At 52.3% G+C, this 57,671-nt stretch carries 53 protein-coding genes and 1 riboswitch (2 of these 54 cut by a window edge); of the genes, 14 read left to right on the top strand and 39 right to left on the bottom strand.

Annotated features, from left to right (window positions below; all coding sequences use genetic code 11):
• Window positions 1–251: the 3' portion of a YkuS family protein gene (locus AC0LWM_RS17925; protein WP_474676345.1), read on the top strand. The gene continues 4 nt to the left of window position 1, outside the view; 251 of the gene's 255 nt are visible here — the last part of the coding sequence; its start codon lies off the left edge, out of view; its stop codon occupies window positions 249–251.
• Window positions 252–325: 74 nt separating this feature from the next.
• Here AC0LWM_RS17925 and AC0LWM_RS17920 read toward each other — a convergent pair whose 3' ends face one another.
• A complete protein-coding gene (locus AC0LWM_RS17920) occupies window positions 326–1,099 on the bottom strand; it encodes an SDR family NAD(P)-dependent oxidoreductase (RefSeq protein ID WP_474676344.1) in 774 nt (257 codons plus the stop codon).
• Between the two features lie 79 nt (window positions 1,100–1,178).
• Complete coding sequence (locus AC0LWM_RS17915; RefSeq protein WP_474676343.1) at window positions 1,179–1,637, bottom strand: chemotaxis protein CheX; 459 nt, start codon at window positions 1,635–1,637, stop codon at window positions 1,179–1,181.
• Between the two features lie 229 nt (window positions 1,638–1,866).
• Between AC0LWM_RS17915 and AC0LWM_RS17910 the strand changes: the two genes are divergently transcribed.
• Window positions 1,867–2,823: a zinc dependent phospholipase C family protein gene (locus AC0LWM_RS17910; protein ID WP_474676342.1), complete on the top strand. Its 957-nt coding sequence runs from the start codon at window positions 1,867–1,869 to the stop codon at window positions 2,821–2,823.
• Window positions 2,824–2,904: 81 nt separating this feature from the next.
• Here AC0LWM_RS17910 and AC0LWM_RS17905 read toward each other — a convergent pair whose 3' ends face one another.
• Window positions 2,905–5,514 (bottom strand): TPM domain-containing protein, encoded by a 2,610-nt coding sequence (locus AC0LWM_RS17905; RefSeq protein ID WP_474676341.1) that lies wholly within the window; start codon window positions 5,512–5,514, stop codon window positions 2,905–2,907.
• 291 nt (window positions 5,515–5,805) lie between these two features.
• The gene (locus tag AC0LWM_RS17900) at window positions 5,806–7,074 is read right to left on the bottom strand and encodes an MFS transporter (RefSeq protein ID WP_474676340.1); all 1,269 of its coding nucleotides are present in this window, start codon (window positions 7,072–7,074) and stop codon (window positions 5,806–5,808) included.
• 158 nt (window positions 7,075–7,232) lie between these two features.
• Here AC0LWM_RS17900 and AC0LWM_RS17895 point away from each other — a divergent pair, with 158 nt between their 5' ends.
• Complete coding sequence (locus AC0LWM_RS17895; protein WP_474676339.1) at window positions 7,233–7,988, top strand: (S)-benzoin forming benzil reductase; 756 nt, start codon at window positions 7,233–7,235, stop codon at window positions 7,986–7,988.
• A 390-nt stretch (window positions 7,989–8,378) separates the two neighbouring features.
• On the opposite strand, the gene AC0LWM_RS17890 is transcribed toward AC0LWM_RS17895, so the two are convergent.
• Genes AC0LWM_RS17890 through AC0LWM_RS17880 form a run of 3 tightly spaced genes read right to left on the bottom strand, consistent with a single transcriptional unit; the run spans window position 8,379 to window position 11,556 of the window.
• Window positions 8,379–9,470 (bottom strand): efflux RND transporter periplasmic adaptor subunit, encoded by a 1,092-nt coding sequence (locus tag AC0LWM_RS17890; protein WP_474676338.1) that lies wholly within the window; start codon window positions 9,468–9,470, stop codon window positions 8,379–8,381.
• Between the two features lie 14 nt (window positions 9,471–9,484).
• Window positions 9,485–10,801, bottom strand: coding sequence for an ABC transporter permease (locus tag AC0LWM_RS17885; protein ID WP_474676337.1), 1,317 nt, complete (start codon window positions 10,799–10,801; stop codon window positions 9,485–9,487).
• Window positions 10,798–11,556, bottom strand: a complete 759-nt coding sequence (locus AC0LWM_RS17880) for an ABC transporter ATP-binding protein (protein ID WP_474676336.1) — start codon at window positions 11,554–11,556, stop codon at window positions 10,798–10,800. Before AC0LWM_RS17880 ends, AC0LWM_RS17885 begins: the two co-directional genes overlap by 4 nt.
• 257 nt (window positions 11,557–11,813) lie before the next feature.
• Between AC0LWM_RS17880 and AC0LWM_RS17875 the strand changes: the two genes are divergently transcribed.
• Window positions 11,814–12,716: a LysR family transcriptional regulator gene (locus AC0LWM_RS17875; protein ID WP_474676335.1), complete on the top strand. Its 903-nt coding sequence runs from the start codon at window positions 11,814–11,816 to the stop codon at window positions 12,714–12,716.
• 12 nt (window positions 12,717–12,728) lie between these two features.
• Complete coding sequence (locus AC0LWM_RS17870; RefSeq protein ID WP_474676334.1) at window positions 12,729–13,538, top strand: histidinol-phosphatase; 810 nt, start codon at window positions 12,729–12,731, stop codon at window positions 13,536–13,538.
• Window positions 13,539–13,653: 115 nt separating this feature from the next.
• Here the strand turns inward: AC0LWM_RS17870 and AC0LWM_RS17865 are convergent, their stop codons facing one another.
• The 5 genes from AC0LWM_RS17865 to AC0LWM_RS17845 all read right to left on the bottom strand — a co-directional run bounded on the left by AC0LWM_RS17865 (window position 13,654) and on the right by AC0LWM_RS17845 (window position 21,159).
• On the bottom strand, window positions 13,654–15,204 hold the full coding sequence (locus AC0LWM_RS17865; protein ID WP_474676333.1) for an extracellular solute-binding protein: 1,551 nt from the start codon (window positions 15,202–15,204) through the stop codon (window positions 13,654–13,656).
• A gap of 53 nt (window positions 15,205–15,257) precedes the next feature.
• Window positions 15,258–16,133 (bottom strand): carbohydrate ABC transporter permease, encoded by an 876-nt coding sequence (locus tag AC0LWM_RS17860; RefSeq protein WP_474676332.1) that lies wholly within the window; start codon window positions 16,131–16,133, stop codon window positions 15,258–15,260.
• 3 nt (window positions 16,134–16,136) lie between these two features.
• Window positions 16,137–17,078, bottom strand: a complete 942-nt coding sequence (locus AC0LWM_RS17855) for an ABC transporter permease (protein ID WP_474676331.1) — start codon at window positions 17,076–17,078, stop codon at window positions 16,137–16,139.
• A 223-nt stretch (window positions 17,079–17,301) separates the two neighbouring features.
• The gene (locus AC0LWM_RS17850; RefSeq protein WP_474676330.1) at window positions 17,302–18,870 is read right to left on the bottom strand and encodes an extracellular solute-binding protein; all 1,569 of its coding nucleotides are present in this window, start codon (window positions 18,868–18,870) and stop codon (window positions 17,302–17,304) included.
• Between the two features lie 3 nt (window positions 18,871–18,873).
• On the bottom strand, window positions 18,874–21,159 hold the full coding sequence (locus AC0LWM_RS17845; protein ID WP_474676329.1) for an AraC family transcriptional regulator: 2,286 nt from the start codon (window positions 21,157–21,159) through the stop codon (window positions 18,874–18,876).
• A gap of 211 nt (window positions 21,160–21,370) precedes the next feature.
• Here AC0LWM_RS17845 and AC0LWM_RS17840 point away from each other — a divergent pair, with 211 nt between their 5' ends.
• Window positions 21,371–22,354: a cation diffusion facilitator family transporter gene (locus tag AC0LWM_RS17840; RefSeq protein WP_474676328.1), complete on the top strand. Its 984-nt coding sequence runs from the start codon at window positions 21,371–21,373 to the stop codon at window positions 22,352–22,354.
• A 41-nt stretch (window positions 22,355–22,395) separates the two neighbouring features.
• Window positions 22,396–23,295, top strand: a complete 900-nt coding sequence (locus tag AC0LWM_RS17835; protein ID WP_474676327.1) for an EamA family transporter — start codon at window positions 22,396–22,398, stop codon at window positions 23,293–23,295.
• A 20-nt stretch (window positions 23,296–23,315) separates the two neighbouring features.
• Here AC0LWM_RS17835 and AC0LWM_RS17830 read toward each other — a convergent pair whose 3' ends face one another.
• The 4 genes from AC0LWM_RS17830 to AC0LWM_RS17815 form a co-directional block, all read right to left on the bottom strand.
• On the bottom strand, window positions 23,316–24,284 hold the full coding sequence (locus tag AC0LWM_RS17830; RefSeq protein WP_474676326.1) for a DMT family transporter: 969 nt from the start codon (window positions 24,282–24,284) through the stop codon (window positions 23,316–23,318).
• Window positions 24,285–24,489: 205 nt separating this feature from the next.
• Entirely contained in the window at window positions 24,490–25,254 is a 765-nt protein-coding gene (gene sdhB / locus AC0LWM_RS17825) for a succinate dehydrogenase iron-sulfur subunit (protein ID WP_474676325.1), read from the bottom strand.
• Between the two features lie 2 nt (window positions 25,255–25,256).
• Entirely contained in the window at window positions 25,257–27,014 is a 1,758-nt protein-coding gene (sdhA, locus tag AC0LWM_RS17820; RefSeq protein ID WP_474676324.1) for a succinate dehydrogenase flavoprotein subunit, read from the bottom strand.
• Between the two features lie 12 nt (window positions 27,015–27,026).
• Window positions 27,027–27,698, bottom strand: coding sequence for a succinate dehydrogenase cytochrome b558 subunit (locus AC0LWM_RS17815; RefSeq protein ID WP_474676323.1), 672 nt, complete (start codon window positions 27,696–27,698; stop codon window positions 27,027–27,029).
• A 281-nt stretch (window positions 27,699–27,979) separates the two neighbouring features.
• Between AC0LWM_RS17815 and AC0LWM_RS17810 the strand changes: the two genes are divergently transcribed.
• On the top strand, window positions 27,980–28,882 hold the full coding sequence (locus tag AC0LWM_RS17810; protein ID WP_474676322.1) for a LysR family transcriptional regulator: 903 nt from the start codon (window positions 27,980–27,982) through the stop codon (window positions 28,880–28,882).
• 115 nt (window positions 28,883–28,997) lie between these two features.
• Here the strand turns inward: AC0LWM_RS17810 and AC0LWM_RS17805 are convergent, their stop codons facing one another.
• Genes AC0LWM_RS17805 through AC0LWM_RS17795 form a run of 3 tightly spaced genes read right to left on the bottom strand, consistent with a single transcriptional unit; the run spans window position 28,998 to window position 32,315 of the window.
• Window positions 28,998–30,242: a cation:proton antiporter gene (locus tag AC0LWM_RS17805; protein WP_474676321.1), complete on the bottom strand. Its 1,245-nt coding sequence runs from the start codon at window positions 30,240–30,242 to the stop codon at window positions 28,998–29,000.
• A 54-nt stretch (window positions 30,243–30,296) separates the two neighbouring features.
• Window positions 30,297–30,959 (bottom strand): potassium channel family protein, encoded by a 663-nt coding sequence (locus tag AC0LWM_RS17800; RefSeq protein ID WP_474676320.1) that lies wholly within the window; start codon window positions 30,957–30,959, stop codon window positions 30,297–30,299.
• A gap of 12 nt (window positions 30,960–30,971) precedes the next feature.
• Window positions 30,972–32,315: a TrkH family potassium uptake protein gene (locus tag AC0LWM_RS17795; RefSeq protein WP_474676319.1), complete on the bottom strand. Its 1,344-nt coding sequence runs from the start codon at window positions 32,313–32,315 to the stop codon at window positions 30,972–30,974.
• Between the two features lie 70 nt (window positions 32,316–32,385).
• A riboswitch (cyclic di-AMP (ydaO/yuaA leader) is annotated at window positions 32,386–32,520 on the bottom strand.
• Window positions 32,521–32,745: 225 nt separating this feature from the next.
• Here AC0LWM_RS17795 and AC0LWM_RS17790 point away from each other — a divergent pair.
• Entirely contained in the window at window positions 32,746–34,413 is a 1,668-nt protein-coding gene (locus AC0LWM_RS17790) for a CPBP family intramembrane glutamic endopeptidase (protein WP_474676318.1), read from the top strand.
• On the opposite strand, the gene uvrC is transcribed toward AC0LWM_RS17790, so the two are convergent.
• Together uvrC and trxA are read right to left on the bottom strand one after the other, a co-directional pair.
• Complete coding sequence (gene uvrC, locus AC0LWM_RS17785) at window positions 34,373–36,457, bottom strand: excinuclease ABC subunit UvrC (RefSeq protein WP_474676317.1); 2,085 nt, start codon at window positions 36,455–36,457, stop codon at window positions 34,373–34,375. The genes AC0LWM_RS17790 and uvrC overlap by 41 nt on opposite strands.
• A gap of 176 nt (window positions 36,458–36,633) precedes the next feature.
• Window positions 36,634–36,951, bottom strand: a complete 318-nt coding sequence (trxA, locus tag AC0LWM_RS17780; RefSeq protein ID WP_474676316.1) for a thioredoxin — start codon at window positions 36,949–36,951, stop codon at window positions 36,634–36,636.
• Window positions 36,952–37,174: 223 nt separating this feature from the next.
• On the opposite strand from trxA, the gene AC0LWM_RS17775 reads away from it, so the two are divergent.
• Window positions 37,175–37,324, top strand: a complete 150-nt coding sequence (locus AC0LWM_RS17775) for a YqzM family protein (protein WP_474676315.1) — start codon at window positions 37,175–37,177, stop codon at window positions 37,322–37,324.
• A 75-nt stretch (window positions 37,325–37,399) separates the two neighbouring features.
• Here AC0LWM_RS17775 and AC0LWM_RS17770 read toward each other — a convergent pair whose 3' ends face one another.
• The 4 genes from AC0LWM_RS17770 to AC0LWM_RS17755 all read right to left on the bottom strand — a co-directional run bounded on the left by AC0LWM_RS17770 (window position 37,400) and on the right by AC0LWM_RS17755 (window position 40,602).
• Window positions 37,400–37,609, bottom strand: a complete 210-nt coding sequence (locus tag AC0LWM_RS17770) for a YezD family protein (protein WP_474676314.1) — start codon at window positions 37,607–37,609, stop codon at window positions 37,400–37,402.
• A gap of 128 nt (window positions 37,610–37,737) precedes the next feature.
• Window positions 37,738–38,625 carry a sulfate ABC transporter permease subunit CysW gene (cysW, locus tag AC0LWM_RS17765; protein ID WP_474676313.1) on the bottom strand — a complete coding sequence of 296 codons (888 nt, stop codon included), beginning with the start codon at window positions 38,623–38,625 and terminating at the stop codon, window positions 37,738–37,740.
• A gap of 33 nt (window positions 38,626–38,658) precedes the next feature.
• On the bottom strand, window positions 38,659–39,492 hold the full coding sequence (gene cysT / locus AC0LWM_RS17760; RefSeq protein WP_474676312.1) for a sulfate ABC transporter permease subunit CysT: 834 nt from the start codon (window positions 39,490–39,492) through the stop codon (window positions 38,659–38,661).
• A gap of 21 nt (window positions 39,493–39,513) precedes the next feature.
• Complete coding sequence (locus tag AC0LWM_RS17755) at window positions 39,514–40,602, bottom strand: sulfate ABC transporter substrate-binding protein (protein ID WP_474676311.1); 1,089 nt, start codon at window positions 40,600–40,602, stop codon at window positions 39,514–39,516.
• A 496-nt stretch (window positions 40,603–41,098) separates the two neighbouring features.
• Between AC0LWM_RS17755 and AC0LWM_RS17750 the strand changes: the two genes are divergently transcribed.
• Entirely contained in the window at window positions 41,099–42,133 is a 1,035-nt protein-coding gene (locus AC0LWM_RS17750) for a sulfate ABC transporter substrate-binding protein (protein ID WP_474676310.1), read from the top strand.
• A 146-nt stretch (window positions 42,134–42,279) separates the two neighbouring features.
• Here the strand turns inward: AC0LWM_RS17750 and serS are convergent, their stop codons facing one another.
• The 7 genes from serS to AC0LWM_RS17715 form a co-directional block, all read right to left on the bottom strand.
• A complete protein-coding gene (gene serS / locus AC0LWM_RS17745) occupies window positions 42,280–43,626 on the bottom strand; it encodes a serine--tRNA ligase (protein ID WP_474676309.1) in 1,347 nt (448 codons plus the stop codon).
• A gap of 292 nt (window positions 43,627–43,918) precedes the next feature.
• Window positions 43,919–44,488 carry a hypothetical protein gene (locus tag AC0LWM_RS17740; RefSeq protein WP_474676308.1) on the bottom strand — a complete coding sequence of 190 codons (570 nt, stop codon included), beginning with the start codon at window positions 44,486–44,488 and terminating at the stop codon, window positions 43,919–43,921.
• 1 nt (window position 44,489) lies between these two features.
• Window positions 44,490–45,113 (bottom strand): TetR/AcrR family transcriptional regulator, encoded by a 624-nt coding sequence (locus AC0LWM_RS17735; RefSeq protein WP_474676307.1) that lies wholly within the window; start codon window positions 45,111–45,113, stop codon window positions 44,490–44,492.
• A gap of 128 nt (window positions 45,114–45,241) precedes the next feature.
• On the bottom strand, window positions 45,242–46,195 hold the full coding sequence (gene dnaI, locus AC0LWM_RS17730; protein WP_474676306.1) for a primosomal protein DnaI: 954 nt from the start codon (window positions 46,193–46,195) through the stop codon (window positions 45,242–45,244).
• A gap of 25 nt (window positions 46,196–46,220) precedes the next feature.
• Window positions 46,221–47,741, bottom strand: coding sequence for a DnaD domain protein (locus AC0LWM_RS17725; RefSeq protein WP_474676305.1), 1,521 nt, complete (start codon window positions 47,739–47,741; stop codon window positions 46,221–46,223).
• 111 nt (window positions 47,742–47,852) lie between these two features.
• Window positions 47,853–48,719: an alpha/beta fold hydrolase gene (locus tag AC0LWM_RS17720; RefSeq protein WP_474676304.1), complete on the bottom strand. Its 867-nt coding sequence runs from the start codon at window positions 48,717–48,719 to the stop codon at window positions 47,853–47,855.
• Window positions 48,720–48,853: 134 nt separating this feature from the next.
• A complete protein-coding gene (locus AC0LWM_RS17715; RefSeq protein WP_474676303.1) occupies window positions 48,854–49,141 on the bottom strand; it encodes a YuiB family protein in 288 nt (95 codons plus the stop codon).
• A 167-nt stretch (window positions 49,142–49,308) separates the two neighbouring features.
• Between AC0LWM_RS17715 and hemQ the strand changes: the two genes are divergently transcribed.
• Window positions 49,309–50,073: a hydrogen peroxide-dependent heme synthase gene (gene hemQ / locus AC0LWM_RS17710; RefSeq protein ID WP_474676302.1), complete on the top strand. Its 765-nt coding sequence runs from the start codon at window positions 49,309–49,311 to the stop codon at window positions 50,071–50,073.
• A 141-nt stretch (window positions 50,074–50,214) separates the two neighbouring features.
• Here the strand turns inward: hemQ and AC0LWM_RS17705 are convergent, their stop codons facing one another.
• Both AC0LWM_RS17705 and AC0LWM_RS17700 read right to left on the bottom strand, forming a co-directional pair.
• Window positions 50,215–50,478, bottom strand: a complete 264-nt coding sequence (locus AC0LWM_RS17705) for a hypothetical protein (protein ID WP_474676301.1) — start codon at window positions 50,476–50,478, stop codon at window positions 50,215–50,217.
• A 1-nt stretch (window position 50,479) separates the two neighbouring features.
• On the bottom strand, window positions 50,480–51,670 hold the full coding sequence (locus AC0LWM_RS17700; protein ID WP_474676300.1) for an NAD(P)/FAD-dependent oxidoreductase: 1,191 nt from the start codon (window positions 51,668–51,670) through the stop codon (window positions 50,480–50,482).
• 341 nt (window positions 51,671–52,011) lie between these two features.
• On the opposite strand from AC0LWM_RS17700, the gene AC0LWM_RS17695 reads away from it, so the two are divergent.
• Together AC0LWM_RS17695 and AC0LWM_RS17690 are read left to right on the top strand one after the other, a co-directional pair.
• The gene (locus AC0LWM_RS17695) at window positions 52,012–53,013 is read left to right on the top strand and encodes an NAD(P)/FAD-dependent oxidoreductase (protein ID WP_474676299.1); all 1,002 of its coding nucleotides are present in this window, start codon (window positions 52,012–52,014) and stop codon (window positions 53,011–53,013) included.
• 71 nt (window positions 53,014–53,084) lie between these two features.
• Window positions 53,085–53,336 carry a hypothetical protein gene (locus AC0LWM_RS17690; protein ID WP_474676298.1) on the top strand — a complete coding sequence of 84 codons (252 nt, stop codon included), beginning with the start codon at window positions 53,085–53,087 and terminating at the stop codon, window positions 53,334–53,336.
• A 33-nt stretch (window positions 53,337–53,369) separates the two neighbouring features.
• Here AC0LWM_RS17690 and sda read toward each other — a convergent pair whose 3' ends face one another.
• From sda to AC0LWM_RS17665, 5 genes are all read right to left on the bottom strand, one after another.
• On the bottom strand, window positions 53,370–53,507 hold the full coding sequence (sda, locus tag AC0LWM_RS17685; protein WP_474676449.1) for a sporulation histidine kinase inhibitor Sda: 138 nt from the start codon (window positions 53,505–53,507) through the stop codon (window positions 53,370–53,372).
• 235 nt (window positions 53,508–53,742) lie between these two features.
• Window positions 53,743–54,417 (bottom strand): YheC/YheD family protein, encoded by a 675-nt coding sequence (locus tag AC0LWM_RS17680; RefSeq protein ID WP_474676297.1) that lies wholly within the window; start codon window positions 54,415–54,417, stop codon window positions 53,743–53,745.
• 84 nt (window positions 54,418–54,501) lie between these two features.
• Window positions 54,502–55,887, bottom strand: coding sequence for an aldehyde dehydrogenase (locus tag AC0LWM_RS17675; protein WP_474676296.1), 1,386 nt, complete (start codon window positions 55,885–55,887; stop codon window positions 54,502–54,504).
• Window positions 55,874–57,265 (bottom strand): D-arabinono-1,4-lactone oxidase, encoded by a 1,392-nt coding sequence (locus AC0LWM_RS17670; RefSeq protein ID WP_474676295.1) that lies wholly within the window; start codon window positions 57,263–57,265, stop codon window positions 55,874–55,876. The genes AC0LWM_RS17675 and AC0LWM_RS17670 overlap by 14 nt, the downstream gene beginning before the upstream one ends.
• Window positions 57,262–57,671, bottom strand: the final stretch of a protein-coding gene (locus AC0LWM_RS17665) for an amino acid deaminase/aldolase (RefSeq protein ID WP_474676294.1). The gene runs 778 nt beyond the window's last position; only the last 410 of its 1,188 coding nucleotides appear in the window; its start codon lies off the right edge, out of view; the stop codon is at window positions 57,262–57,264. Before AC0LWM_RS17665 ends, AC0LWM_RS17670 begins: the two co-directional genes overlap by 4 nt.

Below are 57,671 nucleotides of genomic sequence, written 5' to 3'. Positions count from 1 at the left end.
CCAAAGTTGCAGTCGAGAACAGTCTGAGCAGCATCAAGCAAGTGCTGCAAAATAACGGCTACGAAGTCGTCAATCTGGAAGACGGCGGTGCGGCGCAAAGTAATGACGTACAATGCTGCGTCATCTCCGGGCTCGATAAAAATGTCATGGGGATGGCGGACGTGACGACCCAGGCGTCCATCATCAATGCCGACGGCATGACCGACGAGCAGGTACTTCAGCAGGTGCAGCAATCGGTGTCTGCCACGTAAACGCCAGCCACGATTAAGAAGAAGAGGCATCCGGCTGAACAGAGCCGAATGCCTTTTTGTCGTGCATAGCTTCGTTATTTTTTGTTCAAAAGCTTGGACGCCACCGCATCGAACAATCGCGGAAACAGCTGGTACAGCTTCGTGCCCGCGGCGGCAACGAAGGGCAGGTCCAGCTCCGCCTTCCTCCGCTCGATGAGACGTACCGCCTTGCGAGCAACTTGCTCCGGCTGCAGCAGCATCCAACGAATATTGTTGATATAGCCCCCGGTTGGGTCCGCTCTATCGAAAAAAGGCGTGTCGATCGGCCCAGGGTTGATCGCGGAAACCATAACGCCCGTATGCCGCAGTTCCTGGCGGAGCGAATTCGTGAAGCCAAGCACCGCATGCTTGGATGCCGAATACGCCGTCGATTTGGGCGATCCGACTTTGCCCGCCATCGAAGCGATATTGACGATATGGCCGCGGCCGAGCTCCGTCATATGCGGCAGCACCGCTTTCGTACAGCGAACCATCCCCATGTAATTGACGTCCATCATCTCTTGAAAATGCGACAGCGGTGCGTTGGCGAATCGTTCGAAAACCGCATACCCTGCATTGTTGATCAGAACGTCGATACGGCCGAAATCCGCCCTCGCTCGGTCCATGACGGAAACGACCATGTCCGTATCCGTTACGTCCAGCTCGTAGACGCGATGATTGCCGGCTATCGTGCCGCTAATCTTCGTCAGCTTATCCAGCGATCGCGCCATCAAGAGGGGAACAGCCCCTTTGTCCGCAAGCATCCGAGCCATGACAGCCCCGATTCCGCTTGACGCCCCGGTAATGGCAACGATTTTTCCTTGAAGCATTTCGTTCCTCCTGTCTGAACAAAAAATGCGGTATGCCGTAAGCGGCACCCGCAATTCCTTATGTACATTATATAATAGATTACGCCATTAATACTTGAATATCAAGCTCGCCGATGCCATCCATTATAAGCGGTATGGTCAGCGCCTTCTTCGCCGAGAAGCCTGCAGCTTGCGCCGATTGAATGATCTTCGGCGGCGTAATGTCGACCTTAACGCCTTGATTGAACAACATCGTGCTGGCGTTGCCGCTAATCATGTTGCCCAGCTCGGAAATGGCGCTTTGGCTCATTTCGTCCATTTGCGTGATGGTGAAACCGCCCATCATCGCGGAAACCATCTTCAAGGCGACTTCCTCATGCAGTCCAAACACGATATCCCCTGTCATTTGCCCGGTCATTCCAATTTGAATCCATACATATTTATCGACAAATTTCATATCCTTAATGCCGAGTTGACCGGTGGTTGGGCGTATATATGCGACTTGCTCGATCACAATTCTAGCAGATTCTAAGAACGGGTTGATCAACTCCGCCTTCATACAAGTGAGCGCCCCTTTTCGACAAAAAATCGTATAAAGTTCCGAGTAAGTGAATGATTACTTACATTATAGCCGAACTTTCCCGACAAGTATACCTTTTTTCCTCCTACTTTTGTACTAACTATTGGTCTATAGTTGTATGCTAAAATAGATTTAACGATAGATAAACGTCAATTCGGTCAATTCGACCTACCCGTTTACCGACGATGAAGAAGAGAGGATTTTGTCGATGCCGAATGTATGGGCACACCTGCTTTTCGGGCAGCAAGCTTTGCGGCAGCTGGGCCGGGAGACGTTGATCTCAAGCAAGGGAAGCCGCAACGCATTTAACCTGGGCTGTCAAGGACCCGACTTTTTGTTCTATCACAACTTTTTGCCATGGCAAACTTCGAAGCATATGAACGAGTTGGGCAGCGAAATGCACAGCAAGCATTGCGGGCTGGTACTGCTCGACATGCTTCGCCATGTGCGAGGCAGACCGCTTACCGATCCCGCGTCAGCTTACGTGATGGGATTTGTGCTGCATCACGTGCTGGACCGGAACGCGCATCCGTTTGTATTTTACATGTCCGGATTCAAGAAATGGAACCACCAGCGTTACGAGATTATTATGGATACGCTCATTGCCCGCAAGCTGGCCGGAATCGAAACGTGGAGAACGCCGGTATGGAAAGAGATCGAAACCGGAGGCGAATTTCCGGACGGAATCGTCGACATGTTCGAAGCTATCGTTCGGAAGCATTATCCCGAACATGCCTCTACGATCAGACGCGAGGATTGGAACAAGGCGGGCCGGGACATGATTCAAGCGCAGCGTCTGTTTCATGACCCGTCGGGCGTGAAGCGCATCCTCACCTTCAACCGAATCGAGCCGTTTCTGTTCAAGCGTGACAATGCGCCGCTCGATTATTTGAACGACGCCCGCAAGCCGTGGCATTGTCCGACCGACCCGAACGAATGGCATAACGAAAGCGTATGGGACTTATGGGATATTGCACTTGAGGACGCGTGGATATTGGCCGGCGCAGCCTTCGCTTATTTGGAGCAAGAGGATCGAGCGTCCGAACCCGGAACGGCCGGACAGCTTGAACTCACGTTAGCCGAGGCAATGGGCAACCGTTCTTATGAAACGGGCAAGCCCTGCGACAGCGGACTTATCATTCAATATGTGAACCCGATCATTTGAAAAAAGCCATCGTATCCTTATATAAAGGATCGCGATGGCTTTTGCCGTTTACAAGAATAGATAGGATTGCAATTGACCTGCTTACCAGCTCGCCCCGCCGGATGAATTATTGTTTTTGTTCGAATCGGAGCCCCACGAGGCGCCACCGGAAGAATTCGAGCTGGAAGAGCTGTTGGTAGAGCTTCCGGAAGAGGACGAAGTGTGTGAGGATCGTTCCCGTTCCCGAGCCTGTTCGCGTTCGCGCTGCAGATGACGCTCCGCTTCTCTCTCCAGCTCCTTCTGTCTGCGCTCCATCTCCTCAGCCATCCGATACTCCCGCTCCATCTCGCCTACGATGCTGTCCACCTCGATTAACTGCCGCACCGCTTCGGCATACATGCCGCGGGCGATCATGCTTTCCGCATGTTCCATGACGGAATCGAAACTCTTGTTGTAGCTCCGTTTATTAATCTTGGAGCTTGAACGCGAGTACACGCTCTGGAATCGGGACTTCGCTTCCCGATACTGCTCCTCTGCTTCCCTCTTCTCTTCCACGACCCGTTCGACGTGCTCGGTGAACCGTTTGACCTCCTGTTCGAGCTGGCCGATCGTTTGCTCGATAGGATCGAGATGATATGGAGAAACCGACAGCAGCTTCTCCGCTTGACTCCGGAGTCGGCGAACGCTTCCCGCAAGCTGTTCCTGCTCCGCGGAATTCGGCAGGGACTCCTTGTCGATCAAGCGCAGCATCTTTTGAAACGATTCTTCGAGCTTTTCATTCTGCTGCTGCGCATCGAACAATCTGTCGTCCAGCTGCTCGAACGTTTCCGTGCATTGCTCCTGAATCACGTCCGCTTCCGCCAGCCGGTTCAACGCTTCGTCCAGCGCTTCACGCGCCAGCTCAAATTGCTGGTGGTCGTCTTGGCACAGCTGCTTGATCTCGAGAAGTCGTGCCTGTGTTTCTTGGATCGACTTGAGTCGCTGCTCATACCGATCCAGCATCGCTTTCCAATGCGTCTCGGCATACGTTAGACGAATGCGAGCGGCCTCGCTTGCAAGCTGCGGACCTTCCTCCGCGTATTCGTTCAGTTTATTTTCGATCAGTCCGATGTCCTTGGCGTTGTTTTCCTTCAACTGCGCTTGCCTTTGCGTTAGTTCAACCGCCGTCGCCAGCATGTTGTCGATTTCTTCCGCCCGCTTGCGCACGGCATCCATGGCACCTGTCTTCAGCTCCGCGAGCATTTGCTCGATTGTGGTGCGCGCCTGCTCCAGATACGTCTGCGGTTTGACGCGAAGCATGACGGTCTGCAATCGATGCTGATCGACGATTTGAGCGATCCTCCCCCGGCAATGAGTAACCGTATTCGGGAAGTCGTTATACTTCGCCAGGAAGACCGGTACGTCGTCGAGTCCATGCGCGGCTTTCACCCATTTCTCCATCGCAACGTTTGCGTATTTCTCCGCTTCGATCGGATCGAACAGTTCCAGCTCCTGCGATTTCCTCACGTCTTCATCGATGCTCGCGATATCGTCGAACAGCTCGTTTAACGGGAACGAGGTGTCCCGGGCCTGCCGCTGCAGGTCGGTTTGCAAAGCGCCGAGCTTGAAAACGAGATCTTCATTCGATTTTTTTACTTTTTTGTCCGCCTCGATAATTTTCGCGATCACCTGCCGATCGTCCGCGAGCAGCGACGTAATTTGCACAAGCTCCTTGCGCAGCTCCCGGTGGGTGCCGTTCAGCTTCTTCAAGTTGAGCGTGAGCAGCTTGACGTTCATCTGGTCGCTCTCCACCTGATTCAAACGAACGAGCAGCGCGGATAACCGTTCATCAATTCCGTTCGCCATGGCAGCCGTAGTCCCCTGAGATAACCCGATAAACGGTTGAAGCTGTTCATTCGCGTGGGTAATGTCCACCATGAGCAGCGGAATTCGCTTGCGCAAATTATCGATTTGAAATTTTTTGTACGCCAGGTACCCGCCGATCCCGATTATCGCCGCGGCCAGCAGGACGTAAAAGCCGATGCCGCTTGACGTGTTCTCCGGTTCCTTCTTCCCTGGATCCGTCTTCTCCGGCGCAGCCCCCTCCGTCGTTCCGTCCTTCGGCTCAGCCGGCTTCGTTTCGGCCGTTCCTGCCGGTTTATCCGCGGGCTTGTCCACCGGTTCAGTCGAGCTATCCGGCTTGGCGGACGCCGTGCCGGAACCCGCCTTGTCTACAGAATTCAAGTGGAACGTGGCATTCATCAGCGCAACGGAACCTTGCGCAAACTCTCCTTTTTTGGCCAATGGGATAAAATGAACCTTTAAAAACTCGTCGATTTTGGATTCGTTAACGTCGCCGTTTTTGTCATAATCGTCCGGCAGCGCTTCAATTTGCTTCAGCAATTCCGGATTGTTGAAGTTCATCTCCACGTGCTTGTCGTTCTTGGAGATGAGCAGCAAAATATCGTTGCTCTGCAGCTGCCAGCTCACGTACACATCCGTTGCGAATTCCGTCGCGCTCGATCCATCCAAACTTTTAACGGTTAATACATAAAATGTGTAAACGTCGCCTTTGGCCGTCCCCTCAATCAGCTTTTTTTTCGATTTCGTGAAAATGCCGGCCTGATCGACGACCTTGCCGTTTTTTTGGGGAATATCCGCGGCTCCCGCTATGGCGGCAAAGCTGCCGAACAATAAACATATGAATAAGATCATGCCGATAACTCTCTTCATCCTTGCCCTCCTATCTTCTTTGAACATGCAGCTGTCCTGCTGTACTGCTTATGTATTACTCTATTGTACCTAGGAATTGTCGGTCGCTTCAAGTTTGTAAGAAAAGATTCTATTCGAAGCCCATTCCACGATGAATGCCCCTGCGTAAGAGGAAGCTTTTCTTGCCAAATAGAATTTAATCCAATGTGTTATCTCCGGAAAACTTATAAATTCTATTATGGTAAGAAAAAAGCCTTGGTTCGCTCCGAATAGAGCAGATCCAAGGCCTCTTATGCAACATTCGCTTCCTTCTCATGCACCGGGTTCGAGTGCTTCCCGGCGCCCTTTCTCCAGATCAACCCGCATCAGCAGCAGGATGCCGACGATAAAAAATGCGAGCACCGACAATATCGCCAGACGGCTTGATCCTGATAGCAAACCTGCAAGCCCGAACAAAAAAGGTCCGGCAACGGAGGAGAGCTTGCTCGACAAGCTCAGGAAGCCGAAAAACTCGGCCGAGCGGGACGACGGAACCATGTTGCTGTAAATGGATCGTGCCACCGCCTGACTGCCGCCTTGGACGAAACCGACCATCGTCGCCAGAATGTAGAAGTGCGTTGCGGTTTGCATGAAGTAGCCTAAAATGACGATGACGATATAAATGGAAAGCGAAATGTACAAGGCTTGTTTCGAGCCAAGCTTCTGGGCGATCCTGCCGAACAGGAACGAAAACGGGATGCCGACAAACTGGGTGATGAGCAGCGCGATGATAAGGTGAGTCGTTTTGATGCCGATCCCGGCGCCGTATATCGTTGCCATCGTAATGATCGTATTGATGCCGTCGTTAAAAAACCAGAACGCCACCATATATTTCATCAATTCCGGGTATCGTTTGATCCGTTTCAACGTTTGAAGCGCCCGGCTGAATCCTTCGGCGGCGTAACGCCGGACCGGCAGCTGCGATGCGGACGAATGGCTTGGGAAATGGCGGAATATCGGCAGCGAGAACACGAACCACCATAACCCGACGGTCACGAAGGCGGCTTGGGTCGCTACCGTTTTGTCCGGAAAGCCGACTTTTTCCCAGCCCTCGATCATGACCAGGTTGATCGCAAGCAGGATGCCTCCACCGATGTACCCCCAGGCATAGCCTTTGGAGGAAATGGAATCTCGTTTGTCCGGCGGCGCAACATCCACAAGCATCGCATCATAAAACGTATTGCCGCCGGAAAACCCGATCGTGCCGAAAATTAGCAGCACGGACGCCAGCATGTAATCTCCTTCGCCTACAAATGCATATAGAGCACAAGAAATCGCCCCCACATAAGCGAACCAGCGCAAAAATTTGACCTTTGACCCGTTCATGTCCGCCACCGCGCCTAATATCGGCGAAAGAATGAAGACGAACAGCATGGCGATCGCTTGCGTGAAGCCCCAATAATTCTCGGCCGTATTGCCCGGCAGGTTAACCCCGGCAACGCTTTTATAATAAATCGGGAGCACTGCGGCCATCATTGTTGTTGCAAATGCTGAGTTGGCCCAGTCATACATCAACCACGCTCGAACTTGTTTTCGATCCATCGCTTACCCTCCGTCATACGTTTTACGTACTTACTTTTTTCGACATTCCCGAAAGGTTTCCTGCTATATACGTATGCGGGCGAGGGTGTAACCATTTAATTTTTTTGTTAAACTGATATACACGACAGCCGATAGACGGTAGGAATGAGGTAGATACGATGAAATATGCGATTGTGACCGGAACTTCGAAAGGTCTTGGCGAGGCTTTGGCCAAAAGGCTGATCGCCCCGGACTGCCATTTGGTCTGCATTTCGCGTCAAACGAACACGGCTCTTATCGCCGAGGCGGCAGCCCAAGGCGCGACATTGGACTATTACGATTTTGACTTGAACGACACGGAAAAGATTGAGGAGCGGATGGAGCAGTTGCTCCGCGGGTTCGACCCCGCGCAAGCGGAGAGCGTTTATCTCATCAACAATGCAGGCGTACTCGAGCCGATCGCTCCAGCGCATCGTTCGGGGAGCGCTGCGGTGACGCGCAACATCAACGTCAACCTGCTGGCGCCGATGATCGCAACCGGATGCTTCATCCGATTGACGGAGTCATGGCCGGCCGACAAGCGGGTGCTCAACATTTCATCCGGCGCCGGGCGCAAGCCCTATGCCGGCTGGAGCAGCTATTGCAGCGCCAAGGCGGGGCTTGACCATTATTCGCGCTGTGTCGCGGAGGAGCAAGCCGATGTACCGTTTGGCGTGCGCATCGTCTCCGCAGCCCCAGGGGTAATCGACACCGGTATGCAGCGGCAAATTCGCGCGACCACGGAAGAAGATTTCAAGCATGTGGGTCGCTTCATCGAGTTGAATGAGACGGGACAGCTGCAAACACCGGATGCCGCCGCAACAAAGCTGCTCCAATTGTTAAACGCGGATTCGTTCGGCGAGCACACGATCGTCGATATCCGTGATTTGCCTTAAAGCGGATTTCCGTCTTTTCCCGGAGTCGTTAATATTGGATGTGACTCCTGTTGATTGCAGAATTTGCAATAGAAACCCTCATTATCTACTCAGATCGGACAATCTATTGCAAAATGTGCAGTCAAAACGCCATGGAACCCCCCAAAACCCATGTAGTGGTAAATTCCATTGCATAAAATGCAATGGAATGCATCCATTAGTGGGAAATTCCATGACCCTATTGCACAAAGTGCAATGCGAGGCGGAATTCGATAATAAGAATAACTACTGCTCGAAGCACCTCTTCAAAAGCCGCGCATGCCGTCGGAAGGACGACAGCTTATAGTGCGCTTTTGCCGCTTTGTCGCTTTGCCGCTTTTGCTGCTTTGCCGCTTTTACGGCTTTGCGTCGTTATTGCAGGACGATCGTTTCGCCTTCCTTGACGCCTTCGACGATTTCGGTTTTTTCGGCCGTTTCCATGCCAAGCTTCACCGGCCGTTTCTCGACCGCCCCGTTCTTGTCCACGTACACGAAATAATTATCGTTTTCGTGCATGACGGCCAGCGTCGGCACGACCGTAGCCCCTTCCTTCTTCTGGGTTTGAATCGTGCCGGTCAAGTTGAGTCCCGCGATCAGCTTCGGATGCGGCTCGAGCGATATCGTTACTTCAAACTGCGCGGCACCCGTGCCTTGATCGGTTCCCGTCTTGGCGAACTTGGAAATACGCAATACTTTCCCCTGCAGCTTGTCCTGCCGCAGCGCATCGATTTTCACTTCGACGGACATGCCCGGCTGTATTTGGAATACTTCGTATTCTCCGACCGTGGAGACAAATTGCAGCTTCGACAATTCGACGATTTTGCCTATCGGCGTTCCGTCACTGACGACCTGCGGCTCCTTCTTGTCGCCGAACAGGAAAATGCCGCTTTCCGGCGCGCCGAAACGAGCTTTGGCCAGCTTGTCCCGCTTGTCGGCCAGCTCCGTCTCCGTTTGCTTTCGCTGGATTTGCTCCAGCTCGGCCTGCGCCTTCTTCTCCTCCTCCTTCGCCATCCGCGCCAGCGCCGATGCTTCTCCGGCCGTGCCGTCCGACTGCTGCTGCTGAAACTGCTCCAGCTTGTCGCGTATATCGCGCAGCTTACGATCCAGCTGCTGCTTGCGCAGGTTAGCCTCCGCCAGTTCGACTTCACCCTTCAGCCTCGACTGCTCCAGCTCGAACAATACGTCGCCCTTGTTGACCTGCTGGCCGTCTTTAATGTTCCACGCCTTGACCTCGGCGGCGTACGGAGGGTATACCCACGTTTCTTTCTCGTACGCCGATTTGCCCTTCACCTGAATGGTGTTGCTCAGATCCTCCTTCGTCACCTGGAAGGTGATCCGGGACGGGTTCGCCGCCGGATCTGCGCTCCCCGAAGGCGCCGACGGTCGGCTCAACATATATAGCGCACCGGTAATAGCGATCGCCGCCACACCCAATACGATAAATCCCCATCTTTTCTTGCGCATCTCGGCTTCCCCCTCTAATCCCGCTTGATCGCGGTTAACGCATCCGTACGGGATGCCTTCATTGCAGGATAAATTCCGGATAAAACGCCGGTTAGCAAGGCGAATACGAGCCCAACCGGCAATATCCACAAATTGATAAATAAAATGTCCTGTTCGTCAGCCACCTTCATGACGACGATATTGATGGCCCAGATGACCCAATACGATAATAAAATGCCGAGAAAACCGCCGATCAGGCCAAGCAGCGACGATTCCACGATAAACATGTTGCGGATTTGCCCTAAGTTGGCGCCAAGCACCTTCATAATGCCGATTTGCCGCCTTCTCTGGTAGGTCGACATCGTCATGGCGACAACAATCGAGATGGAGGCGATGAGCAGGACGAACAATCCCGCGCCGCCAAAAATCAACCGGACGATCGTCATTTCATTTTGCGAGCTTTCCCTGTAACGGGAGTTCGACTGCGGGTAAAGCTTCAGCTGCTGGACGAGCTGCTCGACCTTGGCGGAGTTGTCCATGTGGTCGACTTTGATTTTCAGCTGGCGTTCCTGGTATTGCGACGAGCCTTTCAGCTGATTTTTGATCCGTTCGGCGAACGTCTTGGAGATGAACGCCTGAGGATTATTCGACAGCATGTAATCTGGCACGTTCTCCGGCTTCTGTAACACCCCGATGACGCGCACGGGAATATCGATCTTCTGGGCGGTAGGACTATCCATCGAAGGCGACATGATCAGCTGCTTCTGGTACAGCGGAAACGAAATCGGCTTTATATTCCGGTAACTTACCTGGTTTTGCTGCGGATTGCGCTCCTGCTGCATCGATTGTATGCGCGCGACCCGCTCGTCGAACAAATTCACCGTTGCCGAATAACTCAATATCACCGTGTTATCCAAATCGGCGAACTTGCCCTGCATCAGATCGTAGCCAAAGTCTGGCAATGCCGACAGGTCGGTTGCGGTAAGCTCGAAATTGCCGCGTTTCGTTTCGTCGACAACAAAGCTGAAATAACCGATCCGTTCGAATATCGCGGCTTTATGTACGTGTGGCAAGCCTTGAATGACTTTGATCTTCGCATCCGTCAGCACGCCGTCGGATTGCGAGAAATCGTTCGGCCCGCTTTCCCCTGTGTTCCCGTAAACCGTAATTTCGTCGGCCTTCATGTAAAAATTCATTCGTTCCTGCGCATAATGCGTCACCGATTCGCCAAAAGCGAGCGCTACGATAATGGAAGCCGAGCCGATCGCAATCCCGATGGCGCATAGCGCCGTAACGACAATGCGCCGTTTCAGCTGATCCCAGCCGAGCGACAAATAATCGCTCATCCTCACCGTTCTTCACCTGCCTCTACCAAGACCACTTCAACCTGATCTTGCAGATCCTGCTGATGCTGCCGATCCTGATGCTCCGGCTGATCTTCCTCATCCTGCAGCCGGCCGTCTCGCAAATGAATGATACGGTGCGTCTGGCGGGCAACTTCGTGCTCGTGCGTCACGATGACGAACGTAATGCCGAGCCGCGCGTTCAAATCAAGCAGCAGATCGATAATTTCTTTTTCCGTCTTGGTGTCCAGATTGCCGGTAGGCTCGTCGGCAAACACGATGGACGGCTCGGTCACGAGTGACCTTGCGATACTGACCCGCTGCTGCTGGCCCCCGGACAGCTGGGACGGGAACATCTCGACCTTGTCGCCAAGCCCGACATGCCGCAGCATCCATAGCGCTTTTTCTTTGCGCGACTTTTTCGATGCCCTTTGAAAAACGAGCGGCAGCTCGACGTTCTCCCTTACGGTTAAATGCGGGATCAGCTCATAAGCCTGGAAAATAAAGCCGATATTCGTGCGGCGAAATTCCGCCAGCTTATTTTCGCTCATCCGCTCGATCGGCTGATCCGCAATCCGAATTTGTCCGCGGGTCGGCTTCATGAGACCTGCCATCAAATTAAGCAGCGTCGATTTCCCGGAGCCCGAGCTGCCGAGCAGCGAAACGATTTCGCCGCGGCGTACATGTAGATTAATGTTCTGCAGCACAACCGTCTCTTCCGTACCGTTCAGAAACGTATGGGAAAGGTCAGTAATTGTAAGCACGGCCTGCCTCCTTGCGTAAATGGTTTATTTTACCGAACAACCCCCACTACTATTGACGAAAAAGTTGGCGTTTGGCCTTCACCCGCAGAAAAAATTTTTCACATGCCCCTCGATTTGATATAATAAGCTGAGAAAACAAATTTATATGTCCGTGTCTTTCCGATAAGAAAAGCTTCTGATCGAAGCCTTTCGATGAAGATACATTCGTGTCTGAACGGTTGCTTTTGTAAAAATCCGTTATGCTAGGAGGGAACGCAATGAATATCAGCCAGTTGGAAACACTACTGACGATTTCCAAAACGATGAGTTTCCGCAAAGCCGGGGAAATATTGAATTTGACCCAGCCGGCCGTCTCCGCGCAAATCAAAAGCTTGGAGGACGAGTTCAAGACGGTGCTGATCGACCGCAATCAGCCCGTCACGCTGACCGATCGCGGCAAAGTGTTCATGGAGCATGCCGAGCGCATCCTGCAAACCGTCGATGAGCTGAAACAGAAGCTTTCCGATTTGAATCAGGTGCCCCAAGGCCATATCGTGCTGGGGACAACGACCTCAATTGCGATCCAAACTTTGCCGCGCGTTCTGTCGTACTTTCAAAATCAATTTCCGCTGATCAAAACAACGATCCATTCCATGAACTCCTCGCAAATTATGGCGAGCGTCGAAAGCGGAATGATCGACCTCGGAATCGGGTACTTGTTCGAAAAAAGCCCTTCGCTGGAAACTTCCCTGCTCTACTACGATACCTTCGAGCTCGTCGTCTCCCCGGACCATCCGCTCGCCAAGCTCAAGCATGCCTCCATCGAGGTTTTGTACGACGTACCGCTCATTTTGCTGTCACCGGACACCGCCGGCAGAAAATTCGTCGATCAAATTTTCAAGAAGTATAACATTCAGCCGCATGTTGTCATGGAGCTGTCGAGCAGCGAGGAAATGAAACGGATGGTCGAGCTGAATCTCGGCGCGGCGATCGTCTCCAAGATGTCGATTGCAAATGAGCTGAGGCTCGGCACGCTGAAGATGATCCCGGTCACCCAACTCGAAATCAGCCACCCGGTCGGTATCATATATAAATCGGGCCGGTATTTGAACTCGGCGATGCAGCAGTTTCTCAGCGACCTGAAGGGCATGCCGGAATCGCAATTTATCGGTTCGGAATAAGGAGGACTCACGATGAAATTCGACTTGCATACGCACCATTTCCGCTGCGGACACGCCGACGGCAATATCCGCGATTACATCGAAGCCGGAATCAAGCACGGTCTTGCCGCGATCGGCATTTCCGACCATTCCCCTTACTTCGGCAACAAGGAAGACCATCCGAACCCGCGCATCGCGATGGCGACAAGCGAATTCGAGCATTACGTAGCGGAGGTGCTGCGGCTCAAAGAGGAGTATAAGGACAAAATCGAGGTGCTGCTCGGCGTCGAATCGGATTATTTCCCCCGCCATGCCGAGACGTACCGTGCCGTGTACGCCAAATATCCGTTCGATTACATCATCGGTTCGATTCATGCGACGCGCGGCGTCAGCATTTTCAACAAGAACCGGTGGAAGGATCTTACCGACGAGCAGAAAATCGAGGAGAAAGAACATTATTACGACTTGATCCGGCAGTCCGCGCGAAGCGGCATGTTCCAGGTGCTCGGCCATATCGATGCGATGAAGGGCTATTATCCGGCTTTCTCCGATATTCCCGCAGTACAGGCGATCGATGATACGCTGCAGGTGATCGGCGAAAACGGCTTGGCGATCGAAATCAACACGTCCGGCAAAACAAAAGACGTCGGCGGCTGGTATCCGTCCGACGCCATTCTGGAGCGAGCGCTGCATTACGGCGTCGACGTCACCTTCGGCTCCGACGCCCATATTCCGAGCCGTGTCGGCGACGAGTGGGACGAAGTGAGCAAAAGGCTGAAGGAGATCGGCTTCAAGGACTGGGTGTTCTTCCGCCGGCTCGAGAAGCAGCGCGTCCCGCTGTAAGCCGCTTATCACACACATTCGAATTTCTTTACGACAAAAGACCATGGCCGAGCGTACGCTCCGGAGCCATGGTCTTTTGTCACTTTTGCACTAGCTGCAATAGGTTTGCATGATATTATTTTTTGGCCGCCAGGAAAGCGTCGATTTGTTTCTGCAGCTCTTCCTGGATTTTTTTGAGCGCCGGTCCCGCTTCCGCTTCGAAACGTTTCATCGTTTCTTCCGGATCGAGTACGCCGTTGAACAGTGCCGGGTAATATTTCGCTTCAATCGTATTATATTGGCTAATATCGTTTTGCACGCCTGTGCTATCGAATTCGAATCCCGTCAAGATGTCCTTTGTGAAGCTGTCCGCATTACGCAATACGTCCTCAAACACCTGATTATTCGGATCCGCTTCAAAATCGATGCGCTCGTCAACCGGATTCCAAATCCATACATAACCGAAGTTATAATAGCCGGTCGTATCCAATAGCTTGACCTTGTCATCGCCTACAGGCTCCCAGTGCTTGCCTTGGATGCCGTTCGACAGCAGGTCGTAGTTTCCCTTTTCGTTCGCCCAGTTCAGGAACATCAAAGCCCGTTCCTTGTTCTTGCTCACTTTCGGAATCGCAAGGAAGTTCCACTGCTTGAAATTCGTAATATTGGCGCCCGGCGTCGGGTCGAAGAACGTAACGTTCTCCAGCTCCCCTCCCGGTGCGGCCGATTGCAGCTTTTCGTTCGCGTTTTTCGCCAGACCGAACGCGCCGGCAGGTACGATCGCCGCTTTACCGGTCTGCTGCACAAGCTGCTGGAAATCTTTCGCCGACAAGATGTCTTTATAAATCAAGCCGTCCGTATACCATTTTCTCGTTTCGGCCAGCCAGTTCCAAACCGGGTCCTTATCTTCGAACAGATTGTACACTTTGCCGTCGTTGTTCTTGTAGTGCAGCATCAAGCTGCTGCCGAGCGCATGCGTCGGAGCGACATGGGTCTTGTAGTCGTCAAGCGCGCGGAATGCCGTGAGCGAATAGTGCTGCTGCGCCACGGAGCCCGCCGCGGTCATCGGAACGATATTCGGTTCTTTCTCCTTGACCGCATACGCGAATTTGATCAAATCCTCGAACGTTTTGATCGGCGCGATGCCAAGCTTCTCCCGGATATCCTTGCGAATGATGTACGAATGTCCCGCCCCGTAGCTGACGCCAAGCGGAATCGCCATAATTTTGCCGTCGTATTTGTTCGCATCCCACATTTGCTGCGGGCGTTTCGCGATGATGTTCGGTCCGTATTTCGGCAGCAGCTCGTCAAGCGGCTCGTAGTAGCCGTTCGCGATCATTTGGTTGATGTGCAGCCACGGCGCATCGAAGATAATGTCGATATCCTCGCCGGAAGCGAGCGTCACTTGCGTTTTTTGCGCAAGATCGGACCATGGCACGAAGACGATATCCAGCTTGACGTTGATCGTGTCCTTCATTCGTTTCTCCGCTTCGGCAAGGATCAGATCCATATCGGGCGGACGATCGCCCGGAATCATCATTTTGAGCGTCACCTGCTCCAGCTTCTCGCCTTGCTCCTTCGGCTGTTCGCCGTTATTCGTTTGCTCCTTGGACGTTTCCGATTTGCCGCAGCCTGCGAATACGGTAAGCACAAGCACCAGTACAACCGCAAGCGATACTAATTTTTTCATTCAACTTCCCCCTGTCTTTATAGTGAAAGCCGCCAACTTCCATTACGGCTGGCTTATCCTTTAACCGCTCCCATCGTAATCCCTTGCACGAAATATTTTTGAATAAAAGGATATACGAACAAAATCGGCCCAATGGTAATGCACACAATCGCAAGCTGCATGCCGTACGTCGGAATGACGATTTTGTAATCCGTCATGCTGCCGGCTACGTAAGACATGGCGTTCAAATTGGACATCAGCTGCCGGATCATCATTTGCAGCGGATGCAGCTTATAGTTGTCGATGAACAGCAGCGACAAATACCAGTCGTTCCAAAATGCCAGCGCGTAGAACAAGCCGACCGTGGCGATAACCGGCGTGGAGACCGGCCATATAATCCGGAAAAAAATCGATAAATCATTTGCCCCGTCAACAGTTGCCGCCTCGTGCAGCTCATGAGGCAGCGAACGGTAATAGGCGATGAGTATAAAAGCGTAGAACGGGTTGAGCAAATAAGGCAGGATCAGCGCCCAAATCGAGTCCTTCAAGTGCAGCCAATTGGCCACTAGAATGTAGAAGCCGACGAGCCCCGCGCCGAAAATCATCGTTAAATAAGTCAAAAAGGAAAAAACATTGCGATATTTGACTTTATAATGCGATAGCGTGTACGCGTATGTTGCCGTTACGAGAACAGCCAAAATCGTGCCGACAATCGTCACAAATAAGGTCACGCCGTAGCTTCGGAATACTTGCGAGCCTGACAACAAAAACTCGTACGCATCAATACTGAAAGAGCCCGGCCACAATTGATAGCCGTTCAGCTGAATGCTTGTTTCGTCCGCAAAGGAATTGATGAATACGAGCCAGAACGGTATGAAACACGCGAGCGCAAACAAAACCAATACCGCATACATCATCATAACAAATAAACGTTCACGCAATTCGATCACACCTTAGAACAATCTAGCGTCGGAGTCAATTTTTCTCGCGATCGCGTTAAAAATAACAATCGTAATTAAGCCCATTACCGACTGGTACACGATAACCGCCGACGACATACTGAAGTTGCCCATCTGGCGAAGCGCACGGAACGCATACGTATCGATGACGTCCGTTGTCGGGTACAACACGCCGATATCGCCGACAATCGCATAAATCATCCCGAAATCGCCGTAAAAAATTCGCCCGATGCCGAGCAATACCAGCATAAGAATAATCGGTCGGAGCAGCGGCAGCGTAATATAGCGCATTTGCTGCCAGCGGGTTGCGCCTTCGATCTTGGCGCTTTCATAATAATCCGAAGAGATGCTCGTAATCGCCGACAAAAAAATAATCGAGTTGTAGCCGGCCACTTTCCAAACGAATATAATCGTCAAAATATACGGCCATACTTCCGGCGTCAAATACCAGTCCACGCCTTCCGAACCTACCTTCCGCAGCAGCTGATTCAACATCCCTTCCGATGTGCTGAACAGCGTTTGCGTCATCATGCTGACGACAAGCCACGAGATGAAGTATGGCAGGAATATGAAGGACTGCGACAGCTTCTTGAAAAACCGGTTCGTGACTTCATTCAGGAAAATAGCCAGAATTACGGCGCTGCCGATCCCGAATATAAGGAACAATCCGTTTAGGAACAACGTATTGAGCGTAACCGGAAGCCAATCTTTGCCGTAAAAGAAAAATTCGAAGTTTTTGAATCCGACCCATTCGCTGCCCCACAATCCGTCCGACAACCGGAAGTTTTTGAATGCGAGCAAGTGGCCGAACATGGGAACGTAAGCAAAAACGATCATATACAAAAATCCAGGCAGTGCAAGCAAATACAAGTAACGGTTTTTGCCGATCTCCTTTGCCGCGTTTAGCACGAATCCCTGTCGACGCTGCAATTGCAATTCGCTTCCTCCTTTCTTTCTTGACATCGTTGTCATGACGGGGATTATCGTAACATTAGCCCAGCCGCCCGGCTAGTTCTCAATCGCCGTTTTTGGTTCTGAAACAGAACATTCGATAGTTTTCATTTGCCCTCTCAGGTTTTGTGTCGGATTTTGTTGAAATTAATCCTTGAAACGAACAAAACCACGCGTTGGGGGCGAGGCCCGCCTTTTTACGCGTGGTTCATTTTAGGAAAGCGTCGATTTGCTTTTGCAGCTCTACCTGGATTTTTTTCAGCGCCGGTCCGGCTTCCTCTTCGAATTGCTTCATTGTAGCTTCCGGATCAAGGACGCCATTGAACAGAGCCGGGTAATACTTCGCTTCAATCGTATTGAATTGGCTGATCTCGTTTTGCACGGCGGCACCGTCGAATTCGAATCCGGTCAGGATGTCCTTCGTGAAATTGTCCGCATCGCGGAGCGCGTCCTCCAGCGCCTGAATCTTCGGATTCGAGTCCACTTCGCTGCGCTCGTCGACCGGATTCCAGATCAGCGCGTAGCTCATACTGCCCAAATCGGTATTCGGATCAAGGAATTTGAGTTTGTCGCCTCCTACCGGTTCCCATTGTTTTCCTTTAATGCCGTACGCTAGCAAGTCATAGTTATCTTTTTCATTAGCCCAGTTCAAGAACATCAAAGACCGTTCCTTGTTTTTGCTCACTTTTGGAATCGCGAGGAAATTCCACTGCTTGAAATTCGTAATATTGGCGCCCGGCGTCGGATCGAAAAACGTCACGGTTTCGAGCTCCGCCCCCGGTACGGTCGCTTGCAGCCTTTCGTTCGCGTTGTTTGCAAGTCCGAAGGCGCCAGCCGGTACGATGGCTGCTTTGCCGCTTGTGAGCACGGCCGACTGGAAGTCTTTTGTGGATAAAATATCTTTATAGACCAAGCCATCCTCGTACCATTTTCTTGTCTCCGCAAGCCAGCCCCAGATCGGATCCTTGTCCTCGAACAGGTTGTACACTTTGCCGTCGTTGTTCTTATAATGCAGCATCAAACTGCTGCCGAGGGCATGCGTCGGGGAGATGTGCGTTCGATAATCGTCCAGCGCCCGGAAGGCAACAAGCGAATAATGCTGCTGCGCAACGGAGCCGGCCGCAGTCATCGGTGCGATATCCGGTTCCTTTGCTTTCACCTCATACGCGAATTGAATCAGTTCGTCGTACGTTTGAATCGGCGGGAAACCGAGTTTTTCTCGAATATCTTTGCGGATGATGTACGAATGGCCCGACATATAATTGACGCCTAGCGGAATGGCCATAATTTTGCCTTCATATTTGTTCGCATCCCACATTTGCTGCGGGCGTTTCGCCACGATGTTCGGCCCGTATTTCGGCAGTAGGCCATCGAGCTGCTCATAATAACCGCTCGCGATCATTTGGTTGATGTGCAGCCACGGCGCGTCAAAAATAATATCGATATTTTCGCCGGAGGCGAGCGTCATTTGCGTTTTTTGCGCGAGGTCCGACCAGGGCACGAATTCGAAATTCAGCTTAACGTTGATCGTATCCTTCATCCGTCTTTCCGCTTCAGCGATCACTTCATCGAGCTCCGGCGAAGGGGATCCGGGAATCATGATTCTCAGCGTCGCTTCATCCAGCTTCTCTTGCTGTCCTGCCGCTTGGCCGCCGTTTGCCCCCGTGAAAGGAACGGTTTTTGCAAATTCCTGCTTATCGCATCCCATGAATACGGACAATACAAGCACCAGGAATACCGTGAGCGGGAATAATCGACTTACCGCCAGTTTTCTCAAATGTCAACCCTCCCGTTGCGCCGCCAATCCTGCCGTTTTCGGGTCCGAAACACCGGTTTTCATTGGGTCTCTTAAGATTGGGTCCTGGGTCGCTTCTTGTGTTGTCTCTTGCATATCTTGACGATATTGGGTCGGCGTCATGCCGGTCGCTTTTTTGAAGGCGGTAAAGAAATGGCTTTTCGTTTGAAAGCCGGATTGTTCGGAGATGTCGGCGACCGGCAGCTCCGTTTTTTCAAGCAATTCCTTCACTTTATCGATTCTGGCGTTCAAGATGAAGTTGGAAAGCGAGATTCCGCGCGTATCGGTGAACAGCTTGCGCACGTATTTGGCCGACAGCGATACGTGATCGGCGATATCCTCGACGGACAACATCGGATCGTGCACATGGTAACGCACATATTCCACGATTTCTTCCACCATCTTATCCTTGCGATTCAGCGTCCTTTGGCTGCCCAGCATGGAAATAATGCGGAGAAGCTCGCTTTTGAGCCAGTCCCGAATTTCGCCCAGCGTTGAAAATTGCTTGAAGTAGTTTTCGATGCCCTCGATGCTGTCGATCGAAGTTAATTTGCTGAAAGATTTAATGATCGCAAAAAAGATCAGCTTCAGCTGGAACTGGCATTCCGTATATTTCATCGTTTGCAGCTTCGTAAAAATCCGGTCCAACAGCTCGACGGCTTTGTCCTCTTTGCCGCCGCGGACGGATTGGATCAATTCGTCCAGCAGCTCGTCGTCAGGCAGCGGACGGCTCAGCTCCACGTAGGTTTCAAAATCTTGCTCGGTATATATTTTTTCATCACCGCGAATGAATTTGTACATCGTCAGCTCGCAGACGTCATCGTACACTTTGCGCAAATCGTCGTGTACGCGGCGTGCTTCGCTGACTGCGATCGTGACGTGCAAGCGAACGTTTTGTTCGATTTGCCGGCGAACGGCATTCAGCTCCTTGACGATATCGTCATCGGGATCCCCAGTTCCGATGAGCAGCGCAACGTGGTCGCCGCCCAAATCAACGGCTTCCACCGCGCGCCCCGGCCTTAGCAGCAGCTCTTCGGCAATGTTGCCCATGGCGTATTTCAACAGCTTGCGCGAGCCAAAATCGTACTGCTCCGAGACCGTGAAATACGAGTCGAGCTTGATGACGGCCAGCCGAATATCATCGTAGGCAAGCAGCTTCGATTCTCTGGAGATCGCTTCTTTCGCGCTTTCGTTCAGCCTGCCCTGCAGCAGCCATTGGCGCAAATACTCGGTTTTGATGAGCGGAAAATGATTGCGAAGCAGCTCCACGCCCCGTTCGATCACGACATATTCGTCGCCGGCCAGCAGCCCTAATTTTCGCTGAAGCTGGTCCGCCAAATTGCGGAACGGCTTGAAATACCGCCGTGAATTCCAGAAGGCGGCGATAAGAAGCGCCGTCAGCAGGGCAAGCGAGCAGATTACGATCGTATTCTGGAAGGAACTGGCATTCTCGCGAAATTCCTTCATTTCGGTATACGTGTAGACGGTCCAAGGCTGCGATGACATATCCGCGTAATTCACGAACCATTGAATGCCTTCGTTCGAGAGCTTAAACGAGCTGTCGCGCGCATTTTTTTTCTTATCATAAAATTGCCCGAGCACCCCTTCGCCATTGCCCCCCAACACCAGTTGGCCCGACCCGTCCGCGATCGCGACATGGCTGCCGTTATGCACGCTGTTGCCGAGTAGGTGGGTTTGCAGCTTTTCCTTATTCAACAGGACGACCAGATAGCCGTAGTACTCCTTACGGTTCGGCGTAGAGGGCACAATCAGCGCCAAATACGATTTATTGCCGATCACATGGTTGAAAAATTGCAAAAATTCCGGCCGATTTTTGCTTACTCTTTCCAATATCGCTTTGTCTCCGAATTCCGCGAATGAAAATTGCCCAATCGCATAATCGATCGCTTTTTCCTTGCGCATATTTAATAGGTAAGCGTTCTCAACGAACGGTTCCGACGATAAATTTTTCGATAACACTTGGAGTGCGTCCATATCGATAACCGGGTCCTCGTGGACGGAATAAATCCAGTTCTGAACGCTTTGGTTCTCGTACAGATTCAAACTGAACGACTTCAGTTTCGTTAGCGCGTATTCGCTTCGTTCCAGCACCATGTTCATTTTTTCGTGGTTAAACGATTCGACCTGGGAATACGCAAAATGGGAAAACCGGTTCGACAGAAAAAGCGAGAACGGAATGATCGCGATGGTAAACATAATGAAGCTAATCAAAAAAATACGAACATAAGTCGCTTTGAGCATGATCCTCATAACCGTCGCACCTCGATTTCTACGTCCTTTTGAACTATTATCATAATATTTCCCGAGAAATTTTCCTAGTTCTTTTTCGTCTCCAATAGTTCTCAATCGGAATATATACAAAAAAAAACATAAAACTCGGATTGCCATCTAGACAAATTTGGAATACAATAAATATTAATTTAAAATAATTATAAATACGTTCGTATGGAGGGAACATTCTATGTACGATTATCATCATCTGCCGCATGCCAAGCAGCAGACTAAATCGAAAAAAACGTTATGGACGACTTTGATCCTAACCGCCTTTTTCACCGTCGTTGAAATTATCGGCGGGTTATTATCCAACTCGCTGGCGCTGTTGTCCGATTCGATGCATATGATTTCCGACGTCGTTGCTCTCGGACTTAGCATGGCGGCGATTTACATGGCGACGCGCCCGTCGAACGCAAGGTTTACATTCGGTTACTTGCGGTTCGAAATTATCGCTTCATTCTTGAACGGACTCGCGCTGGCCGTTATCGCGATCGGTATTTTTGTCGAAGGCATCCGACGTTTCATTAGCCCGGAACCGATTGAGCTGCCACTTATGCTGACGATCGCTACGATCGGACTCGTCGTGAATTTGACACTAACGATCGTCCTTAGCCGAAGCATGAAAGAAGAAGAAAATCTGAACGTGCAAAGCGCGCTATGGCATTTCTTCGGCGATTTGTTAAGCTCGGTTGGCGTCATCCTGTCGGCCGTCATCATTTATTTCACGGGCCTCGCTTTCTTCGATCCGCTGATCAGCATGGTCATCGGCGGCATCATATTCACCGGCGGGTTCAAGATCATCCGCGAATCGTATTCGATTCTGATGGAATCGGTGCCCGAGAAGTTCGACCTGGACGAAATCCGCCGCGATATCGCCGGGGTCGAAGGAGTTGAAGACGTGCACGAAATGCACCTGTGGACGATATCGACGGATCATTATTCGCTCACCGCCCATGTCTTCATCAACGAAAACATTCAACCGTTCTGCATCATTCTGGCCATCAATGAGAAACTAAAGGAAAAATACGGCATCACGCACTCGACGATTCAAACGGAACATGCTAAAATTCATCCGCACGGGGAATACGGCCGGGAGTTTCTTCGCCATCGGGAGGAAGAACGGTTGCAGCTTCGGCACGCAACGCCTGAAGCCGGGTCTCCCCTGCACTGATTGAATTTGACTTTGGAACATCTAAGGAGTTATCGACATCCATGTGGTTTATCATCGCAGTGCTCAGCGCAATCTTGTTCGGTCTAGCCGGCTTGTTCATGAAGGTCAGCCAGATGCGCAAAGGATCGCACGATTATTTGTTGCTGGGCTTGTACGTTTCGGGTACGATCGGTTTTTTCATCCATGCATTGGTTGAAGGGACGCTAGTCTGGAACGACTGGCGAATCTGGCTCAGCGGATTGATCATCGGCGCCGGCTCGGCCTGGGGCAACGTCGTATTCATGAAGGCGCTCGACTACGGTCCGGCCAGCTTAACTTCGCCGCTGACGAACTTGAATATCGTGCTCGTTATTTTCATGTCGACCGCATTCTACGGCGAACCGCTTGGCGCTGCGGAAATCGGCGGCATCGCGCTGCTGCTCGTCGCCGTCGCGCTCATTTCCATCCGCGGCAAGGAACCGTTGTCCGTTACGCAAAAGCGCTGGTACGGGTATGTCGCGCTAGGCGTCATTCTTTTCTCATTCCGTAACGGCGGTTTGAAGGTTACCGGCGAGCTCGGCTTAAACAATACTCCGATTTTGTTCATCAGCTATTTATTATCTATATTATGGTTCGCTTACGTTATTTACGACAAGCGTCAAAAGACCCGCCCAGTCGGCTCGACCGGGCGGGTCCAAGCAGATGAGCCGCCCTTGAAGGACGGCTCTGCCAGAACGGGCTTGCTATGGGGATTGCTTACCGGCATATTTTCTTATGCCGGCTTGCAAATGTACGCCGTCGCGCTGGACATCGGCAAAGCAAATGTCGTAGCGCCGATTTTTTCGACGAACAGTCTCGTCATCGCCATCGGATCGATCCTTCTGTTCAAAGAACGGCTCTCCCGACTGCAGCTGATTGCCTTGTTATGTCTGTTGATCGGCCTAATTCTCGTACGATTCTAACTTTTATGACTTATGCGGGGCTATCGTTGATTGATCACGGCGGCATTGCTGCCTGCACTTGCCTTGGACTTGCCCTGCCGGTTGACAATGATAATGCCGGCAACGACAAGTGAAAGAGCCAACACAACCGTCAGATGAACGGTTTCGCCAAGGAACGTCGAGGATAGAATGACGCCGAATACAGGGATCAGGAACAAATACATCGATACGGAGCCCACTTTGTTGTACTTCATCACGTTATTCCACAGCATGAACGCCGAGGCGGACAAAATCGCCAAGTACAGCAGCATCAGCAGCGTGTATGTCGTGAACTGAAACGGCAGCAGTCCCGTTCGCACAGCGCCGGCAACAACAAGCCCAAGCCCGCCGAGCAGCATCTGCTGCGAAGTCAGAGCGAACACGTTCATCCGGGACGATTCTTGCTTCGTCAATACGTTGCCGTAAGCTCCGAAGAATGCCGAGGCGAGCAGGCAAATTTCACCGAAGCCGAAGCTCAGCTGCAGCGTCGTGCCGGACAAGCAAGCCACGACAATCCCTGCGAAGCCAAGCAGCAAGCCAATCGTCTTGCGCACCGAGAAATGATCGTTCTTGTACATGAAATGCGCCAGCAGCAATTGGAAGAAAGACGTCGTACCGGCGATGATCGAGCCTTGAACGCCCGTGCTGTAGCTTAGACCGATATAAAAAAACACATATTGCAGGAACGTTTGGAATACGGCGATTTTGGTCACTTTCGCCGTTTTTCCTTTTTCGATGCCGAAATTGCGGTATACAATAAAGATCAGCAGCTGGATAATCAAGGCCGCGGCAACGAACCGGTACCCCGCGAACAACAGCTGCTTGAATATATCTTCCTTGCCGATATGCAGCGCCGCGTAACTCAGCTTAATGGCCGGATAGGCGCTTCCCCACAGCAACGAAGCCGCCGTCGCCGACAAGATGATGCCGAGCGGATGGCGGAAAAACCGTTCCGTCTTGCTTATTTCCATCTTACTTACCCTCTTCTCCCCAGAACATCAAACATCACACATTATAAATCCATCCTATTGATGATAACGGATATTTCGCTGTTGTCAATGGAAGAGGATGGCGTACAACTATCGTAAAAAAGAAAATCTTCTAAGCGTATGCACACAAAAAGAGGCGCCGCACATTCGCGGCACCTCAACATATGATCGGGAAGCAGGACGTCGATTACATGCCCAGCCATTTCTTGAATAAATGCTTAGTCGTGTCGCGGTTGATCGCCGCGATCGAGGTTGTAAGCGGAATGCCTTTCGGGCAGGAGCGCACGCAGTTCTGCGAGTTTCCGCAGCCTTCGATGCCGCCGTCCTCCATCAAGGTTTCAAGCCGCTCGTCCATGTTCATTTCGCCGGTCGGATGCGCGTTGAACAAGCGAACCTGCGAGATCGGGGCAGGTCCGATAAAGCTCGATTGATCGTTGACGTTCGGACATGCTTCCAAGCATACGCCGCAGGTCATGCATTTGGACAGCTCGTACGCCCATTGGCGTTTCGATTCCGCCATCCGCGGACCTGGGCCAAGATCGTACGTACCGTCGATCGGAATCCACGCTTTGACGCGTTTCAGTGCGTTGAACATGCGGCCGCGGTCGATGACGAGGTCACGAACAACCGGGAAGGTAGACATCGGAGCGATGCGAATCGGCTGCTCCAGCTTGTCGACAAGGGCGGAGCATGCTTGCCGGGGCTTGCCGTTGATTACCATCGAGCAAGCGCCGCACACCTCTTCCAAACAGTTGGACTCCCAGCAAACCGGGGACGTTTTGCCGCCGCTTGCATTGACCGGATTCCGCTGGATTTCCATCAGCGCACTAATCACGTTCATATTCGGACGGTAAGGCACTTCGAATTCTTCCGTATACGACTTCGCGTTCGGATTATCCTTACGCGTGATGATAAACTTTACGGTTTTTTGTGCAACGTTCGTAGCAGCCATCGTTATTCTCCTTTCTTCTTGTTGGCCGAGTAGTCGCGTTTACGCGGCTTGATCAGCGATACGTCAACATCTTCGTACGTGATTTGCGGACCTTCCGGCGTAAACTTCGCCTTCGTCGTTTTCATGAATTGTTCGTCGTCGCGATCCGGGAATTCCGGCTTGTAGTGAGCGCCGCGGCTTTCGTTCCGCATCAGCGCTCCGACCGTCATCGCTTCGGACAGCTCCAGCATGTTCCACAGCTGGCGCGTGAACGCGACGCCTTGGTTGTTCCAGCGCGCCGTATCGGTCATGTTGATGTTGCGGTAACGCTGCTTCAATTCCTTGATCTTGTTGACCGTTTCTTGCAGCTTGTTATTATAGCGAACAACCGTCATGTTGTTCGTCATCCATTCGCCGAGCTCTTTGTGCAGCACATAAGCGTTCTCCGTGCCGTCCGATTTGAGCAAGCCTTCGTACTTGTCGGCTTGAAGCTTCTGTTCGCGCTCGAACACGCTAGAGGAAACGTCTTCCGCGGATTTCTTCAAGCCTTTAATATATTCGATCGCTTTCGGACCCGTAACCATGCCGCCGAAAATCGCCGACAACAGCGAGTTTGCGCCAAGACGGTTCGCCCCGTGGTATTGGTATTCACATTCGCCGCAAGCGAACAAGCCCGGAATGTTCGTCATTTGGTTGTAATCGACCCACATGCCGCCCATCGAGTAGTGAACCGCAGGGAAAATTTTCATCGGAATTTTCCGAGGGTCGTCGCCCATGAATTTCTCGTAAATTTCGATGATGCCGCCGAGCTTGATGTCAAGCTCCTTCGGATCTTTATGCGACAAGTCGAGGTAAACCATGTTCTCGCCGTTGATGCCGAGCTTCTGGTCGACGCACACCGAGAATATTTCGCGCGTAGCGATATCCCGCGGCACCAAGTTGCCGTACGCCGGATATTTCTCTTCCAGGAAGTACCAAGGCTTGCCGTCTTTGTACGTCCAAATCCGTCCGCCTTCGCCGCGAGCCGATTCCGACATCAAGCGCAGCTTGTCGTCGCCTGGAATCGCCGTCGGGTGAATTTGAATGAACTCGCCGTTCGCGTAGTAAACGCCTTGTTGATACAATGCGCTGGCCGCCGTACCCGTGTTGATGACCGAGTTCGTCGTTTTGCCGAAAATGATGCCGGGACCGCCCGTCGCCATAATGACCGCATCGGCCGGGAACGTCCGCGTATCCATCGAACGCAGGTCTTGCGCCGCGATGCCGCGGCAAACGCCCTCGTCGTCGATGACGGCGGACAGAAACTCCCAATGCTCGTACTTCGTGACGATGCCGGCCGCTTCATGGCGGCGCACTTGCTCGTCGAGCGCGTACAGCAGCTGTTGCCCTGTCGTCGCGCCCGCAAAAGCGGTACGGTGATATTGCGTGCCGCCGAACCGGCGGAAATCGAGCAAGCCTTCCGGCGTCCGGTTGAACATAACGCCCATCCGGTCCATCAAGTGAATAATGCCAGGGGCCGCTTCGCACATCGCTTTAACCGGCGGTTGGTTCGCCAGGAAGTCTCCCCCGTAAATCGTATCGTCAAAATGCTCCCACGGCGAATCGCCTTCGCCTTTCGTATTCACCGCGCCGTTGATGCCGCCTTGCGCGCACACGGAGTGGGAACGTTTAACCGGAACTAATGAAAACAAATCGACATGCACGCCGGCCTCCGCCGCTTTAATGGTCGCCATTAAGCCGGCCAAGCCTCCGCCTACAACGATAATTTTTGATTTAGCCATTGCCGATCCTCCTTACCCTGCCGAAACTGCCGACTGAATGGTGTCTGCTGCCGCAGCAAATTCGTCGCCGCTGAATGCGAACAGCGACAAGATGAACATGACAGAAACGATCACGAAAATCCCCATGCAAATATAGCTGGACACGCGCTGCGCACGCGGCCCTACAGTGATGCCCCAGCTTACGAAGAACGACCATAAGCCGTTGCTGAAGTGGAATACCGCGCAGATGACCGCGATCGCATACAGAACGAAATATATCGGGTTCGATAGCAATTCGTGCATGCGTGTGCCGACATCCAGCTGCTCGACGTTGCCGAGAGCGACTTGAAAACGCGTATCGTAAAAATGCCAGAACACGAAAATAAACGTAATCACGCCGGTAACCCGCTGGAGCATAAACATGACGTTGCGGCCATAACCGTAACTCGATACGTTGTTTTTCGACTGATACGCTACATACAGACCATAGACCCCATGATACAAAAGCGGCAGCCAAATGCCGAACAGCTCGAGGAAAAAGACAAGCGGCAGATCGTGCAGCCCTTTTACGCTATCTACGAAGCCTTGCTTGCCGCCTTCGACTGCCGAGTAGTTCGTAATCACGTGCTCGATGATGAAGAAACCGAGCGGAATGACCCCCAGCAAGGAATGCAGCTTCCTCGAATAATAAGAATTTCCTTTCATAAACCTGCGTTCTCCTTTCCAATGTTGCGTGTCCGTGATCAAAACCAAATAACATTGTACTCTTCGCCGGGAAGAGCGTCAACAAATTGTGCCAAAACATTCATCAAAAGATCACGTTTCGACACGCTGCCCGAAGGACGGGATTTTTCATGCAAACTTGCCTTGTGAACAATTTGTGTCACTACCATATTACTCTTTTATCGCTTATAATGGAAATGCTTCTTTCTTATTAATCGTTATGCGTTTTTCGAATAAGACCAACGGCAAGGATGTGACTTTCCATGTTGGAAGAAATGGACGTCTTCGCAACCGTCGTAGAGCAGTCCAGTTTGAATAAAGCTTCGCAAGTGCTGAATTTATCGCAGCCCGCATTGTCGCGCAAAATCGCCAAGCTGGAGCAGAACTTGGGCGTCGAGCTGTTCAAGCGCAACGGCAAACGGCTGGAGCTGACCCGGATCGGGCAGATCAGCTACGAGTTCGCGCTGAAGATGCGCCAGCAGCATCGCGAGTACTTGCAGGCGATCGCCGACGACCAAATCGCCGGCAAAAGCAGCATTACGATCGGCGCAAGCTTGACGACGCTGCAGTCGACGCTGCCCGAGATGATCTCGATGTACACGCGCAGCCATCCCGAAGCGGACATTAAGGCGGTCACCGGCAAAACGCATGAGATCGTGACGCTTGTGAAGGAGAACAAAGTCGATATCGGCCTTGTCGCTTCGCAAATCAACCAACCCGGATTAAATTGCGTCCCGCTGTTCGACGATCACCTCTGTCTCGTCATGCCCAAGCATCATTTCATTCTCGGCAAAACGTCGGATAATATCGACGTCCTGAACGGACTGCCGATGATCGTATTCTCCAAGGGCACCTGGTATCGGATATTGACTGACGAGCTGTTTCACAGCTATGCCATCATGCCCGACATCAAAATGGAAATCGACAGCTTCGAGGCGATCATTCGTCTCGTGTCGCCATGCAAAGCGGCTACGCTGCTGCCCCGCTCCTACCTGCGTCCCAACCTGCTTGAGGACAACGAACTCGTCGTCATGAGCATCCGGGAGCTGGAGCAGACGAAACGGACAACGTCACTCGTCTTCGGCGACGAAACGATGCTCAGCTTGGCGACGCGCCACTTGATCGAAGAGGCGAAGGCCTATTTCAAGCGTCCTGCCGTGACATGACGATTATTTGCCCGTATTTCTTACAATCCCCACAATCATCCATCGGTATACAAGATTGAACCAAAAAAGAGCTTATCGACAAACGATCGATAGGCTCTTTCTCTTCCTTCTTAAGTTAATGCTTCTGGGATTCCGACTTCTCCTCCAAGCCGAGCTTTCTCGCCATCCACGCCGTCGTGCTCGCTTGAACCAATATCGTGAGCATGATGGCCATAAACGTCACCGAAGCGACGATATCGGCGTGTGCAACACCCAGACCGGCTACTAAACCCGACAGGGCTGCAGGAATGACGCCGGTTTCGCGAACCCAGATCATGAACAGCAGCTCGTTTCGCGTCCATTCGGCACGCAGATCCGGAAGCGCCGACGCGTACACGGTCAGCGGCCGTGCGATAAACATCAGAACAAGCACAACCGCAATGCTCGGCCACAAATATTGGTACAATATCGCAAAATTGACCTGACTGCCCAGCAATATAAAAATAAGCATCCGCATGATGACCGTGACGTTTTCGGAGAAATGGTCCATTTCATGCCGCTTGTCCGTCATATGCAAACCGAACAAATGCGAGTTGCCCCATATAAGTCCTGCCGCGAACGTCGCCATAAACCCGCTCACATGCAGCGTATCCCCGATCAAATAAGAAGCAAGAGCCGTCATGATCATGGCAATGGTCGTATATTCGCGCAGCAAGCCCAGCTTGAAGTGCGCCACGAGAAATGCAGCCGCAAAGGAGACGAAGCAGCCGACGGCGATGCCGCCGAACGCCATCTTCAAAAATTCCAATATGCTGTCGGCAAGCGAAAACGTTCCTGTTCCCATGATGATGCCGAGTACGGCGAAGGTCATAATCGAACCCGTCGCGTCGTTGAACGCCGATTCGCTTTCGACCGTTTCCCGGACTTTCTCGCGAATTTTGACCTGCTTAAAAACCGGAATAATCGAAGCCGGATCGGTGGAAGCGATAATCGAACCGATCAGCAAAGCGTACATCCAGTCGATGCCGAACAACAGCTTCGTCGCGACGCCCACAACGGCAACCGTTATAATGACCCCGGTCACACTTAAGAGCGTGAGCGAAACCCACACCTTCTTGAGACCGCTCAGCCGGATATTTCTCCCGCCGTCGAACAAGATGAGCGCGGATCCCGCCGTCAGAATCAACTGGTTCGTTAGCGAAGCGCTCGTTTCGTTAATGAGATGAAAGCCTTGCCCGACGATCATGCCGGCCACGATGAACAAGACGACGTCAGGGATTTTGAGCCACTGCGCAAGACGTCCCGACACCATGCCCAAGGCAAATATAAAGATGAGCAAATACAAAATATGATGAATGACTGCTGTAGCCGTTGTTTCCAAAAAACGCTCACCTCAATGGAAGCTTACCACTTTTCGTCAAGTTCAATACACACTTTATCGGATGACGGTATGCTCGAATTCTTCGATTTGTTCGTTCGTGCCGATGAGCACCATGACGTCTTTTTCGTTCAGCACGTCGCCTGCCGTCGGGGCAATGATAACGCCGGACTTCTTGTTGATGGCCACGATGCTGCAGCCGAAGCGCGCCCGCATATTGAGATCCTGGAGCGATTTGCCGGAAAGGCATTTCGGAACCGACAGCTCGGCGATCGTATAATCGTTCGACAGCTCGATATAATCCAGCAAGTTCGGCGAAACAAGCTGGTGAGCGACGCGAATGCCCATATCCCGCTCCGGATAAATGACCCGGTCGACGCCGACCTTCTCCAGCACCCGGCCATGCAGCTCCGACAGCGCTTTGGCGACGACGGTTTTGACGCCCAAATCCTTCAGCAAAATCGCCGCCATGATGCTGGCCTGGATATCGTCTCCGATCGCGACGACGCCGCAGTCGAAATTGCGGACGCCAAGCGACCTTAGCACCTCTTCGTCCGTTGCGTCCGCGACGACGGCATGCGTCAGAACATGACTCATCTCGTCCACCGTTTCTTCGTCCCGGTCGATGCCAAGCACCTCATGCCCCAAATTGATCAGCTCGCGACCGATGCTGGAGCCGAACCGCCCTAAACCGATAATTGCAAATTGACTTGCCTCCATTGCGAATTCTCCTTATCCAATAATAATTTTTCCTTCCGGGTGACGGTACAATTCTTTTTCTGTTTTTGGCTGAAGCGCATAAGCAAGCGTCAACGGCCCTAACCGCCCGGCAAACATCATGAGTGCAATGCATATTTTTCCGAACACCGTCAAATGGATCGTCAGTCCCATCGTCAAGCCGACCGTACCGAACGCCGACGTCGTTTCGAATAATATCATGAGAAAATTGTGGTCCTCCGTCGTCGACAATACCATCGAAACGATGACGACGAGGGATAATGCGAGTAACGTAATCGTCAATGCTTTAAAAATCCGGTCCTTCGCCAGCCGGTATTGGAACAGCACGATGTCTTCCTTCCCGCGAATCATCGCGATAACCGCCCCGATCAGCGTCGTAAAGGTTGTCGTCTTGATCCCGCCCCCGGTGGAGCCCGGCGATGCGCCGATGAACATGAGTATAATCATAAAAAATTGCGATGCCTGACGCATGGAACCGATATCGAGCGTATTGGCTCCGGCCGTACGAGGAGTAACCGACTGGAAAAACGAGCCTAATATTTTGCCGGCCCAATTTAAGCTGCCGAGCGTCTTCGGATTCGAGTATTCGAAAATAAAAATAACGACGGCGCCGAATACGATCAGAAAAGCGGTCATGGACAATACGACCTTCGAATGCAGCGACAACCGGCGATGTTTGCGGTATTCAATGATATCCGACATGACGATGAAACCGATCCCGCCAAGGACGATCAATCCCATGGCCACCACGTTGACGACAAAATCGTCGACAAACGGCATCAAGCTTCCGAAATTGCCGAACAAGTCGAAGCCGGCATTGTTGAACATGGAGACGGCATGGAAAATGCCGTAATAAATCGCCTTTCCCGGCGACATATCGAACGACCAGCGCGTCGCAAAAATTACGGCAGCTGCTCCTTCGATGGCAAGCGAATAAATAATCACTTTGCGAATCAGCCTGACGATGCCTTCCATACTGTTCTGGTTCATCGCTTCCTGCAGAATCAGCCGGTCGCGCAGCGATATCTTCTTGCGGAGCATAATCGCGAACAGCGTCGCCATCGTCATGAAGCCGAGTCCGCCTACCTGTATCAGCAGCATGATGACGACCTGGCCGAACATCGTAAAGTGCGTCCCCGTGTCGACAACGACAAGTCCGGTTACGCACGTAGCCGAAGTTGCGGTAAACAACGCGTCGATGAACGGGAGCGATTGCCCGTCCGTTGACGCCACCGGCAGCGATAACAAGACCGCGCCGATCAGAATAATGAGAGCAAATCCGGTAGCCAGGATTTGCGGCGGCGTAAGCCGGGGCAGCTTCGACTTCGTGTTTTTCAAATTCAATTCCACCTTTTTGCAAAATACAAAAAAACGACACGGGAAGCCCATGCCGTTTTTAATGGTTGAGTTATCCTGTCGCAAAGCCTACGAGGTTAGCTGACGGATTCGGGTACTACAGTTACCCTATTTGCCTTGTTCGGCAAAATTCACCCCAATTACATGGTTCCCCCGTTTTCGGTAAGAAATTCGGCTTCTATTCAATTTCAAATCGTTTCGTATCACTTTCAAAATAATTTCATTCCCGATTATAATCCCTGTACGGCAGAATCACAAAGTCGTTTTTTTGCGAAATCGGCTTGAATTCAGTTGAATTCGCCGATTTTGACTCATCCGGGACGTTGTTTGTTCGGCGTATGGATATTTATCCTGCATCTATGTTATTTTATAGAAATATAAGTGAAAATTATCGAGGAAAAGAGGGTATCCATTGACCGAGTTACGTTCTCATGTTCCCTACACCAAGCTCATCATACTCGCAGTCATCAGCGTCGTATTATTTATCGCCATCCAAATCGCCCCATCTCTCATGCTTTCTTCCGATGGGCCGGGAAACGTGATCAGCAAGGAACGAGCTTCGGACATTAGCCGGGAGTATATCGCCAAGACGTTCGGCGAAGAAACCGAAATCACCAATGTTACATACCAGACGTTCGCCGACATCACCGGTTATTTCGAGAAACATAACTTTACCAAAGCTTATCATCAGAAATATGAAACGAAATATCCCGTCGATTATTATCTCGTTGAAGCGAAGTCCACCCAAAGCGAGTCGTTGTACGCCATTCGGCTGCATATGACCAAAGGAACCGTCGTCGGTTGGACGAAAACGCCGAAAGTCGAGCCTGCGGCCGGCATGCCGGATAGTTCGCAAGTCGATGCCGCGAAGCAGTTTGCAGCCGGACAAGGCTATGATATCGACAAGCTGGCTCTGGATGATAAGCGGTCTTCCAAGGGAGAAGTGGTGCTTCAGGATAAGGACGTAGCGTTCGGCGATTCCGTCCTGCTGCTCCGGATCGGCGTGGCGCAAAGCACGGTCAATGCGTTCCTGCCCGAATTCTCGGTTCCTCAAGACCAACTGAACTATGTCAATCAGCAGAAAAATATCGGCCAGTGGCTGTATTACGCCGGATTCACTCTGTTTTCCATTGTGCTCGGAATCGCCGCACTCGTCTATATGATCGTCCGGCGCAAGGATGTCCACTTCAAACGCGGTATTTTGCTGTCGATCCTCTTTTTTGTCATTTATTGCATCAATATCGTCAACATGTATCCTTGGCTCATTTCGCAATACGGCAACAAAGCCGCCGTTATGATCGGGATTTTTATTACGTGCCTCTATATGGCTCTCCTGGCCGGCATCATCTACATATCGCTCGCCGCCGGGGATCAAATGTGGCGTTCCGTCGGTTTTCGTTCCTGGGCGCGCTGGCGCGAGCCTGGATTCGGCAGCCATATGATACAGGCGATCAAGCTAGGGTACTTATTCGGATTGATCGTTCTGGGGGCGCAATCCGTCGTCTTCTTCGTAGAAGACAAAGTGCTCCATATGTGGATGACCGGTTATCCCGATTCGTCGCCGTACAACATGCTGTGGCCTTGGCTGTTTCCGCTTGCGGCATGGTGCGCCGCCATTCAAGAGGAAGCCGTCTACCGGATGTTCGGCACCGTATTTTTCAAAAAAATATTCCGTAACACGTTCGTCGCCGTCCTGGTATCCAACTTCATCTGGGCGACCGGCCATGCGCTGTATCCGGTGTACCCGATGTATTCGCGCGTCATCGAGCTGACGCTGCTCGGCTTTATATTCAGCTTCGTCTACTTGCGCTACGGGTTTATTGCCGCCGTTATGATGCATGCGGTCATGGACAGCATCCTGATGGGCATCTCCATGTTCGGGCTCGGCACCGGATTTGATGTCGTGATGGGCGTCGTATACATGCTGCTGCCGGGAGTCGTGGGATTAGGACTTGCTTTCCTGCATGCAAAATTTTGGAAAGCGCCGAAAACGCCGGAGAGGCCGGCGCCTTCTCCGGAACAGGAAGAAGCTCCGCAGCTTAATCCTGCGGAGCCTGATTTTCCCGGAGCGCGGATATAATTTGCTCCGCTAGTTTTTCACCGATTTTGAGAGGCTTGAAGTCTTCGACTGAGGCCTCTCTTATTTTTTTGATCGAGCCAAAATGCTTGAGCAGCTGCTTCCTTCGCTTCTCGCCGATTCCCGGTATCGCGTCGAGCTGGGAGACGGTCATCGACTTGGCCCGGGTTTCGCGGTGGAACGTAATCGCGAAGCGGTGGACCTCCTCCTGAATCCGCTGCAGCAAATAAAATTCCTGGCTGTCCCTCGGCAGCGGCACCGTTTCCGGTGGATCGCCGATCATGAGCTGCGCCGTCTTATGCTTGTCGTCCTTAACGAGGCCGCAGACGGTAAGGTAAAGCCCCAGCTCGTTCTCCAGCACGTCGACCGCCGCGGAAATTTGACCTTTGCCTCCGTCCACGACGATCAAATCCGGCAGCGGCAGGTTTTCCTTGAGCACCCGTTCATACCGGCGGCGAATGACCTCCCGCATCGTTTCGTAATCGTCCGGGCCTTGCACGGTTTTGATTTTATATTTACGGTACTCCTTGCGGTCAGGCTTGCCGTCCGTAAAAACGACCATCGCCGACACCGGGTCCGTCCCTTGGATGTTGGAGTTATCGAACGCCTCGATCCGGTGCGGCGTTCCCGTCCCGATCCAGCTGCCGAGGTTCTCGACCGCCTTCACGGTACGCTCCGCATCGCGCTCGATCAGCCGGAATTTCTCGTCCAGCGCCACGCGCGCGTTGTCGATCGCCATATCGACGGCTTTCCGCTTCAAACCGCGCTGCGGCATGTGCACCTTCACCTTCAGCCACGATTGGAGCATGCCGCGTACATCCGTTTTTTCGCCGGCTTCGGACTCGTCCTGATCGGCGCCCTCCGCCTCCGCCTCCGCCGGCAATTCCGATTCTGAGGCTTTCGTAGCCGCCGGAGCTTGGTCGGCTTCTGCCGGCTCAAGAATTTGATCGGGTTCCGGCGATTCCGGAGCGATGGCGACGGCAACGGCAGCTGCCGCAGGCAGCGGGGTTTCGGTCGCACCGGACGGCTGTACATTCTCCGCTGCTTGCTGCTCTGCTGACCCGTTTTCCAGACGGGCGTCCGCCGGGATGAAAATTTCTTTCGGCAGCGCCGGATTATCGCTGTAATACTGCGTCACGAACGTAATAAAGTCATCGTATTCGTCGCCGTAATACGGGAATACCGATGCGTGGCGCTCGATCATTTTACCCTGGCGCATATAGAGAATTTGCACGCACATCCAGCCTTTATCGACCGCGTAACCGAATACGTCGCGATCCAGCGCGTCGTTCATCGTAATCTTCTGCTTCTCCATGACCGCATCGATATTGATGATTTGATCGCGGAATTCTTTGGCCCGCTCGAAGTTAAGCTCTTCGGCGGCCTCCTGCATTTTTCGCGTCAGCTCGCGTTTGATTTCGTCATGCCCGCCGTTCAGAAATCGGCTGATCTCCTGCACCATCTGGTCGTATTGCGCCGTCTCCACCTCGAATTCGCAAGGTGCGATGCACTGCCCGAGATGGTAATACAGGCATACTTTGTCCGGCAGCGTTTTGCACTTGCGCAGCGGATACAACCGGTCGAGCAGCTTCTTCGTCTGCTGGGCGGCGAATGCGTTCGGGTATGGGCCGAAATATTTAGCCTTATCCTTAATGATTTTGCGCGTCACTTCGAGGCGCGGATGGCGCTCGTTCGTGATTTTGATATACGGAAACGATTTGTCGTCCTTCAGCAGAACGTTGTATCGCGGATGATACTGCTTGATCAGATTGCACTCCAGAATCAAGGCTTCCATGTTGCTTGCGGTAACGATATATTCAAAATCGCAAATTTCGGCGACGAGCCTTTGGGTTTTGCCCCCGTGGCTGCCCGTAAAGTACGACCTGACGCGGTTTTTCAGGACCTTCGCCTTGCCGACGTAAATGATCGTCCCTTCGTTATTTTTCATCAAATAACAACCGGGCTTATCCGGCAGCAGCGACAGCTTATGACGGATCGTTTCCTGCACTTTATCGCTGCGGCTGCCATAATCTTGCTCCGACATCATGCTTTCCCCTCTTCCACATGCTTTGAGCTTATTGTATCATACGAACCGATGTGCGTAACAGGCGAACACGGCTGGAAGGTCAACCAAACGTCCCGTGCATGCCAAAAACCGTGTATGCAAAAAGGCTCTCCTTCAGCATAGAGCCGAGGGAGAGCCTTGAACGAAGCGATATCCGATTACACGTGGCGGGTAACGACGTTCTTAAGCGCGTCTTTGGAATTGAAACCAACGACTTTGTCGACCGGTTGGCCGTCTTTGAACACGATCAGCGTCGGGATGCTCATGACGCCGAAACGAGCTGCGGATTCCGGATTGTCGTCTACGTTCACCTTCGCGATTTTCACTTGATCGCCGATTTCTTGGTCAAGCTCTTCCAGAACCGGAGCAATCATCTTGCAAGGGCCGCACCAAGGCGCCCAAAAATCGACTAAAACCGTTCCTTGGCTTTCGACTTCCGCTTGGAACGATTGATCGGATACATTAACAATAGCCATGTTTATAACCTCCTATTGAACACACGTATATTTCACTGTCAACAAGTAAAGTATACCACAAAGCCGAAAAATATGCGAAGACCAGCCTTCAAATGTCTTACAATTGTCACTTTCGGATGCTTTACAACGAAGCCGGAAGTTAGTTATACTATAGAGTAATTAGGTAAACCCTACAATAGAACGGCATTCGACGGGGGATGTCACTTGAATTTAGGAGGCTATTATGGAAACGAACGCAAAAGACCCAAGACAGCATATTAACGAAGAGCCGCGCGACGATTTCGGCGATTTGATGATGGGCTTCGGCGGCATGGCAGGTTTCATGCTTCTTATTGCCATTATCGCGACGGTAATCGCCCTTTTCGTAAAATAAATCCACATCATAAACGTTAGCCCTCGAGCTTCCAGCCGGAAGAACGAGGGCTTTGTTTATTGGGCCGAGAGACGTTTATTTGGAAACGCGCAGGTTTCTAGCCTCCGCTTCGCGCTGCCGGATCACTGCGGGCGCCTGGTTGTCGAACCGCTTCCGTTCCGTCCGGTCAATCTGTACGATTTTGCCGTCATGTACCGTAATTTGCACCGTTCCGTATTCTAATCCGTTTACGCTCGCGATAATTCGATTTAACCAAACCTCATCCAATTCCAGCGGTTTCGACATCCGAACAACCTCCTATATTGAAAAATGATTGCATTCCAAATTAAATAATTGTATTCCCATAATAATAGTCGGATTTATAGATAAAATTATGATAGCATCCTTTCGGAGCTATCGTCAATCGGCAATTCTCACGCCTCGTCCGCCGAGGAATGATCGCGCTGCTTCCACTCCACGATGCTCTTTACGATCAACGTGACGACCGCCAGCATAACAAGCAGCGATGCTACCGCAAATGCAGCCGAAAATTGATATTCGTTATACAATATTTCGATATGCAGCGGCAGCGTGTTCGTTTCGCCGCGAATGTGCCCGGACACGACCGACACGGCGCCGAATTCGCCCATGGCACGGGCGTTGCACAAAATGACGCCGTATAAAAGGCCCCACTTGATATTCGGCAGCGTCACACGCCAGAAGATGCGCCAGCCGGACGCGCCGAGCGTCACTGCCGCTTCTTCTTCCTGCGTTCCCTGTGAATCCATCAGCGGAATCAGCTCGCGGGCGACAAACGGGAACGTGACGAAGATGGTCGCCAGCACGAGTCCCGGCAGGGCGAACACGATCTGGATGTCGTGCTCGTCGAGCCAAGGGCCGAGCAGCCCTTGCGCGCCGAACAACAGCACGTAGATCAAACCGGAGATGACCGGCGAGACGGCAAAGGGCAAATCGATCAGCGTGAGCAGCACGTTTTTGCCGCGGAAACGGAATTTGGCGATCGCCCAAGCGGCCGCCAGGCCGAACACCGTATTGAGCGGTACCGCGATCAACGCGACGATCAAGGTCAAATATAGCGCGGACAGCGCATCCGGCTCCGTAATGGCTGCGATGTAGACCTCGTAGCCTTGCTTCAGCGCTTCCACGATAACGGATGCCAGCGGCAGCAGGACGACCAGTCCGAGAAACAAAAGCGCGATTCCGATCAATATCCACCGGATGAAGGGCGCTTCCGTCAAATGATGCTGTTTTGAAGGCAATCGAGCCGTCGCAGGCAGCTTCGTCGAAACATATCCGGCCATAATAGAATAATCCCCTCCTTTTGGGTGGTTGAATTAACGAACTGCGAGACGCTTGTTCATTCGCCATTGCAAGAAGTTGATGAGCAGCAGCAAAATAAACGAAATGATCAGCATGACCAAAGCAATCGCCGTCGCCCCGGCGTAGTCGTATTGCTCCAGCTTCGTCATGATGAGCAGCGGAGCGATCTCCGTTTTGAGCGGCATGTTGCCGGAGATGAACACAACCGAGCCGTATTCCCCGATGCCGCGCGCGAAGGCGAGCGCAAAGCCGGTGAGCAGCGGCGGCAGCAGCTCCGGAAGGATGACGGAGCGGAACGTTCGCCAACGGTAGGCGCCAAGCATCGTCGCCGCTTCCTCGACCTCCTGCTCCAGATCGTGCAGCACCGGCTGTACGGTGCGCACGACAAAGGGGAGGCCGATGAATACGAGGGCGATAACGATGCCGATCGGCGTATAGGCGACTTTGATGCCAAGCGGCTCCAGCAGGCTGCCGATCCAGCCGGTCGGCGCGTAAATCGCCGTCAGGGCGATCCCCGCTACCGCCGTCGGCAGGGCAAACGGCAGGTCGACGAGGCCGTCGATCAGCTTCTTGCCGAAAAACCGGTAGCGGACAAGCACCCAAGCGAGCAGCAGGCCGAACACCGCATTGATGAGCGCCGCGGCGAAGGCGGTCAGGAAGCTGATCCGGTAAGAGGCGAGAACGCGCTCGCTCGCAATCGTCGCCCAGAACTGCTCCCAGCTTAAGCCCGCGGTTTTGACGATCAATCCGCCGAGCGGAATCATAACGATGATGCTTAAATATAAAATCGTGTAGCCCAGCGACAGCCCGAATCCGGGGAGCACGCGGTGCGGCTTTAGCTTTTTCATTGGCTGCTCACTCCACCCCGGTTATTTGCCTGGCGTATAAATCTGATCGAAGATGCCGCCGTCGGCGAAGTGCTTTCTCTGCGCCTCCTGCCAACCGCCAAAGTCGTTATCGATGGACAGCATTCGAATGTCCGGGAACTGCTCCTTGTATTGCTCCAGCACCGAGGCAAGTCGCGGACGGTAATATTCCTTCGCGGCGAGCTGCTGTGCTTCTTCGGTATATAAGTAGTCCAAATACGCCTCCGCCGCTTCGCGCGTGCCGTGATTGTCGACGACTTTATCTACGACGGCGACCGGCGGTTCGGCCAAAATGCTGAGCGAAGGGTATACGATCTCGAATTTGTCCTTGCCAAGCTCGTTAATGGACAACAGCGCTTCGTTCTCCCAGGCGATCAGGACGTCGCCGATGCCGCGTTCCACGAACGTCGTCGTTGATCCGCGTGCGCCGGAATCAAGCACCGGCACGTTTTTGAACAGCTGGCTGACGAACTCTTTCGCTTTTGCTTCGTCTTGATTGTTTTGCTCGAGCGCATAACCCCACGCGGCCAAGTAGTTCCAACGGGCGCCGCCGGACGTTTTCGGATTCGGCGTGATGACCTGAACGCCTTCGCGGATCAGGTCGTTCCAGTCTTTGATCCCCTTCGGATTGCCTTTGCGCACGAGGAACACGATCGTTGACGTGTAGGGCGAGCTGTTGTTTTCGAGCTTTTGCTGCCAGCCCTCGTTAATAAGTCCCTTCTCCTGAATCGCATCGATATCGTATCCGAGCGCCAGCGTTACAACATCGGCCTTGAGTCCGTCGATAACGGCGCGGCTTTGCTTGCCCGACCCGCCGTGAGATTGCTTGATCGTGACCGTCTGTCCCGTCTTGTCTTTCCAATACGATGCGAACAATTTGTTAAAAGCTTCATAGAATTCCCTCGTCGGATCGTAGGAAACGTTCAGCAGCTCGACAGGCTTGCTGTAATCGGTTTTCGTTTCCCCGGCGTTGCCTAAATTCGTCGTTTCTCCTGCGCCCTCGCCTTGCGCTCCGGTGCTTTTGCCGCATCCCGTGACCACCGCCGCCGCCAAAGCAAAGACCAGTACGAACAAAACCAGCTTGTTCTTCATCTTGCATCATTCTCCCCTCGTGGAATAGAATTTCAACCGACAGTGGAAGGCTGGCGACCGCAAGGATAAACGGCTTGCGCTGCCTTAACGGCATTGGCGCCTCGTTTACCATTGAAGATAAGATCGTTGCCGTTTATAACGGATACCGTCTTATACAAAAAAGACAACCTGAAGAAGAATGAAGTACGCGTGTCGTCGTCGACATACGTTCCATCGGTTCCTTCCTCCGGTTGTCCGGTAGGCCATCTCATATTATTCCAACTGTTTTAATCGGATTTGATAATCGTATTGTAGCAAAGCGTACAAAAATTTGTCAACATAAAAATTCATAGTTGACAGGTCGGATTAGTGTGATTTATAGTTATCGCATTGCAGTACGAAGCACCGACTGGATGACCAGAGGTCTCATATCCGTAGAAGCGCACCTACACGCGCGGCGGACGATGAGGCCTCTCTTTTTTTACACATTACACAAACTTTAAAGGAGTCGATTGTCATGAAGAAAAAATGGAGTCAATGGTTCACCGTCTTATCGCTTATTATCGCTTTATCCGTCACCTCGTCAGTCACCGCATTCGCCGAAGCGAAAAAAGCGCAGCCCAAAAACGTAGAGCTGCTCAACGTTTCCTATGATCCGACCCGCGAGCTGTACGTCGATTTCAACAAAGCGTTCGCCGCCTATTGGAAGAAAAAAACCGGCCAAACCGTCACGATCAAACAATCGCACGGCGGTTCCGGCAAGCAAGCCCGCTCCGTTATCGACGGTTTGCAAGCCGATGTCGTGACGCTGGCGCTTGGCTATGACGTCAGCGCAGTCGAAAAGGCCGGACTGATCAAAGCCGGCTGGGAGAAGCGCCTGGCTCACAACAGCTCGCCCTACACATCGACGATCGTATTCCTCGTCCGCAAGGGCAATCCGAAAAAAATCAAAGACTGGAACGACTTGATCCGTGAAGGCGTTCAAGTCATTACGCCGAATCCGAAAACGTCCGGCGGCGCGCGCTGGAACTATTTGGCCGCATGGGGTTATGCGCTTAAGCATAACAACAACAGCGAAGACAAGGCCAAGGAGTTCGTAGCCAGCCTGTTCAAAAACGTGCCGGTGCTCGATTCCGGTGCACGCGGATCAACGACGACGTTCGTGGAACGCGGCATCGGCGACGTCCTGATCGCCTGGGAGAACGAAGCTTACCTGGCGCTCAAGGAAAACGCCGGCAAATTCGAAATCGTCACGCCGTCGCTGAGCATCTTGGCTGAACCTCCGGTCGCCGTCGTCACCAAAAACGTGGAAAAGCACAAAACACGCGAAGTAGCCGCAGCTTATCTGGACTATCTGTATACGGAAGAAGGGCAACGCATCGTCGCCAAAAATTTCTACCGCCCGACGAATGCAAAAGTGGCCAAAGAGTTCGGAAAGCAGTTCCCTAAGCTCGACCTGATCACGATTCGCGATTTCGGCGGCTGGGATAAAGCGCAGACGACGCATTTCAACGATAACGGCATCTTCGATCAAATTTACCAAGGGCAATAAACTGGTAGCCTAAAGGACGATGCTGCCATCTCGAACATCCGCCTTCTTAAGCATAAAAAACCATGCCCGAGCCAAATTTGCTCGGGCATGGTTTTTTTGTGCGGATTAAATCCAGTGGTGCCTGTATGCCATTCATGTTGCCCGGATTAAGGCGTCAGCTCCTCCAGCCCGTTCATGTACTTCCGCAGCGCAGGCGGGATATATACCGAACCGTCGGCCCGCTGGTGGTTCTCCAGCAGCGGAATAAGGATACGCGGCGTCGCGACAGCCGTATTGTTCAGCGTATAGCAATATTGCAGCTGGCCGTCCTCGTCCCGATACCTGATGTTCGAACGTCGCGCCTGAAAATCGAGCAAGAGCGACGACGAGTGAGTTTCCCCATAGCTGCCGCGGCTTGGCATCCATGTTTCGATGTCGTACTGCTTGTAATTTTTGAGCGACAAGTCGCCGGTACAGACGGCTACGAGGCGATACGGCAGCTCCAGCAGCCGCATGAGCTCCTCCGCGTTTGCGGTAATCTCCCGCATCATTTGCTCCGCGACCGAAAGATTGTTCTTGCATAGGATGACCTGCTCCACCTTGGCGAACTGATGGACGCGATATAGCCCTCTTACATCGCGTCCGGCCGAACCGGCTTCCTTGCGGTAGCAGTTTGATACGGCGGCAAGCCGGATCGGCTCGCTCACGTCAACGATTTCATCGCTGTAATATGCGACTAGCGGCACCTCGGCCGTTCCTGCAAGCCATCCTCCGCCGCCGGTCAGCTCATACGTCTGATCGCGGCCTTGCGGGAAAAACCCTGTGCGCATAAGCGCTTCTTCGCGTACGATCAGCGGAACGTCCATCACCGTATACCGCCGCTCGGCAAGCAGGTCGATCGCGAGCTGCTGTACCGCCCGGTGCAGATACAATCCCGCCCCGGTCAGGAAGTAGTTCCTCGTCCCCGCAACCTTCACGCCGCGAAGCATATCGAACAGCTTCATCGCTTCGCCAAGCGCAACGTGATCCTTAGCTTCAAAGTCGAACTCAGGCGGCTTGCCAATCCGCTTCAGCTCTACATTGTCCGCATCCGAATCGCCGACCGGCGTATCGTCCGACACGATATTCGGCACATTCTCCATCAGCTCCCGATAAGCCGTTTCCGTCGCCGCTAGCTGCTGTTCCCGTTCCGCCAGCTCGCCGTTCACCCGCTTCGCCTGCTCTTTGACCCGCGCCACAGCATCCGTCGTAACGGTCCCCTCCGTCGATTCTGCTGCCTCGTCTCCTTTCACCGGTTCCGCTCCACGGCCCGTTTCCCTCGCCTCCCGCATCAATTGCGGAATAAGCTGAGACAGCCGGTTCCGTTCCTGCCGCAGCCCTTCAACCTCGGCGAGCAGCTTGCGCCGCTTCTCGTCCACGCGCAGAAGGCCGGCAATATCCACGGCGATTTTTTTGCGATCCGCGGTGTACTGAAGCAGCTCCGCGTTCGCCCGAATAAACTTGATGTCCAACATGTTAGGTGCTCCCTTCGAATTTCGTTCGATAACAAGACAAAAAGCGCCCTCATCCGATTGGGACGAGGAGCGCTTCGCTCGCGGTGCCACCCAACTTGGCCGTACGCACGAACATGCGCAGCAGCCCACTTGGTTCCACGATAACGGCGCGGGGCCGGTCTATTTAGGGAGCCTGATCATGCCGAAGCTTCGGGCAGGGCTCTGGTCATAAACGCCTCCGAGTTGGATGCTCTTCATTGGCGTAATCACGTTCTGAAATTATAAATTGTATTATACGACACAATGAGCGCAATCACAACTTTTTCACCCGTTTGAAGCCCCAAACGATAATAGCCGTGCAGAGCAGCAGGCCGACCAACGCCGGTACGACCACGGAGGCTCCCGATTCGCCGGCAGAGGTGACGCTCCAGATAACTTTCCCCACCGCCATGAAAATAACGACGGAAAGTCCGATCAAGAGGCTGCGGAACCAGAAGGCAGCGGCAAGGATCGAGAGAGAAAGCGGGACAAGCAGGATCATAACGAATTTTGTTACATTCCACTCCCCTGTCAGCCAGTCCATTTCATATTGTAAAAATTGATTGACCGCTTCGTTTTCGACGCTTGGCTGGGGGAACCAAAACATGCTAGTCAGGAGCAGCAAAATAGTGCCGAATAGGCCGCTCCAGCTTCTTTTGAATGCAAAATAACAAAATGGGATTAAAAAAATCGGACGAATGTACCAGCTCCATTGGTTATGGTGCCGGGCAAATACCCAATCCATAAAAGCGGGGCTATATGCGACCGCCAATACAAAAACAACGGACAATCCCCCGAACAGGATCGCCAATCCCGGGTCCGCCCTGCGAAATTTTGCCTCCATATTAGGCACGCCCCTTCATTCCGTTTTGTAAAATAAACACATATCGATTTACGAATTCGGCTAACTGGTCGTCGGTATATGACGCAATATCTTGTTCCGAAATATCCTGAGAAATAGACAGGCCGACCGAATAAATCAAATAATACAAGGCTTCCGGATCGATGCGTTCATCAATGTCCCCGCATCCCTTGCCGGCCGCGATGCGCTCGAGGAAAAATCGTTTCCCCTGCTCGTAGCTGTCGCCCGCGATTTGCTGTTTCAGTCCTTTATCCCGAAGCTGCATAAAATCGTTAGCGATTGCAGCCATTCTGGGATAGTCGCGAAAAAAGGCGACTCCTCCGGCCAGCAGCTCGCGAAGTAGATCCGCGAAGGTTTGTTGCTGCTTAAAGAAGCGACGGGTATACTCGTGCTTCCGCCCACCGATCACATTGAGGATGAGGTAACGGTAAATATCCTGCTTGTTTTCGAAATATTGATAGAAACTCCCCCTTGCAATTCCGGTCGCTTCCACGATTCTTGCAATACTCGCCTTCTGGTACCCATAATCGTAAAACTCGTCAATGGCTGCGCTCACGATGCTCTCTTGTTTATCTTGCGGCAAATTAAAAAACGTTTGAAACGGCAAGCTGCATACCTCCTTTTTCAATGTGACACTCGTGTCATATGACGATACTGTCATATTACTCGTTTGGATCGTTCACGTCAACAAAAAAACCGCGAACCGATGCAGATGCACGATTCACGGTTTCCTATTCATAACTTCTTTCCGCGCTTGTTCTCGCCGTTCACGACGATGACTTCGACGTATGGCCGGATCCGGTCCATCAGCCGTTGTCCTTTATGCTCCTCGTCGCCGTCTCTGCTCGTAAAGCTGAAATGCTTCTCCAGCGCATCGAGCTCGTAGTTGGACGTATAGAAGGTCGGCTTCCGGTTCATCCGGTAGTTCAAGATCGAGCCCAGCACATGGTCGCGCACCCAAGGGCTCAAGTTCTCCGCTCCGATATCGTCGAAAATGAGCAGATCGGTTTCCTTCATCACTTCAATCGTTTCCCGTAGCTTCTGCGGCTCCTCGATCATCCGCTTCAAATCCTCGACAAAATCAGGCATGTAGACGATAACGCCCTTGAGGCCGATTTTGGCCAGCTCATACAGCAAATAACACATCAAAAACGTCTTGCCCGTGCCGAACTTGCCGACCAAATAGAGCCCTTCGGATGTTAGCCCGTTATCCTTGACGGCAAGTATATAATCGACGATACGATCGACGGCGCCCGCGCGCTCCAAGTCGAGCTTGTATATGTCTTGCGGAGAATAACCTTCCTGCAGTGCCTTGTCGTCGACATAAAAGCTGCGGATCCGTCCCCGGATCGCATCGCTGGATTCCTTGGCGATAAACTTCTTGCACGATACTTTATGGTCGTAGATATGGGTATGCCCGTTCAGCGTCTCCGCCGTCAGCTTGGTATAATGCCCCTGAAAATCGTTGGGACAGTTGTCGAGCCCCGGACAATTCGTGCAGTTATTGTATTCCGTCACGTATTGATGCAGCCGGTTCAGATGCAGCTTAAGCGTATGGTCGTCCAGCTCCGGATATTTGGCGCGGAACTTGCGAACGAGCGGATCGGACAACAACCGCTGCACCTGCAGCTCCAGCTCGTCCATCTGTTTTCCCGGCATATGCTTCAACAATTGCGACAGCGACTCCATCCTTTTCCCCTCCAGCGCAAATCATTTATTTTCCGTTCAGCTTTCTCGCCTTCTCCAGCATCGCTTCGAGCTGCTCCGGGGTCACTGCCTTGTCGCTTGGCGAATCGGCGATGATCGGAATGCTCGGCTTTTGCTTCGCCGGCCGCCCGCGTCCTCGGTAAGTTGACGTACCCGCACCCGCAGCCGATTTGCTTTCTTGCTTCTGCTGCCGTTCCTTATATTTCAAATAATCGCGGATATATTGCACCGCCTGCTCGTACGATATTACCTGCTTGCCGAGCATATCGGAAACGACCGATTCGATAAACGGAGCCGTCAGCGACTTTTTGTATACGATCAAATAATGGATCAATACATTAATAACTTCTTCTTTCAGCTTGTAATTCAGATCCACTTTTTCGAAAATATTCAGGACATAATCCGGCACGGAACCGTCGAAAAACTTTTTGATCACGAGCGTGTACGACGAATTGCGCAGCAGCCGGTTGTATTCATGAACGTTGTATTCCGCCTGAAGCTTCGCCGGTACGTCCAAATAAAATTCCATTTCAACCGTTTGCTCGGATTTTTGCTCCGCCCCTTCGGCCTGCGTCCGATTCGAAGATTTTTTGATGTAACGTTCGTTGTCGTCGCTCCGTTTCTTCGACTGGCGGTAATGCAAGTTGGCCCTGTACTGCAGCACATCCTCAAGCAAGCCTCGCTCGTCGAACACGCCTTCTTCGTCCAGAAGCCTGCACAGATCGGTCAGCGACAGATCGTACTTCCTTACGATATGGTTCAAAACCGCCACTTCGTCTTTCTTGTAGCGCAGCGCTTCCACATAAGCCCGGTTGATCGATTGCTTCGGGAACCGGCGAATGATGTCGGCATAATGCAAGGCTCCCATGCCCGAAGCTTTATCCTGCTCGGCGTCTTCCGTATCGAGGCGAGTCTCGTCGAACTTCCGCGTCGGGGCAATTTCGGCCAGCGCTTGCTCCAGTTCGTAATCGATGACTTTGGAGTTCAAGCGGAACAGCTCATAGAACGGTACCGAAATATTTTCCTTATTCGCCGATCCGCTAACCAACTCGTCCGGTTCCTTGGCGCAAAACTCTTCCCGCAGCCGGAGCACGGTGATTTTGCCGATTTTATCGCGAAGCAGCAGCGTAAAGTGCTGATTTTTGAAAAATTCGTTCGGCGCAAGCGGCGCCTGAAGCTCATATTCATACAAATAGTCGTCCGTATCCGGTATGTATATGCGCGACGTCTGCAGCAAGCTCATCGCTTCCAGCTTGGACGTCGTTTCCACCCATAATTTGCGCCCGGTCTCGTTCATTTCCAAATCCGATAACAGAAACAATCGCCGCTGCTGCTCGATCGGCGAATACCCGGTTTGCTCGGCGGGAATTTGCTGATAGAACAACTGGTACAACGCAACCGCGAACGGACCAACGATCGGTTGGTAGATATGGCTTAACATCCGGTAATCCATACTGCTTAGCGAAAAATCGCGAAATATGCAGCAGCGGTGGTTTTCCGTAAAATGGTATAAATTTGAAACCCGCATTCCTGAACCATCCGCCTCCTAATCTATTCTATCATTTTAACATAAAATCGGGAGGCGCAAATGATAAAATAAAACCAAACAAAATCCCCCGCTACCGCGAGGGATTTCTGATTAAGAGCGCACCATATGGGCTTCGGTGACGATACCTTGCTTCATAAGTTCCTCATCAAATGCTTCCCGTTCGGAGAACGTATCCGCTCTATCGCGTTCCTCCTGCTGAGCGATCCATTCACCGATCAGCGTCGTTACTTTGTCGGCCGCTTTTGTCGGAATTTGATGTTTCATGTCGCGGATGAAATACATGCGGCTGTTCGGCAAGCGATCGTTAAGCATATGCCCGTATCGGTGAAACACGGTATCCTTCTCGCCGTAAATGAGCAGCATCGGCACTTTGATGCCATGCAGTCGATCGGTGCAATTATAACTCATCGCATAGTTGTTGTATTCTTTCCATTTGATCGGGTCGCCGAATTTGGCATCCTCATGCAAGTTCTCAAACGTTGTCCGGTTGTCCGCGTTGCCCCATGCGACCGGAATGGCAACGGCATCCTTGATTCGGAATTTCGCTGCCGAGCCGGCTGCGAGCATACGGCTTTTCGTGATCATATCGCTGACCTCGGACATACCACTGATCACGATGCCGCCAAGAAACTTGGACGGATAAGTCAGCAGCGCGGCCAACGCGGCTTGCCCGCCGGTGGAGTAGCCTAATACGTAGGCTTTGTCCACACCGAGAAAATCGAGCAGCTGCTTCATATCCTCAACCATAATCGGATAGGTCAATGGTTGAGACGAAGTTCCGCTATGGCCATGCCCGCGAATATCGAACGTAATGATCCGATGCGTCTCGGACAGCTGATATTTCTGATAATTAAAAATCCGGCTTGCAATGAATGGCGGATGAATACAAATAATCGGCGTGCCTGAGCCTTGCACATGATAATGAATCGGTATTCCATTTATTTCTGCTATCGGCATATCGAGCACCTCGCATGGATTAATCGATCATTCGTTAGCTTTGCCCGAACTTGTTCGCGAAATGCGAAAAAAGCTTTCCAACCCGGCGGATGACCGGAAGGAAAGCTTTTCGCGCGAACGACGTGCCCGCGTGTCTAGAACATTTTGAATCCGCTTTTGCGAAGCGAACGAATCGCCCAGCCGCTGACGTAAGCGCCGACTACACCGCCTATTGCGGTAATATAATCGACGTAAGTATAGCTTGCCAAATTCCCGGCAAACGATTTGTCGGCATCCCAGCTATAATATCCGATCAGCGGAACAACCACGATAAAGAACAAATAAATCGGAAACCACGTCGTCTTCATCAGCATGTTCAATATAAACCCGATGCCGAACATCATAACGAAAAAAAGCACCGTCAGTACGATCAATTGCAGCAATCCAGCCAACCCCTTATTCATATACAGTCCTGTAACCAGTGTACTAAAAATAAAAAACCGAATCAACGCGCGAAACCTTGTCAATTCGGTGACGGATTTGCCCTTGGCGCGCGTGTTACGATACAATGAAACCATTCGTAACCAAACCGTTTAAGGAGTGAGCATCGATGAGTGAAGTAGCGCAAACGCTGGAAGGCTGGTACGCTCTGCATGATTTTCGGATGATCGACTGGACTTCCTGGAAGAAGCTAAGCGAGAGCGAGCGCCGACAAGCTGAGGACGAGCTTCAGTCGTTTATCGCCGAATGGGGCAGCATCGAAGAGAAACGACAAGGCAGTACCGCGGTGTACAGCATCGTCGGGCAAAAAGCGGATTTTGTGTTCATGCATCTGCGGGAAACGCTCGAAGAGCTGAACGAGCTCGAGAACGCCTTTAACAAAACGGCTTTTGCCGATTATACGATTTCCGTATATTCTTACGTCAGCGTAGTTGAGCTGAGCAACTATATGGCGCAGCCCGGATCCGATCCGATGCAGAACCCGGACATCGTCGCACGCCTCAAACCGGCTCTGCCGAAAACGAACCATATTTGCTTTTACCCGATGAACAAACGCCGCGACGGCAACGACAACTGGTACATGCTGTCCATGGACGAGCGCCGCGGCATGATGCGCAGCCACGGCATGATCGGCCGCCAATATGCGGGCAAAGTAAAACAGATCATTACCGGCTCCGTAGGCTTCGACGATTACGAGTGGGGCGTTACGTTATTTGCCGACGATGCGCTGCAGTTCAAGAAGCTGATCTACGAAATGCGTTTTGACGAGGTTAGCGCGCGATTCGCCGACTTCGGCTCCTTCTATGTAGGCAATTTGCTGACATTGGACAAGATTAGCGCAATGCTACAAATAACCCCACAAAGTGGGGCCTAGCTTCGAAGCTAATTCAGGTACTTTGCGGGGACCCCGAAACTTTAAAATTCTAAAGCTTCAAACAAACCGCCGTGCCGGCTTCCATCCTTGAATGGAGCCGAACGGCGGTTTTTTTTTCAAAATCGATGACGCTAATGCTTTCTAATTGTCTTCGTCATCATCATCGTTATCTTGTTGCTGCTTGGCATTCAAATAAGCTTCCGTGGCCCGATCCCGTTCCCGGCCTTTTTCCTTCAGCCTTTCAATGCCCGGCAAGATGAGAATATCGATTTCTTTCTGAACCGAATAAGCGAGGTCATACCGATTTTGCGATTCCAGAAACTGGCCCACCTCGATCAAAGCATTGTATCGATCCAATTCCTCTCGAGTAAGTAAACCGCGCACTTGAACGCTGCAATGTCTCATACTAGAACCGGCCTTTGCGGATGACAAGCGGTATGCCGCCGATTAAGTACAGGTAGCGCATATCGACGACTTTTTTCATGGCAGCTGCAACGCCGCCCTTCATCTTGCGCGTTCCGACGATGCCGATGGCTTCGCCTTTGCCAAGGGAGGCAACCGTCCCTTTGTTCTTGTATTCGAACGATTTGAGCGGCTCATTGCGGATCGATGCGACCAAATTTTGCGCGCACACATAACCTTGCTGCGTTGCGATCTGTGCGGTCGGCGGATAAGGACGTCCTTCCGGATTCATCACGATCGAGCTGTCGCCAAGGATGAAGATGTTGTCATGGCCCGGAGCACGCAGGTACTCGTCGACCTTGACACGTCCGCGCATCGCTTCGAAACCCGCTTCCTCAACGAGCCGGTTGCCGCGAATGCCTCCCGTCCAAATGACGGTGGACGACTTGATTTGCTCGCCGTCGGCAAGAATAACACCATCCGGCGTGCATTCCTTGATAGCCATGCCGATTTTGAACGTAACGCCTTTTTTCTCGAGCACTTCCATCGCATATTGCACCAATTCCGGATCAAAGCCCGGAAGAGCGGATGGAGCGGCCTCGACGTTATATATTTTGACGATGGAAGGATCCACGTCGAATTCTTTGCACAATTTCGGGATGCGGTCTGCGAGCTCGCCGATAAATTCGATGCCCGTGAAGCCGGCTCCGCCGACGACAAAGGTCAAATAATCGGTACGTCTCGGCTCGCGTTTGAAGCGGGCGAATTGATATTCGATGTGCTCGCGGATCAAGCGAACGGAGTTGATGCTGCGAATGTTCATCGCATGCTCGGCAAGTCCCGGAATGCCGAATGTTTCAGGCTCCCCGCCAAGTCCAATGACGAGATAATCGTAGGACAACGTGCCGTCTTCCAGTATGACTTTTTTATCTTGGACGCGAATTTGCACGACCGTCGATTTGACGAAATCGATTTTAAATTCGTCGATCAGCTTCAAAATGTTGACGCGAGCATTTTCAGGATTGTCGGTTCCCGCAGCAGGCATGTGCAAATGCGTCGTAATATAATGATAGTCGTGTTTATTGACCAACGTCACATCCGCTTCATTATAGTTAAGCTCTTTTTGCAATCGAATCGCAGTGACGATTCCGCCGTATCCTGCTCCCAGTATGACGATTCTCGGTATTCGGCTCATCAATAGATCCCTTCCATCCCAAATAATGTTTTATTGTCTATATCTGTGAAAAATTACACATACCATTATACGTTTGTTATTGTCATTATGTTTCGCTTGAATGATCTGTTTTATTTCGATGAAAAGTTGCCCAAGCCTAGTATTTTCGACATATTTTCACTAGTCAAATGCAATATTATTATTTTCCGTACAAAATAGCAACTGTCATTTTAACTAAATGTCCATGTAGTTTTGTCTAAAAAGTTGCGGCCCTTCCTCCCGACAGAAAAAACCATGAAAATTGGTTTCATTCCGCAAAATGTAAGTTATAATGGAAGCAACATATACGGAGGTGCAGTTCAGTGACGGAAAACGATCGCAGTCAACATGTAGTGGATATTATCATTATTGGCGGCGGACCGGCAGGCATGTTCGCGGCTTTTTATGGGGGAATGCGCCAGGCGAGCGTCAAGCTGATCGAAAGCATGCCTCAGCTGGGCGGACAGTTAGCGGCACTTTACCCGGAAAAATACATTTATGACGTAGCCGGCTTTCCAAAAGTCACCGCACAAGAGCTCGTAAATAATTTGAAGCAGCAAATGAGCCTGTTCCAATCGGAAATTTGTCTCGAAGAAAAAGTGGTTAGCGTAGTCAAACAAAACGAACGATTATTCGAGATTACGACGGACAAGACGGTTCATTATGCCAAATCGGTTATCGTTACGGCCGGCGTCGGTGCATTTGAACCGCGTCGACTTGAATTGCCTGAAGCAACCCGATACGAGAAGAAAAACTTGCATTACTTCGTAAGCGATTTGCAAATGTTCGCCGGAAAAAAAGTGCTGCTGACAGGCGGCGGAGATTCCGCCGTAGACTGGGCGCTTATGCTGGAGCCGATTGCCGAGCAAGTGACGCTTGTCCATCGCAGGGATAAATTTCGCGCGCACGAGCACAGCGTCGAGAACTTAATGCAATCCAAGGTGAACGTCGTCACGCCGAAGGAAATTACCCGATTGCACGGCTCGGACCGGATCGAGCGCGCCACGATTACCGATGTCAAATCCGGCGAATCGTACGATCTTGAAGTCGACGACGTCATCGTGAATTTCGGCTTTGTCTCCTCGCTCGGACCGATCGCCGAGTGGGGCATCAACATCGACGGCGGATCGATTGTCGTTGATTCCCGGATGGAAACGAGCATACCCGGCATTTTTGCGGCGGGAGACATTACGACGTATCCCGGCAAGCTGAAGCTGATCGCCGTCGGTTTCGGCGAAGCGCCAACCGCGATCAACAACGCGAAGGTTTATATCGATCCGGATGCGAAGCTGTCCCCGGGACATAGCAGCAACATGAAATTTTAGCCGCGATAAGACGACAAAATAAGGGTACCCTACTCCTATCGAACCGTACACGGTATGAGGAGGGGTACCCTTTGCTTCATTATTGTCCCGTTTGCAACGGCATTCAATCGCTCGAAGCGGCTTGTCCCAAGTGCAACGAGCCGGCGGTGGATTACGGCAGGTTCGACGACCTGCTCGGACCTTATGCACCATATCGCGAAATCGAGGCGGCCAAGCTGACGAACGGCTTCGACGACGCGTCCAGCCATCGCTGCGTTCACGCTGCCTATTGCGTTAGGTGCGGGTCGACGCAAGCCGTTGCGGTGATCGAATGGCCCGGTTAACTTGCGGGACAACTGCCAATGCGAGCGCGGTGCTCAATTCGTCATTGGCTCTATATGTAATTTGCGTCTGCAGATTTCAGCGAGCAGCAGCATTATAAATTCATCATCCAGCTGAAGGTCAATCGCCATTTCATATGAGTCGACAAGCATCGCATCGCTCAACGAGGTCATATCAATCATCCTTTCCTATTATTTCCTTTATCTTAGCACGTCCCCCAAAAAGGAACAAGCGTTCTGTTATCCACACGATAGTGTGGATAGGCTGTGAATATTTTGTTGGCAAGTGTCGAAACAGGCGGTTTAACTACGTGGATTATGTGCATAACGTTATGCACAGGATGCATGTCCCTCGAGGAGATAAAAAAAATTATTCATAAAGGATGAGGTGATTACATATTTATATATTTTATTGCGGCTTCGTATTCACTTCGAAAATCCATAATACTCCGCTCTGATCCAGACCGAAATCGAACCCTAGCTGCCCAAGACCCGGAAAACGTTTGACCAACGCTTCCTTGCATATGCGCGCCATGTTTCGCATTTCATCTTTTTTGGCTTCGACCATGCCGCCATTGAGCGACTCTCTGATTGCCTGAGCCGACGACATTAGAGTCCCCCCGCGGCTTAAATTCGTTACGAACAAGCCGGGTCTCGCGAGCCGCGCGACAAGCGCGCGAAACATCCAACTTCCGTCGGGCTGCTTCATATATTTCACGCGATAGTCGACCGGCCTTCCTTGAATCGTTGCCAGCGGAATTCCCCGCTGAATCAAATAGGGTCGGTTGCGACGGCCTTGATTGACAGCACGAAGCAGCGGATCGAAACTGCCGAACGTCCGATTCGCGTTATACGACTTGTACGTAAACGTCCCTCCGTTTTGCGTCACCTTCATTAAACCGACGCCACAGCTGCCCTTCACAGGCTTGAGCACAACGAAGCCGTGCTCCCTGAGCATTCGCCGCAGCGCTTCCGCAGTGAACTTGCTAGTTTCCGGAACATGAGGAGCAATTCGCGGATCGGATAACAACGCCGCCGTTTTCAGCCATTTGCTCCATATAATCCGGGATGGTACCGCCGCCATCGACATTCCCCCTGACTGTAGGATAGTCCACTTTATTCGTCAGGGAGATTGCTTTCTTGGATCGTTGCCTCACTCCGCGCCCGATTATTTCATGATCTTTTTGAACAAACGAAGCGACTTCTCCGAATTCATATATCGAATGGGCAAATCAAACCAAGTCGTTTGCTTTAATACGGCTTTATGATGCGAAAACAATTCGAACGTATGCTTGCCCCGGTACCCGCCGCCCGCACCGCTTTCTCCGACGCCGCCGAAAGGGAGATAAGGGGTACCGATATGCATGATCGTATCGTTAATGCAACCTCCCCCGAAGGATATCCGGTCCATGACATGTTCCTGCGTCTCCTTCGATGAGGCGAACAAATACAAAGCGAGCGGCTTCGGCCGGTCCTTGATGCGCGCAATCGCCGCGGACAGGTCGGAAAAACCGATTACCGGCAAAAGCGGACCGAAAATTTCCTCCTGCATGATCGGATCGTCCCACGATACGCGGTCGATTACGGTAGGCTCGATGAGCAATCGCGATTCGTCGCTCCTTCCGCCATGGACGACGCGCTTCGAATCGATCAAGCCTACGATACGTTCGAAATGCTGTTTATTGATGATCTTGGGATAAACGCCTTGGTTCGCGATAACGTCGCCGGCCATTTCACGCAGCTCGGACGCGAGCAGTTCCAAAAGCTGCGGCTTGACAGCTTCATGTACCAGAATGTAATCCGGCGCTACGCAAATTTGCCCGGCATTCAGCACCTTGCCCCATGCGATCCTCTTGGCCGCAAGCTTCAGATCGGCGTCCTTATGCACGATGCAGGGGCTTTTGCCGCCCAGCTCCAGCGTCACCGGCGTCAACTGCTTCGCGGCAGCCTCGGCGACGATTTTCCCTACCTTCGTTCCGCCCGTGAACAGAATGTAGTCGAACTTCTGTTCCAGCAGCATGCCGCTAATCTCCGGTCCTCCCTCCGTCACGGCGATGTAAGCGGGATCGAACGTGTCGCCGATTAATCCAGACATTACCTGCGACGTATGCGAAGACAGCTCTGACGGCTTCAGCACCATGCAATTGCCCGCCGCGATAGCGCCTACGATCGGAATAAGCGAAAGCATGAAGGGGTAATTCCACGGGGTGATGATCAGCACCGAGCCGTAAGGCTCATGCCGGACATAGCCGCGGGAGCCGAAATGGGACATCGCCGTCCGGACCCGGCGTGGCTTCATCCATTTCTTCAGGCTGCGGATCGCCAACGTAATTTCACTCAGCACTTGGCCGATTTCCGTCATATACGCTTCGCTGTGGGACTTGTTCAAATCTTGCCGGAGCGCTTCGGCGATGTCGGCTTCCCGCCGCTCGATGCTGAGCCGAAGCTTCCGCAGCTGCTCGATCCGGAATTCCCGCGCGAGCGTTGCACCCGTCGCGAAATATCGACGTTGATCGTCCATCAAACGTCCGATTCCCTGCTCATCCCACTGCATCGTCATACCCCCTTGATTGTTCGTTCAATTTTTCGCTTATGCCGAATAATGTTCGCAAATACGGGTTCAGCATGACGCCTTGCGGGTCCGCTTGGGCCCGGACATTCATAAAGTCTTGCCAGTGCGGATACAGGGACGCCAAGTCTTCGCCTTGGCGCGTATGCATTTTGCCCCAGTGCGGTCTGCCGCCGTACTTGCGGAATATGCTTTCCATCGCGGCAAAGTATTCCTCATGCGGCATGCCTTTATACATATGAACGGCAATATAAGCCGAGTCGCGGCCGTAAGTGGGGCTCAGCCAAATGTCGTCTCCTTTGACGTAACGGCATTCCACCGGAAAATGAACGGCGAATTGCCGTTCCTTGACGCATGCTTGCATTTCCTCCAGTACCGCCTTCATGCAGGACGCCGGCACGTTGTATTCCATTTCGTTAAACTTGACGAGCCGCGGCGTCGCGAATAATTGATGGCCGTATCCGACCTCCTCGAATACAGGCACGAATTTTGCCGAGATGCGGCTGACGGATTGACATAACCTCGGAAACAACCGGCACGATTCGGACAATAACCAGAACACGCCGTTCTCGATGACAAGTTTGTTGAAATGGTTCCACAGGCTGTTTTGCGAGGCAGACGCCTCCGTCGCATTCATGAGCTTCACTTGGGCTACGTCCGTATGCGGGAACCAATAATATTCGAAATGCCGGTTTTCGGCAGCCAGCAGCTCCAGCCCGTTCAGGCAATCGTCCAGTTTCATCCGTTTGCTGCTGAAATGCATCGTCTGCGCCGGAATGACCCGCAGCTTGACTTCAACGATCACCCCCAGCATGCCGAGCGAAACTTGGGCGGCTTTGAACCATTCGCGGTTTTCCGTCTCGCTGCATTCCACAACCTCGCCGCTGCCGGTCACGATCGTCAAGCCGACGACCTGGGTCGACAAGCTGCCGAACGCCTTACCCGTTCCATGCGTCCCGGTGCCGATCGCTCCGCCGATCGACTGCTCGTTGATGTCGCCTAGATTTTCTTGCGCGTAGCCGTGCAGGAACAGCTCTTCGCCAAGCCGTTTCAATCGCGTTCCCGCCCAAACGGTTGCAATCCGCTCATGATCGTCGACATACCGTACGCCTTGCATCCGATCCAGCGACAGCAATACCCGATCGGTCTGGACCAGCGGCGTAAAAGAGTGACCCGAACCGACGACGCGTACGGATTTGCCCGAATTGCAGCACTCGTTCATAACGGCAACGACCTGTTCTACCGACTCCGGGTACACGATTCGCTCCGGCGTGCTCCGTACGAGCCCCGACCAGTTGCGCCATTTCAGTTTCCCAGCAGATCCGGCTTCGCCTGCATGGCCATGATTGCTGAACTTGCTCATAAAAAGCACCGCCCCTCTCCACGATACGTTTTCATTTCGCCGACGACGCGGCCCCCAGCAATGCAATGCAGCGTCAAAAACCGCTCGCACAGCTCTCCCGCTTTGGCATGGCGCATGAAGACCGGCGCGCCGATCGCGAGCTTCTCGGGTCCACGGTATCGAATCGGCGTCTGCACCTCGCCGGCTCCTTCCAGCGGCGTCAGCTCCGCTCCGTCCGGCAAATACGGCTTTGCCGCCTTATCCGGCGTAGTGACGCCGGAGGCCGTATAGCCGCCTCCCAGGCACGTATATAGGTCGTCCCGCGGCTGCCGGACGATTTCGATTGCATATCCGGCCGCCGGACGGTATTTGAAATCGCGGAATTGGTCGAACAACCCGGGGGCGTAAAATCCCGAGCCGACCGTAA

Source organism: Paenibacillus sp. sgz302148, assembly GCF_056120465.1.
This window is presented reverse-complemented; position numbering and strand designations above follow the sequence as displayed.

Excerpts from the sequence above, each read along its gene's own strand:
- AC0LWM_RS17920 (WP_474676344.1), bottom strand. The coding sequence starts at position 1,099 with ATGCTTCAAGGAAAAATCGTTGCCATTACCGGGGCGTCAAGCGGAATC.
- AC0LWM_RS17915 (WP_474676343.1), bottom strand. The coding sequence starts at position 1,637 with ATGAAGGCGGAGTTGATCAACCCGTTCTTAGAATCTGCTAGAATTGTG.
- AC0LWM_RS17910 (WP_474676342.1), top strand. The coding sequence starts at position 1,867 with ATGCCGAATGTATGGGCACACCTGCTTTTCGGGCAGCAAGCTTTGCGG.
- AC0LWM_RS17905 (WP_474676341.1), bottom strand. The coding sequence starts at position 5,514 with ATGAAGAGAGTTATCGGCATGATCTTATTCATATGTTTATTGTTCGGC.
- AC0LWM_RS17900 (WP_474676340.1), bottom strand. The coding sequence starts at position 7,074 with ATGGATCGAAAACAAGTTCGAGCGTGGTTGATGTATGACTGGGCCAAC.
- AC0LWM_RS17895 (WP_474676339.1), top strand. The coding sequence starts at position 7,233 with ATGAAATATGCGATTGTGACCGGAACTTCGAAAGGTCTTGGCGAGGCT.
- AC0LWM_RS17890 (WP_474676338.1), bottom strand. The coding sequence starts at position 9,470 with ATGCGCAAGAAAAGATGGGGATTTATCGTATTGGGTGTGGCGGCGATC.
- AC0LWM_RS17875 (WP_474676335.1), top strand. The coding sequence starts at position 11,814 with ATGAATATCAGCCAGTTGGAAACACTACTGACGATTTCCAAAACGATG.
- AC0LWM_RS17870 (WP_474676334.1), top strand. The coding sequence starts at position 12,729 with ATGAAATTCGACTTGCATACGCACCATTTCCGCTGCGGACACGCCGAC.
- AC0LWM_RS17865 (WP_474676333.1), bottom strand. The coding sequence starts at position 15,204 with ATGAAAAAATTAGTATCGCTTGCGGTTGTACTGGTGCTTGTGCTTACC.
- AC0LWM_RS17845 (WP_474676329.1), bottom strand. The coding sequence starts at position 21,159 with ATGAGGATCATGCTCAAAGCGACTTATGTTCGTATTTTTTTGATTAGC.
- AC0LWM_RS17840 (WP_474676328.1), top strand. The coding sequence starts at position 21,371 with ATGTACGATTATCATCATCTGCCGCATGCCAAGCAGCAGACTAAATCG.
- AC0LWM_RS17835 (WP_474676327.1), top strand. The coding sequence starts at position 22,396 with ATGTGGTTTATCATCGCAGTGCTCAGCGCAATCTTGTTCGGTCTAGCC.
- AC0LWM_RS17830 (WP_474676326.1), bottom strand. The coding sequence starts at position 24,284 with ATGGAAATAAGCAAGACGGAACGGTTTTTCCGCCATCCGCTCGGCATC.
- sdhB (WP_474676325.1), bottom strand. The coding sequence starts at position 25,254 with ATGGCTGCTACGAACGTTGCACAAAAAACCGTAAAGTTTATCATCACG.
- sdhA (WP_474676324.1), bottom strand. The coding sequence starts at position 27,014 with ATGGCTAAATCAAAAATTATCGTTGTAGGCGGAGGCTTGGCCGGCTTA.
- AC0LWM_RS17815 (WP_474676323.1), bottom strand. The coding sequence starts at position 27,698 with ATGAAAGGAAATTCTTATTATTCGAGGAAGCTGCATTCCTTGCTGGGG.
- AC0LWM_RS17810 (WP_474676322.1), top strand. The coding sequence starts at position 27,980 with ATGTTGGAAGAAATGGACGTCTTCGCAACCGTCGTAGAGCAGTCCAGT.
- AC0LWM_RS17800 (WP_474676320.1), bottom strand. The coding sequence starts at position 30,959 with ATGGAGGCAAGTCAATTTGCAATTATCGGTTTAGGGCGGTTCGGCTCC.
- uvrC (WP_474676317.1), bottom strand. The coding sequence starts at position 36,457 with ATGATGTCGGAGCAAGATTATGGCAGCCGCAGCGATAAAGTGCAGGAA.
- trxA (WP_474676316.1), bottom strand. The coding sequence starts at position 36,951 with ATGGCTATTGTTAATGTATCCGATCAATCGTTCCAAGCGGAAGTCGAA.
- AC0LWM_RS17775 (WP_474676315.1), top strand. The coding sequence starts at position 37,175 with ATGGAAACGAACGCAAAAGACCCAAGACAGCATATTAACGAAGAGCCG.
- AC0LWM_RS17770 (WP_474676314.1), bottom strand. The coding sequence starts at position 37,609 with ATGTCGAAACCGCTGGAATTGGATGAGGTTTGGTTAAATCGAATTATC.
- cysW (WP_474676313.1), bottom strand. The coding sequence starts at position 38,625 with ATGGCCGGATATGTTTCGACGAAGCTGCCTGCGACGGCTCGATTGCCT.
- cysT (WP_474676312.1), bottom strand. The coding sequence starts at position 39,492 with ATGAAAAAGCTAAAGCCGCACCGCGTGCTCCCCGGATTCGGGCTGTCG.
- AC0LWM_RS17755 (WP_474676311.1), bottom strand. The coding sequence starts at position 40,602 with ATGAAGAACAAGCTGGTTTTGTTCGTACTGGTCTTTGCTTTGGCGGCG.
- AC0LWM_RS17750 (WP_474676310.1), top strand. The coding sequence starts at position 41,099 with ATGAAGAAAAAATGGAGTCAATGGTTCACCGTCTTATCGCTTATTATC.
- serS (WP_474676309.1), bottom strand. The coding sequence starts at position 43,626 with ATGTTGGACATCAAGTTTATTCGGGCGAACGCGGAGCTGCTTCAGTAC.
- AC0LWM_RS17740 (WP_474676308.1), bottom strand. The coding sequence starts at position 44,488 with ATGGAGGCAAAATTTCGCAGGGCGGACCCGGGATTGGCGATCCTGTTC.
- dnaI (WP_474676306.1), bottom strand. The coding sequence starts at position 46,195 with ATGGAGTCGCTGTCGCAATTGTTGAAGCATATGCCGGGAAAACAGATG.
- AC0LWM_RS17725 (WP_474676305.1), bottom strand. The coding sequence starts at position 47,741 with ATGCGGGTTTCAAATTTATACCATTTTACGGAAAACCACCGCTGCTGC.
- AC0LWM_RS17720 (WP_474676304.1), bottom strand. The coding sequence starts at position 48,719 with ATGCCGATAGCAGAAATAAATGGAATACCGATTCATTATCATGTGCAA.
- hemQ (WP_474676302.1), top strand. The coding sequence starts at position 49,309 with ATGAGTGAAGTAGCGCAAACGCTGGAAGGCTGGTACGCTCTGCATGAT.
- AC0LWM_RS17705 (WP_474676301.1), bottom strand. The coding sequence starts at position 50,478 with ATGAGACATTGCAGCGTTCAAGTGCGCGGTTTACTTACTCGAGAGGAA.
- AC0LWM_RS17700 (WP_474676300.1), bottom strand. The coding sequence starts at position 51,670 with ATGAGCCGAATACCGAGAATCGTCATACTGGGAGCAGGATACGGCGGA.
- sda (WP_474676449.1), bottom strand. The coding sequence starts at position 53,507 with ATGACCTCGTTGAGCGATGCGATGCTTGTCGACTCATATGAAATGGCG.
- AC0LWM_RS17680 (WP_474676297.1), bottom strand. The coding sequence starts at position 54,417 with ATGGCGGCGGTACCATCCCGGATTATATGGAGCAAATGGCTGAAAACG.
- AC0LWM_RS17675 (WP_474676296.1), bottom strand. The coding sequence starts at position 55,887 with ATGCAGTGGGATGAGCAGGGAATCGGACGTTTGATGGACGATCAACGT.
- AC0LWM_RS17670 (WP_474676295.1), bottom strand. The coding sequence starts at position 57,265 with ATGAGCAAGTTCAGCAATCATGGCCATGCAGGCGAAGCCGGATCTGCT.